Consider the following 57,671-nt stretch of genomic DNA (forward strand, 5'->3'; position numbering starts at 1 on the left):
AGTATCGGCACCGAGCCTATCAAAAGCAGCTTAACGACAATGGACTCGCACAAAGTATGTCGAGAAAAGGAAATTGCCTAGACAACGCAGTGGCAGAGAACTTCTTCGCACTACTAAAAACAGAGATATGCCATAATCAACGCTTTGAAGATGCGGATGATTTGATGAAGCAAATCAAAGAATATATCGAGTACTACAATACCAAACGTATTAAAGTCAAACTAAAAGGCCTGACTCTGATAGAGTATCGAAATCAGGCCTTGAAAGCCGCTTAACAGAAATGTCCAACTTTACGGGGTCACTTCACAAATGCGGCCTTTTGTTTTTCTGAGAAATGCCACATACAACAATTCAAACTATGAACTGGTGCAGACAAATTGAGCAGTCGGGCGCACAATCCTTGCTGCACGGTGACTAGCCTAATATACTCTTGAGTTGCGTCGCAGAGACGGTGCAAAATTGGCTAGCTAGAGCATCGGCGAGAAATATAATGAATTCATGGTATCTGCTCTATTGTAAACGCAGCGAGCAACAACGCGCAGAGCAGCACCTCAAGCGACAAGGCGTTGACTGTTACTATCCACAAGTGACGGTAGAAAAAATTCGTCGCGGTAAGCGAACTACTCAGCTTGAGCCCCTCTTTCCTAATTATATTTTTGCTACCTTTGACGCAGAAAAAATCACCTACAACACCGTTCGTTCAACGCGCGGTGTCGTCGATTTTGTTAGGCACGGAGCGATGCCCTGTACTGTTCCTTTTGGGCTAATTCTAAACCTCATGGCGCACGAAGATTCAGATGCGCAGCGCGAACAGCTAAATGACATGTTGAAACCGGGTGACCAAGTAGAGGTGTTGAGTGGCCAGTTTGAAGGATCTGAGGCGATTTACAAAGAAGCTGATGGTGAAATTCGCTCTATCTTACTGATTAAATTGTTAAATCAGCAAGTAGAGGTGTCTGAAGAGAACATCGTACTGCAACGAAAATAGCACTGCCACAAAGCGAAAAATTATTGGTTATCGCGTGCTTTGGGAACGACACCTAAGGGCGGTAGCGTGTTTTTCACAAACTTAAATCGAAATTTTGGAGGAGCACAGAGTGACCAGCGGAAAACAATCTGAATTGCAATACACAAGGCCAAATAGCCATCAAGAAGATGACATTGATTTGCGCATACTGTTCAAAGTGTTGTTGCAAGGGAAATCCACCATTGTCGCCTGCACGTTGCTTTTTGTGGCGACAGCCGCGGTTTATGCAATAAATGCACAGGAATGGTGGACCACAAAAGCCGTGATTACGACCCCTAGAGTGGCTGACGTGGTGACTTTTAGCCAGGCGGTAAAACGTTATCAGCCAGCATTTGATTACAATCAATTTAATGCGGAAAATAATAGTTTTAGTGATTTGGTGCAGCCAGGGCTAGAGCTTGATGTTTTGATAAATGAGAGAACGATTTTTGAACGTTTCCTACAAGCATTTAATGCTAGCAAAAATAAAAGAGAGTTTCTAAATCAAAGTCCTGTTTTCGTCAGTGCTTTAGAACTGCTAGATATTAACGACGACACTCGCGCTTATAGCTTGGCAGTTAACGATTGGTTGGGAAAGCTCATTGCTAACAGAAATGACAAAACAAACAATGAATTAATAACACTCAGCGCCCAAAGTGTCACTGACCTAAGTAGCCTTACACTTCTTAATAATTATATCGCCTTCATCAATAAGAAAGTGACCGCGGGATTAATTGACGATTTACGTTCAACTCTGCAGATCAAAAAAAATGAACTATTCCAGCAATTAGAATCTCGAGAATTGCTAGTGGCGCAACAACTTAAGCTTGAAATTGCAAAAGCTGAGCGAGCGCTCAAAATTGCCAATGCAGCTCAAATTAGAAGACCAGTACAAAACCTCAATAAAGAAGAAATATTTGCAATAGATATTGGTGCAGACGCAATCAGTGAAAAAGTGAATGTTTTGAAGTCATTGGATGATCTATCGATACTTGATCCGAACTTGGGTCAAATCAGGAATAAATTAGCGATATTACAGCGTGAACTTCCTCAGATAGAAAATTTAACTCTATTTAGCTATCTGGAATCTGCGGAATTGCCTCTGAACCGTGACAAACCCAAGAGAGCATTGATTGTCGTTCTAGGAGCATTGCTAGGTGGCATGTTTGGTATCGCGATTGTTATGGTTCGTTACGTGTTTAGAAAGGATTAGTAGGTCTATTTTCTGACATGTCAGTATCAGAAAGACGACATGATGCAATTAGATAGTCAGACTTGATTGCATTAAATCATATATGTCTCAGGTGATTATAAATGTTTGAGATGACTAAATAAGTAAATTTAAGTTAGGTGTTCGAAAATGAATAAGATTTTACCACTTATTGGTCGGATCGAAGCGTTATTCATGCAAGATATTGCTCGTCATGAAGTTGAGTTATCTTGTATCGTTTCTGAGTCAAGATTTCTAGTACTTGGTGGAGCTGGGTCCATTGGTCAAGCCGTAACAAAAGAAATATTTAAACGTAACCCAAAAAAGCTTCATGTTGTTGATATTAGCGAAAACAACATGGTTGAGCTAGTACGAGATATTCGAAGTTCACTTGGCTACATAGATGGCGATTTTCAGACATTCGCTCTAGATATTGGTTCTTTAGAGTATGATGCGTTCATCAAATCAGATGGACACTATGACTATGTATTGAATCTGTCTGCACTAAAGCATGTTCGAAGTGAAAAAGACCCATACACATTGATGCGAATGATTGATGTAAACGTGTTTAATACGGATAAAACTATTCAGCAATCTATTGATGCTGGTGTGAAAAAATATTTCTGTGTATCTACAGATAAAGCCGCTAATCCAGTTAATATGATGGGCGCATCCAAGCGTATTATGGAAATGTTCCTAATGCGAAAAAGTGAAAAAATAGCAATCTCAACCGCGCGCTTTGCCAATGTTGCCTTTTCGGACGGCTCATTGTTACATGGATTTAACCAGCGAATTCAAAAAAATCAACCAATCGTGGCTCCAAACGATATTAAACGTTATTTTGTTACCGCTCAAGAGTCGGGTGAGCTATGTCTAATGTCATGTGTCTTTGGGGAGAATCGTGACATTTTCTTTCCTAAACTGAGCGAAGCTCTTCACCTTACTTCATTTGCTGATATAGCAATTAAATATTTAGAACAACTTGGCTATAAACCTCACTTATGCGATACAGAAGAAGAAGCTCGTCAGCTTACTCTGTCGCTTCCAAAGCAAGGTAAGTGGCCATGTTATTTTACTACTAGTGATACAACTGGTGAGAAAGATTTCGAAGAGTTTTTCACAGAAAAAGAAGAATTGGATATGTCTAGATTTATAAATCTTGGCATCATTAAAAATGAACCAACTTATGAACATGAACTACTTACTTTGTTTGAGGATAGTATTTCAGAAATGAAGGGAGAGCGGGCTTGGACCAAAGAGCAAATTGTTAAGCTGTTCTTTACTATGATTCCTGATTTTGGTCATAAAGAAACGGGTAAATACCTAGATAGTAAGATGTAAGTGGAGTAAGTGATGAACGCTACATATCTTATTGAATTTGTAAGAGAAATTTACAAAACTAATGAATTTATTCCCTTGCATGCGCCAACGTTTAAAGGCAATGAAAAAGCATATGTAATGGAAACGATTGAAAGTACTTTTGTTTCTAGCGTTGGTAAATTTGTTGATGATTTTGAACGAAATATCGAAGCGTATACAGGGACGGCTAAAGCTGTAGCGACTGTCAATGGTACAGCAGCGTTGCATACAGCATTATATATGGCTGATGTTCAACGAGGAGACCTTGTGATCACGCAAGCATTGACTTTCGTTGCTACGTGTAACGCGCTTTACCATATGGGCGCTGAGCCTATTTTTGTTGATGTATCTCCAATTAGTCTAGGGCTTTGTCCGAAAGCCGTTGATTCATTTCTTTGCGAATATGCTGAAGTAACAGATGCTGGATGTATTCACAAAAAAACGGGCAAGCGAATCAAAGCTGTCGTACCCATGCATACATTTGGTCATCCTGTAGAGCTTGATGAACTAGTAGCTGTATGCGTGAAATGGGGACTTGTTTTAGTAGAAGATGCAGCAGAAAGCCTCGGGTCATTCTATAAAGATAAGCACACCGGTACTATCGGTGATGTTGGGGCGCTAAGCTTCAACGGTAATAAGATAATTACTACAGGTGGCGGTGGTATAGTTTTGTGTAAAAATCGAGAATTCGGAGCAAGAACTAAGCATGTCACGACGACAGCGAAAGTCCCTCACGCTTACGAGTTTTTCCATGATGAGCCAGGTTTTAACTATCGCATGCCGAATCTAAATGCCGCACTTGGTTGTGCCCAACTCGAATTAATTGACCAATACTTGAGGCAGAAAAGACAACTGGCAGAATGTTACAGAGAGTTTTTCAAAGAAACTGACGTTCAGTTTGTCACCGAGCCAAATTATGCTAAATCAAACTACTGGCTAAACGCAATTATTTGCCCTGACAAGAAAAGTAGGGAAGGGATTATTTTAGGCACAAATGGTTCTGGAGTCATGACAAGACCTATTTGGAAACTAATGCACCGATTGCCAATGTTTGAAAATGCAATTCGGGATGACCTTACATATTCTGAACATATTGAAGCGCATTTAATAAACCTTCCTAGTACACCTGTCGTAATCAATAGTTAAGTTGGGTTAAATACATATGATCCAGATACAAAAAAAAGTTGCGGTGTTCACTGGCACAAGAGCTGAGTATGGCCTCCTATTTTGGCTATTGAAGGACATCCAAAGTGACCCAGATTTAATATTACAACTACTCGTTTCTGGTATGCATCTATCTCCTGAGTTTGGAGAGACTTACAAACAAATTGAAAAAGATGGCTTCAATATTGAAGAGAAAATTGAGATTTTGTTGTCATCTGATTCTCCAATAGGCATCGCAAAAAGCATGGGGTTGGGAGTATTAGGTTTTACTGATGCTTTAGCGCGATTGTCACCTGATGTTTTAGTCATCCTGGGTGACCGTTTTGAAGCTCTTTCTGCGGCCCAAACGGCCATGATACTGCGTATCCCCATTATACACCTCCATGGTGGGGAGATAACAGAGGGTGCTTACGATGATGCTATCCGTCATGCTATTACTAAGCTGAGCTATTTGCATGGTACGTCTACAGATGAATATAGACAGAGAGTTATTCAATTAGGTGAATCACCAGAAAGGGTTAAAAATGTTGGGGCAATTGGTCTAGATCACTTGAATCGAACGTCTTTTATGACTGTTTCTGAATTGGCTGAATCACTGGACTTTGAGATAACGGCCCCATATTTTGTTGTGACTTATCATCCAGTGACGCTTGGAGATGAGGCTCCAAAACATGGCTTTCAAGAATTACTAGATGCATTAGATGAACATCCTGAATATCAAGTAATACTTACTTACCCTAATGCTGATGATGGCGGGCGACAGATTATCCCTCTTCTAGAAGCCTATGCGAAAAGTCAACCAAAGAGGGTTTTGGCAATACCATCTCTTGGACAGGCTCGCTATTTAAGTTCAGTTAAGCACGCCTCTGCGGTTATTGGGAATTCCTCGAGTGGTATTATCGAGGTTCCTGCCTTTGATGTTCCTACAGTGAATATCGGCTCGAGACAAAAGGGGCGATTAGCTGCTAAAAGTGTTATCAATGCAGATGCAACGAAAGCGTCTATAAGCGCTGCGATTAGACTTGCGGTAAGTCGAAATTATAAGGCAAACAGTGAAAATATCATAAACCCTTATGGTCAAGGCGATAGCAGCAAACTGGTCATAGAGATGATAAAGGGGTTAAGTTTTGAACCTTGTAAATCTTTCTTTGACGTAAATATTGAAGAAATTAAGTGAGAACGTGATGACGTTGATTATTGCCGAAGCAGGCGTAAACCATAATGGTCAAGAAGAGCTAGCTTTTGCTTTGGTTGACGCAGCTCATAAAGCCGGTTCAGATATCGTAAAGTTTCAGACATTTAAAGCAAAAAACTTAGTTACTGAAAAAGCAAAACAAGCAGAATACCAAGTCACGAATACGCAAAAGAGAGAATCACAACTTTCTATGTTGAGTCGGTTAGAACTTTCGTACGAAGTTCATCATAAACTCGTTAAATACTGCAACTCGTTAGGTATTGAATTTTTGTCGACAGCTTTTGACTTTGAAAGTTTAGATTTTCTAGTTAATGACTTAGGTTTGACACGTCTAAAGATACCTTCTGGTGAGCTAACGAATGCCCCACTTTTGTTGGCACACGCTCGCACCGGTTGCGACCTTATCGTTTCAACAGGAATGGCGACACTTTCTGAAATTGAAGCAGCGCTAGGTGTTATTGCTTTTGGCTACACCAATGAGCAAAACTCACAGCCTTCAATTTTTGGTTTTCAGGAAGCTTATTCGTCAGGGATTGGACAAAAAGCATTAAAAGAAAAAGTTACTATCCTTCATTGTACGACTGAATATCCGGCTCCAATGGAAGAAATTAACTTAAAAGCGATGGACACTCTTGGTCGGACATTTGATCTAGCTGCTGGTTACTCTGACCATAGCGAAGGCATCGTGATTCCAATTGCGGCGGTGGCCCGTGGCGCAGTATTGATTGAGAAGCATTTTACACTCGACAAAAAAATGGAAGGCCCAGATCATAAAGCTTCGCTTGAACCAAAAGAACTAGAGGCGATGGTTAAAGCAATCCGTCAAATCGAAGTAGCATTAGGCTCTAACGTGAAATCTCCGACACTCTCTGAAGTTAAGAACAAGGCGGTATCTAGAAAAAGCTTAGTTGCAGCAATTGACATTAATAATGGCGAAGAGCTAACTGAATCCAACCTTACGATTAAGCGTCCCGGCACTGGTTTATCACCTTATCGTTATTGGGATTTGGTCGGACATAAGGCAACGAAAAGTTACAATGCGGGAGATCTGATTGTTGAATGACGAACCATGTCCTATCGTAATGATTGGCGGAGGGGGGCATGCTTCCGTGCTAACAGATATTTTGCGCAACCAAGGGAGAGAAGTCCTAGCCGTTATAAGCCCTGAAGATATAAGTAAGCGCTCAGTCTTTGATGGTATTAAACATTTAGAAAAAAATGATGATATTTTGGATTTTGATAAGGATAACGTTCTTTTAGTCAATGGAATTGGGATGATGCCTAGATCAGAATTAAAGCAAAAAATCACTGAGTATTTTTTGTTGCTAGGCTATCGATTTGAAACAGTCATTGCGGAGAGTGCATTCATTTCCCCATTCTCAATAATAGAAGAAGGTAGTCAGATTCTACCAATGGCAATTGTTCAAACAGGGGCTAGAGTTGGTCGTCATAGCATTGTAAATACAGGAGCTTTGGTAGAGCATGACTGCAATATAGGTGCATACAACCATATCGCTCCAAATGCTACACTTTGTGGCCATGTGAAGACTGAAGATAATGTCTATATTGGAGCTGGTTCAACAGTGATCCAAAGTTTAAAAATAGGTTCCGGAGCAGTAATTGGAGCTGGGGCGAGCCTGACAAAACACTTGAAACCTGCGTCCACCGTCTATCCCGCTAGAGTTGAAATCAAAGTAGAAGGAAAAAGGCGAACATGAGCCATTGTTGGGAAAAAACTTTAATTTCTGAATACAGCACAATAAAACAAGCCCTAGCTATTATTAATAATGAGGCTATGCGAGTAGCTGTTGTTGTTGATAAAGATAATAGATTAAGAGGAATGGTCACTGATGGTGATATTCGACGAGGTCTACTCAATGACTTGACGTTAACGGATTCAGTAACAAAAGTCATGAATTTAAATCCAATAACAGTATCGCAAAACATCTCAAAAGAGCAGCTTGTAGAGCTAATGGAAAGAAAGCAAATTCTATCAGTTCCATTGCTTGATACAGAAGGTAAAGTTGTCGGCCTAGAAACACTGCATGGTGCTCTAAGTAAAAATCTATACAAGAATCCGGTGTTTATTATGGCTGGCGGCTTTGGTACACGTTTGCGACCTCTAACAGATAAATGTCCAAAACCAATGTTAAAAGTCGGTCAGAAACCTATTTTGGAAACTGTGATTAAGAGTTTCATTAAAGCAGGCTTTAGTGATTTTTATATATCGACTCATTATATGCCAGAGCAAATACATGAACACTTTGGAGATGGTAGTCAGTTAGGGGTTAGTATTTCATATGTTCATGAAGATACGCCTTTAGGAACAGGTGGAGCGCTTGGATTGCTGCCCGATGATCTACCGAAAGATCTACCTTTGATCATGATTAATGGTGACGTCCTGACTAAAGTCGACTTTCAACGTCTATTAATTTTTCATATTGAGAATGATGCGGATGCAACCATCTGTGTTCGTGAATATGACTACCAAATTCCGTATGGGGTTATTAATGGAAACGGCAACAAAATAACAAGTATGGTCGAGAAGCCGATACAACGATTTTTTGTCAATGCAGGTATCTATGTAGTGTCGCCGCATATTATTGAATCTGTACCTATGAACCATAAAGTGGACATGCCAACGTTGTTAGAACAGCATATGAATGAACGTGAAAATATATTTATGTTTCCTATACATGAGTATTGGCTTGATATAGGCCGTATGGATGATTTCAATCGTGCACAAGTTGATATACATACGCTAGGGTTGGATTAGAACGTGAGAATAGTTGCTGTAATTGGCTTCGGTAATATTGCGACACGTCATAGAAAAAATCTAAAAAAACTATTTCCGCAGTGCAAATTGATTGCAATGTCTGCTAGTGGACGGATACCTACAGAACAGATTAATGACTGCGATGAGATTGTGAGTTCAATAGAAGAAATTATAAAATTTCAACCAAAACTAACTATTGTTGCGTCGGCAGCTTCACATCATGCTTTACATGCGCTTCCTCTAATCGAGGCTGGTATTCCCGTACTTATCGAAAAGCCACTATCAATGGAGCTTTCAGACAGTATAATTCTGGAGGATGCCGCACTTAGGTATGGTACGCCCGTATGTGTAGGCTACTGTCTACGATATCTTTCATCCGCTTTGGTAATTAAAGGAGTACTAGATAGCAAGGAAATTGGGCGAGTTTATAACGCCCACATTGAAATTGGGCAATATTTACCGGACTGGAGACCAAATAAAGACTATCGGGAAAGCGTTTCTGCACAAGCACATTTGGGAGGGGGGGCCTTATTGGAGCTTAGCCATGAACTTGATTATGCACAGTGGCTACTTGGACCACTAAAGCTTCAGCATGCAATACTAAGAACTAGTGAAGAATTGGCATTAGACGTAGAAGATAGTGCCGATCTGGTGATGGTAAGTAAGCAGAGCACATTAGTGAATATTCACTTAGATTTTCTACAGCGGAAAGCTTATCGGAAATGCCGATTTGTTGGTAATGCCGGCGTACTGGAGTGGGATCTTATAGAAAATAACTTGAGGTTGATTCATCCTGATGGAGAGCGTATTCTCTATAGCGACTCTCAGTGGGATAAAAACCAAATGTATCTCAATATGATTATCGACTTTGTGAAAAATATTGAGGGAAAACCTCATTCATGTATAGATATAAAACAGGCAAGAAGAACAGTTTCCTTAATAGAGGCAATCAAGATATTTGATTCTGAAAAAATAGAGCCATATAAATGAAAAACTATGCATTCATTTTCGCCCGTGGAGGTTCTAAAGGCCTTCCTGGAAAAAACATTAAACCACTTGCTGGGAAGCCACTACTACAATATTCAATTGAGACGGCTAAGAGTTGTCCATCCATCGATAAGATCTTTGTATCAACTGACGATAAGGATATATCAAAAGTAGCTATAGATAACGGAGCTACTCTAATTGATAGACCAGCAGAGCTTGCTTCGGATGAAAGCCCTGAGTGGCTTTCTTGGCGACATGCTATTGAATGGGTCGAGGAAAAATATGGCCCATTTGATAGTTTTATCAGCCTTCCTACGACTAGTCCTTTACGAAATGTAGAGGATGTTGAACGTGCGATCTCCAAACGAACTGCTGTGGAGGCGGACATTTGTATTTCAGTAACACCAGCCAGTAGAAGCCCTTACTTTAACATGGTAAAAAAGAACCAGGACGAAAGTATAGCACTTGTCAACATGTCAAATGGAAAAGTAACTCGTCGCCAGGATGCTCCTAGAGTTTTTGATATTACAACGGTGGTTTATGCTACGACTCCGTCATTCGTACTTAATGAGTCCGGAATATTTAATGGAATAGTGACGAGTGTTGAAGTGCCAAAAGAACGCGCGGTTGATATCGATGATATTTATGATTTTATGCTAGCAGAAGCTATTTTAAGTGATAGGTAATGATGGAAAATCTATTAGATAGAAAAACTTTTTTAATCGTCGGCGCAGGTGGATTGTTAGGTTCAAAAATTGTACTTGAAGCGCTTGACCAAGGGGCAAAAATTATTGCCGCCGATGTAGATTTGAACTCGATGAAAACGCGCTTATCCTCTGTCGGTGTAGATATAGGAAGTGAAAACTTATTACTGTTAGAGTTTAATATTACTGAGGAAGAGAGCGTAAAATCATTGTTCTCGAATGCCATTTGGACAATTGATGGTGCAGTAAACTCAACATACCCTAGAAACAAAACATATGGCAAGCATTTATTTGATGTCAGCTTGGATAGTTTTAACGAAAACCTATCCTTACACCTAGGGAGTGCTTTCTTGTTTACACAACAGTCTGCTGCCTACTTCTTAAAGAAAAGAAAACAATTCTCTCTCGTGAATATTTCTTCTATATATGGTGTGGTTGCACCTAAGTTCGAAATATATGAAAACACACCTATGACAATGCCCGTCGAGTATGCAGCAATAAAAGCTGCGATTCAACACCTAAATAAATATGTAGTTTCATATGTTAACGACAGCGGATTCCGAATTAACTGTGTAAGCCCGGGCGGAATATATGACAATCAACCAGATGCGTTTTTAGATGCCTACAAAAATAAAACAAATGGCGCTGGGATGCTAGATGTTGGAGATATTGTTGGATCTGTGCTGTTCTTACTCTCACAGCAATCGAGATACGTAACAGGTCAGAATATCATTGTTGATGATGGATTTAGTCTTTAGGTTAATATAATGCACAATACGGTAAACAAGAACCTATTACTTTATGTATTTACTGCAATATTCTTCGTCCCAATGATTATACTTAATAGAGATTTGTGGGATGGAGTAATAATATCACATGCTTTTGTAACCAAAAATACAGAAATATACTGGAATTGGTTCACTGAAACCGGGTGGTTTCTAACACCATATATGTATGATGTTTTTTACCATTTATTTAGTGAAGCTAATTTCTTACAAATATTCTACATATTCTTTTTGTTTTGTCATGTTTTTTCCGCACATCAGATTTACATTTTATCACATGATGTTTTTGATTTTGGCGAGTGGCCATCATTAACGGCTAGTGCAATATTTGCTTTAAGTCCTTTGTGGAACATATATTTTTCAACCGTATTCTTGATGCATGCTTTTACACTTGCATTGGCTTTATACTGTATCAACAGACTACTGAAGTATAGAACTAAGACTTTTATTATCTTTTCAATTATTAGCTTGTTAGCTTTTCAGCAAGCATCAATACCTCCAATTATCATAGCTATACTTGGTATGGAATATTTATTACAACGAGAAAAGAAAAAAATACCATTTATACTTGGATATGTTTTGTTGTCTGTAGCGTTCTTTATGTACACTAGATATTCATTTCCTGCTCATGGTTTATATGAGAGTTACAATGGAATGAATGTCGGTAATATATTTGAATGGGGACACTACAAAGTATTTCTTCAATACATACAAGAAGTATATCCACTTTTCGCTCTCTTACTGATTATATCAGTTTTTTTAACTGATAATAGATATAAGGTTTTACTTTTTACTGGATTGATTTTTGCAGCGATTATACCTTTTATAGTTGTCGGAAAGCCCCCTTGGCCATCACACCTATTTGTGACTGAAGGTTGGGAACAAAGACAAGCCATTACATTAACTGTTTCGATATCACTTATTTTTGGTCTTGTACACATGATTCTGAGACAATCTAAATATAAATTTCTGGCGCTATCTGTATATATATCTATTGCAGTACTGAGTCTTAAGTTTTACAGCTCAGTTGAGGTGAAAGTCAAATCAGTTTTAATTCAGGATGCATTAGTATCGCTATTTAAAGAAAATACTAATGCTATTGGAGAGTGTGGAATTGTGCTAACAGTGGACGCGCCTCCAGCGTTTAGAAACTTGTCAAGTTATGAGCTTAGTTATTTGACCTGGCAAGCATTTGGTCAAAGGAAATACATTTACCTTTCTAGCAGAAAACCAACAAGTATCGACACAAAAGACATTTATAGAGATAAGTATATTCTCCCTGATGAGTATCCTAAATGTATGAAGAATGCGAGTTTACTTACAAACATCGATGAGTTGAAATTGTATGAACTTTTCACTGATCAATATTTAAAACAGAGTCTTGAAATAAAAACGCCGTGAGTCAAAGATGAAAAATAATATTATTATTGGTGGTGGGTTTTATGGTCTTTATATTGCTGAATACTTAGCAAAGAAAGGACATGCTGTTCATCTTTTTGACGAAGCTTTGGATTTTATGCAGCGTGCTTCTTTTAATAATCAAGCTCGAGTTCACAATGGTTATCACTACCCTCGTAGCACGCTTACGGCTTTAAGATCAAGAATATCATATCCTGTTTTTCTAAAGGAGTTTAAGGACTCTGTCTATTTAGACTTCAAGAAATACTATATGGTTGGGCAACCATTAGGAAAAATATCTGCTTATCAGTTTGAGCAGTTTTGTAAACGAATTAAAGCTCCGTGTAAAGCTGCTAGTCCCGAAATATGGGATTATGTTGACCGGCGCTATATTTCGGGTATCTATGAGACAGAAGAAGTTGCATTCGATGCAGTCAAATTAAAAAATACAATGCTTATTCGTGCCTTGAATGCTGGTGTAATACTGAATAATGGCACTAAGGTTAATCGTATTGAAAAACTAAGCTGTGGGAAAATTAATGTTTTCAGTGAATCTATAGATGGCGAAGCGATGGTGTATACAGTTGACCAAGTATTCAACTGTACTTACTCTAATATCAATCAAATTAATTTAAATTCATCAATTGAAGTAATTCCACTCAGGCACGAGTTGACCGAAATGTGTTTAGTCAAGTTACCAACAGAAATTGAGAAGCTTTCATTTACTGTTATGTGCGGACCATTTTTCTCAATAATGCCTTTTCCATCGACCAAATTCAGTACTTTTTCTCATGTTCGATATACGCCTCATTTCGATTGGAATGATCGCAAGAATGAACCCATTTATAGTTCAAATAAAGTGTTGGAAGATAATCATCCTACAAATTGGCGAAGAATGGTGAATGATGGGACAAGATACATGCCAATACTCAAAGGTTGCAAATATCAAACCTCGCTGTGGGAAACAAAAACAATTCTACCTGCAAGTGATCGAGACGACAGTCGGCCTATACTATTTAAATCTAATTATGTCATCAAGGGTTATCATTGCGTTATGGGCGGGAAAATAGACAATATTTATGATGTCATAAACATGATAAAGAAATATGAATTGGATCGATAATTTTATTAAATTTGGTTATTTGAGTGAAAACTATGGAAATCAATAAATGCCTTTCTTTTGTATCAGTCGTTCTGATTGAGAAAGACATCCCAATAACGGATCTTTCAAAAATTATTTCCGAGATAAATCGGTTTTTGTCTGAGAGATATTCAGATTACGAAATTGTTGTTATCGAGGAAGGTGTTAATACCAAAAATACTGCACTTTGGAATAAAATTCTAACTGAAATTGATGCGATTAGAGTGATCCAAGTATCTAATAGTTTAGATCGAGAGACTGCGCAGTTTGTTGGTTTGGAAAATGCTATTGGTGACCACGTTATACTATTCAATTCGTTAACAGATCCGCTTGAAATTATCGAACAAGGAGTTCAAAAGAATAATGATGGCTTTGATATTGTCGGTGGGGTCGATTCTAACCCAATTCAGTCTATAAGTTATCGCATTGTTCGTCCTGTTGTAAGTCACTTTCTTAAGAAAATTGGTTATGTGAACGAACGTAATTCAACAGAATTTTATTGTTTATCAAGAAATGCAGTCAATTCACTTACAATCTCAAGCAGTAGAAAGTATAACCTACATGTTCGAGTTAGCCAGTGTGCCATGGAAAAGGCGACCATCATTTATAAAGTTGATCATAGATACAAAAAAAATAGGAAGAGAGTTAGGAATTCGATTCCATATGCGTTGAACATGATCATATTTAACTCTGTAATACCACTTAAGTATATGGCTATGCTGGGTATAGTCGCTAGCATATTTAGTCTTCTTTTCGCAACGTACAGTTTTATTCAAAAACTACTCAATAACGTGACAGTAGATGGTTGGGCTTCAATTACCATTTTGGTGTCATTATTGTTCACTATTCTATTTGTAATCTTAAGCTTTTTTGCTGAATATCTTAGCAGGTTGTTAGATGAAAGTGACCAGGGGAAACCCTATTGGATTATCAGTGAGAAAACAAGCTCAGTGATGGTAAATGAAGAAAGATATAATGTTATGGATAACTCCCAATGAAGAGTATTGAAATTACGATTCCAGTGTTGAACGAAGAAGATACTTTGGAATTACAGGTGAAAAAGGTGCTTGATTATTTTAGCGCTCTACCTCAACATGAATATGATCTATGTCTTGTAATTGCGGATAATGGTTCTACGGACGAAACTAGAACAATTGCTTCTAAATTGGTCGAATCTAATGTTGACAGAGTTAGATTAGTTGAAATAGAGCAAAGAGGCGTAGGCCTTGCACTTCAAGCATCTTGGAATACGAGTCAGGCAGACATAGTCGGTTATATGGATCTTGACCTCGCAACCGACATTGAACATGTAAAAGATGTGATGGATTTATATAGTAATAATGATGTTGATATAGTCTATGGCTCGAGACTGCATAATGAATCGGTTGTTGTAGGCCGAACTATAAAAAGGGAAATAACCAGTCGTGCATTTAATTTCTTACTTAAGACATACTTATCATCTAATTTCAGTGATGGCATGTGTGGCTTTAAGTTTTTTAAACGACAACACATCGACTCACTTATGACTAATGGAGCAAGTAGTGGTGGTTGGTTTTTCTGTACAGAAACATTAGTTGTTGCCGAGAAGCTAAACTTAAATGTTATTGAACTTCCGGTTAAATGGACTGATGATGAAAATAGTAAAGTTAAGATATTATCATTATCATTAGAGTATTTAAAGGCAATGAGAAGACTAAAGTCATGTCTAAAAAAATCTGTTTAGGTACTGCTATGTGGGGATGGAGTGTTAATAAAAACACTGCATTTCAATTCCTAGATATGTTCTATAGTAATGATGGAAGGCACCTAGATACTGCGTTTAACTACCCAATGAATGGTGTTGAGAGTGATTTATTGCATGCTGTAAAAATCATATCAGAATGGACTAGAGTTAATAATATAGATGATTTGAAGGTTATTTTTAAGTATGGGAGCTTAGACAATAAAAAAAGCCCAGATAGTGACTTGGGCATTTTAAATACTCAGGATATGTTTGACATTGCGAATGAATATTTGGGGTCTAACTTATACTCCCTTATGATTCATTGGGATAATCGAACGGATATTCATTCAATTGACGAGACGGTCCGATGTTTAGATATATTGGGAAGAAATCATTCTTTTAATGTCGGGCTGTCTGGCATTAAGGAAGTAGACTGTTACCACGATATTTTAACTAAGTTAAAAGTCGAGTGTGTAGACCATGAAATTAAGAACGCTTTTAATTCTGTCGGACATATCCCGTTCAATCTTTCAGTCTTGCCTGACTATAGGCTTTGGGCATATGGTATTTCAGGTAGTGGTTTAAAGTTGGAGGAAAAAGATTATAGAGTTGATAGTTACGTTAAGTTAGTACGCTCGGATGACTTTCACAGAGAGCGTTTTTCGGATGAAGACAAGACGGCTATAAAATCGTATATAGAATCTAGTGATGTAGTGAGTAATTTGTATGAGTATTCCATGTTGATTAAAGAGTTGGATCATAATTTTTATGGTTATATCGTTTCACCCAGTAGAGTTTCTCAGTTGGAGCAGATTATTTCATTTAGGGAAAAGTTAGGAAAAACTCTAAGGTGAAGCATGACTAGAGTCATCAGTTTTCTTATGGTTGGCTGCTTTAATACAGCTAATTCATATCTAACTTTTTTATTGTTATACAAGTTCATTGAAAATATAAATATTTCACTATTAATATCCTATGTTTGGGCTATGTGTGTTAGTTATTTACTTAATAAATACTATGTGTTTGGTTCCGGAAGCGGCAGTGTTTTCTCATTTCTTTTAGTCAATATAAGCTTGTTTTTACTTAATCGAGGACTGTTGGAAGCCGCGCTAGTTTACACTAAGTTACCTATTGAGATTGTTCAAGCTTTGAGTTTGTTATTTCTTAGCGTTCTTAGTTATTTATCTTACTCAAAAATATTCAGAAAGTAGAATAAGCGAGTCTATTTTGAAATTGGATGTTGAAACTTATATAAAAGCCCTTGAAAACGAGTATTATTTGGACGTGTATTTTTCAAGACAGCGTTCACTGAAAATTATGTGTTTTCGGGCCGAGACTTTCCCTGGTTATATCAAGTATTATATCAAGTACTTCGTCTTGATTATGTTGATCCCGTTATCTCCATTTTTTTCTCGTGTTTCATTTCCTGGTATATTAAAGGGAGATGTTTATTTCACTTGTTCAGATAAGTCAAAGAAAATGTTCAGTAAAATTGATTCGAATAACATTTTCGGTATTGTAGATAGGGGTTATAAGCTTGACTTCAATTTTTCTGATTTTTCTGATTTCCTAATTTTGTCTATAGCATTTATTAAGCGCTTTAAGTTTTCATTTTGGTTTTACCCCGAAATGATGCTTATTCCTGAGATGATTAAAGTAAATCGAGCTTTAGTAGCAGCTGATATCAATGAGTTATATATAACTAATCAATATGATAGGTGGGCTTATTTTCTAACCAATCTGAAGTTAGGATGTAAAGTTAATCTTCATCAGCACGGATTGGTTTCACATGAATATCAACCAAGGAATAAAATAAGCGCAGTCCAAAGCTTGCTATGTTATGATGAAGATCAATTACGTATTTTTAAAAAACACATTGTAGAAAATGTCACTGTTGTAACTATTCGCGCTCCTTTCATTTTTTTACATCCGGATTTAGGAGGTTCGGCGGTACTATTATGTTGTACGTCAAATAACGAGTATTTTCATTTAGAGAACGAAATATTCAATTTTTTGTTTGATGAGGAGAGAGTTGTTGTGGCTGTCAAACCACACCCCAATAATAATAGTAGATATTCTGGTTTTAACAATAAATTTATTGGTGATAGTTTCCCTAGAGTGAGGGTTGTTATTCATTTTAATTCAACTCTAGAAGTCGAATACAAAAATAGTGACCCTAATGTACTCACCATAAATGCTGCAAAAACACCAATTAATGATATTGTAGATAGTGTGTTGAGAGTGACAAAATGAAAACATTGCTAGTTTTCTTGATGAGTCCTTTTTTCCTGGCGGCTCTATATGATACGATATTTTATCTTCCAAGTAGTACGCTGGACATATACCCTGATTTAAATGGCATTTACACTTTTTTCTTGATCTCTCAGGTTTTGATATACTTTTGTTTAGCTGTTTGCTTTACGTGTTTATATAACAAAAATCAACTTCGATTTAAAAGCCATACCATAGTCTTTTCAAATATGAATCGAGGGATCAATGCGTTTTTTTATTTGGTCTTGATAGCAACCTGTGCTTGTCTTTTCCTTTATCTCTTTTACTCGGTTTTTGGTGACTTCAATTTCTCTCAGCTTTTAACACATAATGCAGAGTTCTACGCAAAAAGCAAAGTGGGTACAGCGTGGGTTTTCTTTGTTTATCAATTTTTAATTTTTTTAATGCTTTATGATATATATAAATCTGGCTTCAGAGGTTATAAAGTATGCATTCTACTTTTAGCTATACTATTGATAGCTTTGACCGGTGGGCGAAGTACAATTATTTCTTATCTTGTGTTCATAGGATTTATATACTTCTTCGTTTATGATAAAAAGGTTAGAATATCACTTGTATTGATTTTTGTAGTACTTTTTATAGCTATTGTATCTGGTAATTCCCTGTTGAGACATGGGCAGAATACTTCTTTTATAGATTACGTTAACAGTGATGCATTTAAGCTTGATTTTAACAGCTCCTTTGTTCTTCAGGACAGTATAGATTATGTTCATAGCAATAATGATCATTATTTTGTCGCATTAGAAGATGCATACTATGCATTTATTCCAAGGCGTGTGATGCCGAGTAAGCCCGTTTCTACATCAGAGACTCGACTGGTATATAGTGATATGCTATCTGATGGGAGAACCACCAATATTACTTTTGGTGTTTATGGGAATATGATAATTAATTTCGGATACGGAGGTTTATTTCTTGGGCTTTTGTGTTTATTTCTAGCAAACTACAAATATATCAAGGTTTGTAGCAGGCTTGCTTATCGAAAAGCAACGGATTTTATTTTCCTTTTTATTTTCATGATGTTCGTTCTTATCCTTCGTGGTGGTTTTTTTAATATGAGGATCGTTTTATCTCTGATAGTAGTAACAGCAGCTGTAATAGTTTATGAGTCGCTAAGAAGTCTGAGGCTCCTAAGATGATTGTTAAGGATTTTCTACTATATGGACTTTCTGCGGGTTTAAATAGGGCTGGTATCTTTCTCCTTTTGCCTTTTTCAGCAATGTATATACCTCCAGCAGCATTCGGCGAATTGAATTTATATTTAATTTCATCATCTTTACTTTCGGTCTTATTTACACTTAACATATCGGTGGTCATATCTAGAGAGTATTATATTGATCGTGTTGGAGTGATGCGATTTGTTAGATTGCATAACTTTGTCATACTATCGCTTCTTACTTTGTTTTTATTTTTAACGCCTCTGTTTTACAACGTTAGAATTTTTTGGTTTGTTGGTTTTGTGCTTTCTGAATGTTTGTTTTTGGTTAATTCAAACTATATTCGATTCAAATGTGGTCCTTCTCACTATTTCAAATTGACCTCTTTCAAGTTCATCTTTTTGATCTTAACTTTTATTTTTTGCGTTTTTTATCTGGATATAAGAGGTGGTGATCTAGTCACAATAGTCATGATTGTCGTCTTTTTTTCTAATCTTTCTTTTCTGTTTGTAGGTTTTGACTTAAGAACTTTATTAAAGCCAGTTAGGGTTTTTGGCAGGTTAAAATTTCGATTTTTGAATTATTCTTACTTGTTATTTGCCTTAACATTGATCCCTCATTCTGCCGCACAGTGGATTAGTTCATCCTTCGATCGCTTTTTCGTTAACTGGTTTTTTACTGATAATGAACTAGGAATCTACTCATTTTCATACTCTTTGGCTTCTCTACTTCTCTTAGTTTCATCAAGTTATGCTTTGGGACTTCCCCAGTTGTGCGTCAAAAATTACAAGTTAGTTGGTTCAAAATTCTTCTTTAGAGCTTTCTTGATTTTAAATTCTGTTCTGTTGTTTTCGTTTCTGTATGCGGTCAAGTTTGCTCTTCCATATTTCTCTGATTACAATGATGCTAATATTTTTGAGTTTGTTGTAATAGTGTCTTGTGGGCTGTATTTTTTGTTTTTCTATTTGTATTTCTCGTCTTCTCTGTTTTATGAAAGGAGGGGGCGTCTTATTTCGAAAATCACCTTTGTTGTTTGCGTGTACAGTGTTGGAGCATTGTATCCAATGGCATCATACTTTGGTATAATTGGTGTTTGTATTGTCACCCTATCCGCATATTTATTATATATGTGCTTGGTTGCCTATTTTAGTGAATTTGCCAACCTAAAACGAGTGTTTCTGCCAGTTGCTTTTTCATTTTTTACAATAACTTTTTTCATTGATGGTTCGTTTTATGTTTGACTCTAAAGTTTTATTAATTACAGGCGGTACTGGCTCTTTTGGCAATGCTGTACTTGATCGGTTTCTTGATACTGACATAGGTGAGATTCGAATTTTTTCTCGTGATGAGAAGAAACAGGATGATATGCGTAAGAAGTACAACTCACCAAAGTTGAAGTTTTACATTGGTGACGTTCGTGATTATCAAAGTTTATTGAATGCGACGCGTGGTGTTGACTTTGTTTATCATGCTGCAGCGTTGAAACAAGTGCCTTCATGTGAGTTTCACCCAATGGAAGCAGTTAAAACTAACGTTTTAGGTACTGAGAATGTTCTTGAGGCTGCTATTCAAAACGAGGTTAAGCGTATTGTCTGCTTAAGCACAGATAAGGCTGTTTATCCAATTAATGCTATGGGAATTTCCAAAGCCATGATGGAGAAAGTTATCGTAGCTAAGTCTCGTAATGTTGATTCAACGAAGACCGTAATTTCAACTACTCGCTATGGTAATGTAATGGCATCACGTGGTTCTGTTATCCCTTTGTTCTTACGCCAGATAATCAATAAACAGCCTATCACAATAACTGATCCAAATATGACTCGTTTTATGATGACACTTGACGACGCTGTTGATTTAGTTCTTCATGCTTTCGAAAACGGTGTAAATGGTGATATCTTTGTCCAAAAGGCGCCTGCCGCAACAATAGATGTATTGGTAAAAGCCCTCCTTAAGATAACAGGTAAGACAAGTCATATAGTCAATATTATAGGCACACGTCACGGCGAGAAGCTCTATGAAGCACTTTGTAGTCGAGAAGAGATGTTTGTGGCAGAGGATCAAGGTGGTTACTATCGCATACCTTCAGATAATCGTGATTTGAATTATTCAAAGTACCATGAAGAAGGTGATATCGATTTGTCTTCTATCGAGGATTATAATTCTCATAATACTGAACGTTTGGATATTGAAGGTATGGTCGCACTTTTACACAAGCTTAACTTTATCGCAGATATTGAAGCTGGCAGCTTAGTAGTTCCTGAAGGTGTTTAGATGAAAATTGTAGTCACAGGATCTAATGGTTTTATTGGTAAAAACCTTTGTATTATGCTCCGTGAGCATGGTTGCAATGATATTGTTGAAGTTGATCGCGATACTTCTAGAAATGCGTTGTCTGAACATTTAGGTTGTGCTGACTTTGTCTATCATTTAGCAGGTATTAACCGCCCCAAGGATGAATGTGAATTTCATCTAGGAAATGCCGATTTAACTAGTTTTATTACTCAGGAATTGAAGGCTAGGGGTAAAAAAATCCCGTTAGTGATTAGTTCATCGACTCAAGCTGAAATCGATAATGCATACGGAATAAGTAAACGTTTGGCAGAACAAGCAGTAGAGCTCTATGCCAAGGATACTGGAGCTCCTTACGTTATTTATCGTTTTCCAAATGTATTTGGTAAGTGGTGTCGTCCTAACTATAACTCCTTTGTAGCAACATTTTGCTATAACATACTAAATGGTATCGACATTACCATTAATGATCCGTTTTCTCCAGTAACGCTTGTCTACATAGACGATGTATGTTCGAGCTTGATAGCGCTATTGGATGGTGCAGTTTCAAGTGGTTTCAAGAAGGTGTCACCTGAGTACCCAACCACAGTTGGTGAAGTCGCTGATTTTTTGAAGGCCTTTAGAGATAGCCGTGAAAATCTCGTGACAGAAAATGTCGGGGCAGGTCTAACTCGAGCGCTTTATGCTACTTATCTAAGCTATATGTCCCCCGCGCAATTTAGTTACTCTATTCCAAGTTACGGTGATGAACGTGGTGTTTTTAGCGAGGTATTAAAGTTCAAAGAAGCAGGCCAGTTTTCTTTCTTTACCGCTCATCCTGGGATTACTCGTGGCGGTCACTATCACCACAGTAAAAACGAAAAATTCCTGGTTCTAAAGGGAACTGCATTGTTTAAATTTGAACATATCGCCACTGGCGAACACTACGAATTTCAAACAAACGGTAGCTCACCTCAAATTGTGGAGACCGTACCCGGCTGGTCTCATGATGTTACCAATATTGGCGATGAAGAAATGATTGTTATGCTTTGGGCGAATGAGGTTTTTGATCGCGAGGCACCTGATACATTTTCTCACCCACTGTAACCGTTCAAGAGAATTAAGAATGAAGAAATTAAAAGTAATGTCAGTAGTGGGTACGCGTCCTGAAATTATCCGCCTATCCCGCGTGCTGGCAAAGTTGGATGAGCACTGCGAACATATTTTGGTACACACAGGGCAGAATTACGATTTTGAACTTAACGAGGTGTTCTTTAGTGACTTGGGCGTTCGCAAGCCCGATTACTTTCTGAATGCGGCTGGCAAGAATGCGGCGGAAACTATCGGCACGGTGATCATAAAAGTTGATCAAGTACTAGAAGAGGTGCAACCGGAGGCAATGCTTGTGTTAGGAGATACGAATTCTTGTATCTCAGCTATTCCCGCGAAACGCCGTAAGGTACCGATCTTTCATATGGAAGCCGGTAATCGTTGCTTCGATCAACGTGTACCTGAAGAAACAAACCGCCGTATTGTCGATCATACCTCGGATATCAATCTCACTTACAGTTCAATTGCTCGAGATTACTTGCTTTCAGAAGGCTTACCGGCCGATCGAGTCATTAAAACGGGTAGCCCAATGTTTGAGGTTCTTAATCACTACATGCTTCAAATAGATACTTCAGATGTACTCACTCGACTTGGATTACAGAAAAGTGAGTTCTTTGTGGTGAGTGCACATCGTGAAGAAAATGTCGATTCCCCCAAGCAACTAGCCAAGTTAGCAGAGACTTTAAATACAGTGGCAGAGCACTACAATTTGCCAGTGATAGTGTCAACTCATCCACGCACTCGCAATCGCATTGAAGCGCAAGGCTTAGACTTTCACAAAAATATTCAGTTGTTGAAGCCACTTGGTTTCCATGACTATAACCACCTTCAGAAGCATGCGAAGGCAGTACTTTCCGATAGTGGTACTATCAATGAGGAGTCATCAATCATGAACTTCCCCGCATTGAACTTGCGAGAGGCGCATGAGCGTCCGGAGGGTATGGAAGAAGCGTCCGTTATGATGGTTGGACTTGGCGTGGAGCGTGTCATGCAAGCGCTTAGCATCTTAGAGTCACAATCGCGTGGTGATGCGCGTTTATTACGTCAAGTCTATGACTACTCGATGCCTAATGTATCTGACAAGGTTGTGCGCATTATTCATTCGTATACTGACTACGTAAAGCGAGTCGTTTGGAAAGAGTATTAGGGTGAAAAGGGTAAAAGTTCTTGTTCTCGCTGAGTACATTGGCGAGAACCATAATTCGACCGCTTACTATTGGTCTCAAATAGTAAAACAGCTCAAAAAGACGTTTGATGTAGTTCTCATCACACCAGATACCAATCATTCTCGAATTTTTGCTGAAAAATACGATGTAACTACCAGGTATGTTCAATTCGCAGTGCATAACAAAAATAGTTTGATTTCTAGGTTGTTAGGTCAGTTGAAGCAAACAAGTCGCTTCCTTCGATCTGTTCGTAAAGACATTGATCAGGTAGATCTTGTTTTTACCGGGACCAACCCTATTCTCACTATGTTCGCACTAGCCGCAATGAGACGGTTTCGAACATCGTTTAAATGGCTTGTCTTGGTTCATGATGTTTTTCCTAATAACTTAGTGCCAGCAAAGGTACTTCGACATTCAAGTTATCCTTATCGACTGTTGACGTTTTTCTCAAAAAAAGTCTACGCCACACCAGACAAAATGATTTGTATCGGTCGAGATATGAAGGTGCTGTTGGAAGATAAAACTGGCAAAAGTGATGAAATAGAGTTTATTCCCAATTGGGCATCAACAACTACGATTCTCCCGCAATTGAAGTCTGAAAATAGCGTGATCTCTGATTTAGGATGGCAGAATAAAGTCGTGTTTCAGTTTTTTGGTAACATGGGCCGTCTTCAAGGCGTCCCCAATTTACTCAAAGCTATAGCACTGACTGAACATAAATCTTCGCGGTTCATTTTTATTGGTTGTGGTTCAGAAAGTAAGCAGGTAGTACGTTCGGCTGAGTTTGTAAATAAACAGGTCGGTTATGAGCGAATCAATTACTTTGGCAATCTTGATCTTGAAAAGAACAATATCGGCCTAAACGCGTGCGATGTGTCATTGGTTTCACTGTCCTCTGAGATGTTTGGACTTGGCGTACCAAGTAAAGCCTATTTCTCGATGGCTGCGGACAAGCCGATTTTATATATCGGCGATACGGGCTCTGAGTTAGAGGTGCTATTGTCAGAACACAAACTGGGTTGGCACTGTGTTAGTGATGACGCGGAGCAACTTGCAAGCCTGTTGGACTCTGTGGCGAGTGAGCTGTCGGACAACCCTGAAAGTACTGATGTTAATCCTCGAAACGTGATGGAGCGTCATTTTTCTGAACAGATGGCTTTAGACGCTATTCAGAGAGTCGCGGAGGAGACAATAAAGTCGTGAATATTTTACTTACAGGTAGCACAGGCTTTGTCGGTAAGCATCTAGCGAACAACTATCGCATTCATAGGCAGGTTGTTCGTGATGGAGAAAAACGTGGTCAAGAGCCCTATTTCACGGTTGAAAGCATAAATGAAGATACTGACTGGAATGGGGCCTTTGATGGTGTTGATGTTGTTATTCACTTGGCCGGCTTAGCTCACTCAGGCACATTCTCTTGTGAAGACTATCAGAGCATTAACACGCAAGGCACGGTTCGATTAGCACACGCTGCGGCGAAAAATGGTGTTAAACGGTTTGTTTTTGTTAGCTCTATCGGGGTGAATGGTACCTCAACTGAAGACCAGCCGTTTACCTTTGATGAAACAGCGAATCCTCACAATGCTTATGCACAATCCAAATACAACGCAGAGCTAGGGTTAAAACAGATTTCCGAGAACGTCGGACTTGAAGTGGTGATAGTACGGCCAACGTTAGTCTATGGTCCCAATGCACCGGGTAACTTTGGTATGCTGGCGAAATTAGCTAGTAAAGTGCCTGTTTTGCCCTTTGGCGTTGCCAACAACCGACGTGACTTTATTGCCGTTCAAAATCTCGTTGATTTGCTGGTCACCTGCGCAACTCACCCCGAAGCTGCCGGACATACGTTTCTCGCCAGCGACGGCGAAGCCGTGTCGACGAAAGACTTCACGAATGCCATTGCTAAGGGAGTAGGAAAGAAAATTTTACAGCTACCGATCCCTATTGGAGTCATGCGATTAGTCGGTAAATTAACGGGTAGATCGCCGATGATTGAGCAGCTTTATGGGAATTTGGAAGTGGACCCGTCCAACATTAAAGAAGTATTAGGTTGGATCCCCCCTTTAACAATGGAACAAGCGATGACAAGCTTGCGTGATTCTGGAAAAATAAACAATGATTCGTACGATTGATTTTCTTGCCGCCTTTTTCGGCCTTCTTTTGTTATTTCCAGTACTGATTGTCGTAACGATGATAGGCTTATTTGATACTGGCTCACCCATTTTTGTACAAGAGCGAGTAGGTCGCAACAAAAAGCCATTCAAGCTGGTTAAATTTCGTACTATGTCGGTAGACACTCGTTCTGTGGCAAGTCATTTGGCAAGTACTACGTCAATAACCAAACTAGGTAACTTTTTGCGTAAAACTAAAATTGATGAATTGCCACAACTTATCAATGTAATGAAAGGTGAGATGAGCTTAGTTGGCCCGCGCCCTAATTTGTTTAATCAAAGTGAGCTTATCAAAGAGCGTGAGGGCTTAGGAGTTTATGATGTGCTTCCAGGCATTACTGGTTTGGCGCAGGTGCAAAATATAGATATGTCAACGCCCGAACTCTTGGCTAAAACTGACAAGCAAATGATTGATACATTGACACTGAAAAATTACTTCAAATATATTTTGATGACTGCAGCAGGCAGTGGTAAAGGTGACGCGATGAAAAAATAGAGACTGAGTAGGATACAGTAGGGGTTACTTCGTCACACAGGCTTATCAAAGAGTGTTTGCTTCCGAGCAAAGTGATTGAAAGGCCTTTGCGCTTCCTTGCTGGTGCAGTTACACTTGTCATTACCTGTTTTCCATTCCGCAAACGGCTCGAATGTCTATTCGTTGCCTTCTATAAGACAAAAAAACATGGCTAGGTTGAATTTCATTTGGGAACTGTCCCGCCTGAATAAGCGCATAATAAGTATTGGAATCGATATGCTTTTTGTGTTGGTGGCATTTTATGGCGCCTACTGGACACGTATTGGATCCGTCAGGCCCATTTCTGCTGCGGACATTCAGATTGTGATTGTTGTAACAGTTGTCGTCACTGTACTCACTTTCATTAAGCTCGGTCTCTACCGTGCTGTATTACGTTATTTGTCGTTCCATGCGCTGGCAGTAGTGGCTATTGGCACTGTTGTTTCGGCGTTGACCGTTGCAGTAGTCGCGTTTTACCTTCAAGCCCCAATGCCTCGCTCAGTTCCCATAATTTATGGTGCGTTCTTGTGCTTGCTATGTGGAGGCGCGCGGTTAATTGTGCGTACACTTGTTGCGCAGTCGGGCCTTCGTAGAAAATCTGCTGTGCTTATTTACGGCGCGGGTTCCGCTGGTCGCCAGTTGGCACTTGCCTTACGTCAGTCAGAATCCCATAAAGTAGTGGGCTTTATTGACGAAGACACCACTCTCAAAAATACGCTACTAATGGGGTTACCTGTCCACTGCATCAGCGAGGCGTCACGCTTAATTGGCAAATACGGCGTTAAGCAAATCCTTCTAGCATTACCGAGTGCTACACGAGCTAGACGTAAGCAAATTATCGATATGTTGGTACCCTTACCTGCAGAGGTCTTAACGGTGCCGGATATGCGGGACATTGTGGAGGGTAAAGCGAACATCGATGAGCTCAAGGACGTAGATATTGATGATTTGCTCGGTCGTGACTCTGTGGTGCCGCAAACGGCTCTGTTGGAGGCCAATATTCGCGGCAAAGTTGTTATGGTAACTGGAGCCGGCGGCTCTATTGGCAGCGAACTGTGCCGACAGATAGTTCAACATGGTCCAAGTAAACTCGTATTGTTTGAATTGTCAGAGTTTGGTCTATACAGCATTGACCGAGAGTTGACCTGCTTGGTTGCAGAGCAAGGGTTGGCAGTTGATATCGTTCCATTGCTTGGCTCAGTTCAGCGAATTAACCGCCTCGCAGTTACCTTTAAAAGTTTTAATGTGCAGACGGTTTACCATGCAGCTGCATACAAACATGTACCACTCGTTGAATACAATGTGGTGGAAGGGGTGCGCAATAATGTGTTTGGTACCTATTATGCGGCAAAAGCAGCAGTGAAAGCGGGGGTTGAATCGTTTGTTCTGATTTCGACCGATAAAGCAGTACGCCCCACGAACGTGATGGGCACCACTAAGCGTATGGCGGAACTTGCCCTTCAGGCGCTGGCTGAAGAGGAAGCAATCACTGGCCACAACACTCGCTTTTGCATGGTGCGTTTTGGTAACGTTCTTGGTTCCTCAGGATCGGTGATTCCGCTGTTTAAGCGGCAAATTGCTTCCGGCGGGCCCGTTACGGTTACGCATCCAGATATCATTCGCTATTTTATGACCATTCGCGAAGCTGCGCAGCTTGTTATACAGGCTGGTGCAATGGGCAAAGGTGGAGATGTCTTCGTTCTCGATATGGGCGAGCCTGTGAGAATTGTAGATTTGGCGACTAACTTGATCCAGTTGTCGGGGCTAGACGTGAAAAGTCAGGATAACCCTCACGGAGACATAGAGATTGCCTACACTGGTCTCCGCCCAGGTGAGAAGCTTTATGAGGAGTTGTTGATTGGGGACAACGTCGAGCGCACTGCGCATGAGCGTATCATGACGGCGAATGAACGTTATCTCCCTCTTTCTGATTACACTGTTCTGATGGATAAGCTCGACAAAGCTTGTCATGATTTTGATCACCAAGCTATAAGGCAAATTCTCCTTGAAGCTCCGACAGATTTCTCACCTACGGATGGTATTGGTGATTTGGTTTGGAATGCAGGGAATAATACAGAAAAAGCCAATGTTGTTAAGTTGAATAGTAGTGGCGGGATCTAGAAAGGCTTTTTCTTTATGGTGCTGCCTTAAATATGCACTCTCTAAAAAGCGGCCTATCTGGCCGCTTTTGCTTTTCTACACTTGAAATCATAACAACTTGCTCGAACCTCCTACCAATTTGATGTAACATCGACATTCTTATTTCGACGCCATTAGAAAGTGATAAAAGTGCCTGACATCTATGTGATCAGCCTGCCAAGATGTACTGACCGCCGCGAAAAAGTGGCAAAGGAAATGGCAGAGAAAAGTATTGAATTCGCCTTTTTTGATGGAATTGATGGTCATGCCGCCATTCCCGTGTTGGCTGAAGATTATGACTATCCAAAGAGGTTGTGGTTAACCAGCGGTAAAATGCCGTCTAAAGGCGAGCTTGGTTGTTACGCGAGCCACTATCTGATGTGGTTAAAGTGTATTGAGTTAAACCGACCAATTATAGTTTGTGAAGACGATATTGAACTTCATGAAAACGCGCTCGAAATTGCCAACTTTGCGCTCAACAAGGTACAAGAACTTGGATTTATTCGTCTTCAAAGTATCAATGAAGGTGGTGATTTCACTAATATTTTTGAGGTGGCGGACTTCCAGATTAATTTGATGAAAGATAACTACGGAGGGTTGTGCGCTTATGCTATCTCTCCCTCTGCGGCGGCGAAGTTGGTAAAGCATCGTTGGTGTTTACCTGTGGACTGTTTTGTCGGCGCCAACTTTATTCACGGTCAATATTCCTATCAACTAACACCTAACTTTATGGCAGAGCATGTAGGTATTGAGTCAACTATACAACATAAAGATAGTTTCAAAACGCCTATATACAGAAAGCTTTCGAGAGAACTATATACAGCCTACAAGAAAATTATGCTTTCAGTCATGTACAGAAAAAAGCTCCAGGATATGAGCAAGTAGTGACTTATAGAAAATCTCATAGGACGAGCGATAGTTTAACTCTGAGCCTTTTGGCATTTATTAATATTCGTAGTTTAGAATGATGAACCCAAATTCAAGTAAAACGTCTCTTGCTCAGGTCAAAAGGTTTTTAGAAACCGTGTTTCTTATAAGCCCTCTTGCTGTTATGTTGGTCTCTATATTTAACTTTGTCGACACGAAATGGGTGCTTTCACGCGTCATTCCTTTGGTTTGCGTATATTGCTTCGTCTTTTATCGTGACGCCATAAAGCAAAATTGGAACACGTCATCTCTGAAACCCTTGTTAGTTACTAGCCTTCTTGCATTTTTGTACTTTACGTTAATGCATCTTCTTCGTGGAGATCAATTCGGTTTTTCTCGTACATTGTTAACAAGCCTGGTGTATTTAGCACTAGTTCCTTGGTCCCGCGTATCACCAAATCTTATTAAATGGTTTTTAGTCATAGCTGCAGTGGTTTGCGGTCTGAATGCGGGCTACGAGTATGTTGTGATGGGAATAGAAAGGGTTGGCATTGCCACGAATCCAATCCCTTATGCACTGTATTGCGCTGTGCTTGCTTTAGTCTCTCTCAATTTTATTCTGTCAGAAAAACAGTGTTGTTTCCGTTTATTTGCCACTATGGGTTTGATATCGGCAACGGCTGCACTGTTTCTGACGGATGTTCGTGGCGTGCTGTTGTTCTTCCCATTGGTCACATTGTATCTGGTGTTCTGTTTATTACCTTCTTCACGACGTCATTCTGTTGTGACGCTACTGCTGGTATTGGTTGCCATTGTTGCCGGCTATTTTTCGTTTCAAGACAAGATTGATCTTCGAATCCAGCAAACCGCGATAGAGTTTCAGGATGTTGCAAACGGCCATTACGGAACCTCTACCGGTATCAGGCTGAGTTTGTGGATGGAAGGGATGACGATAGCTAAGCATCATCTTTTTTTTGGTGTAGGAGATAAAGAACTTAGCTCCAACATCGAAAAAATGGAAAACCACGCTGCAGCGGTACAGCCACATTTACACAACCAGTATATCGATACACTTTCACGTTATGGTGTATTTGGTTTGGTCATTCTGCTCATTTGGCTTGTATCGCCGTTATTTTCAATAAAACCTGCTGGTGCAGTAGGGCTTCAATTCGATCCTTTACTCAGCAGTATTGTATTGATGATTGCCTTGGCAGGCTTGACAGATGTGCCTTTCCATCACACGCATCTTGTCTACCTGTTTACTCTCATGTCGGGGGTATTGTTGTTTACACGGGCGCCATCGGTCAAAGATACCGACTTAAGTGTGAAATCTCTCGCTTAAACGTCGCAAGCCTCCAGCGCAGTTTGAGAAAAATGTATCCCCTTTCTGAAATCACACCAGTAAGGGGATTTTTTTTGTGAAAAATTGGCATGATAGAGGCGCGCTTTAAGGAGCTTGTCATGCCCATCACCGATCCAAATACGAACTATAACACCTTCCACATCACCCACCATGGCGCAAAAACCGGCGTCACTGGCTCATGCCACCAACTCGACACCCATCACGGTAAACTGCTTGTTGATTGCGGGCTATTTCAGGGCGATGAAACCAAACCGCTCAACGTCGATTTTCCCGTTAAAGATATCGATGCGTTACTTGTCACCCACACCCATATCGACCACATTGGCAGAATACCTTGGCTATTAGCGGCAGGTTTTCGTGCGCCCATATACTGTACTGAAGCCACAGCCAAACTGATGCCGATGATGCTTGATGATGGGCTTCGCTTGCAGTTAGGAATGAAGGCGCGACAGCGAAAGCGCATTTTGAACCTGATCCGTACCCTCACTCAGCCAATAGAGTATGGTGTTTGGACGAGCGTCGTTAACGCGTTCGGGACAATCGGCGATATTCGCTTTCAACCGGCGGGGCACATTTTGGGTTCTTCCTACATTGAAGTGAAATTACCGGATGAGCAGGTTTTGGTGTTCTCTGGCGACCTTGGACCAAGCAACACCCCGTTACTGCCCGATCCCAAATCACCAGAGCGCGCTGATGTATTGGTCATCGAAAGTACTTACGGAGACAAAACGCACGAATCGATTGCTTCGCGAACCGAACGCTTAAAAACATTAATCAATCGGTCCCTGCTTGACGGTGGTGTGGTTATTATTCCGGCTTTTAGCGTAGGGCGAACGCAGGAATTATTGTTCGATATTGAAAACCTTATTGCCACGCAGCTTAACGATAGCGAGCTGCGTGAATGGTCAAAACTGCCAGTGATCTTAGATTCGCCCATGGCCTCTGAAGTGACCAAACAATATCGACAATTTAAAACGTTGTGGGGAAAAGAAGCCAAAGGGCATTTGGAAGAAGGGCGACACCCGCTAGCATTTGACCAATGTATTACCATCGACAGTCACCATGACCACCAAGCGCTGGTTAACCGCCTTAAACAAACTGGAGAGCCTGCCATTGTGGTCGCAGCCAGTGGCATGTGTAATGGCGGACGAATACTCAATTACCTAGAAGCGCTACTGCCAGACAAAAGAACCGATGTGATCCTTGCAGGTTATCAAGCGCGTGGCACCTTGGGGCGAGAAATACAACGAGGCAGCAAGAGGGTTGAAATATCAGGTCATCACATCGAAGTGAACGCTCACATTCATACTATGTCAGGCTATTCAGCCCATGCTGATCAAAACGATTTATTGGCGTTTATAGAAGGGATTGAATCAAGGCCTAAAGAGATTCGAATTGTGCATGGTGATCGTCAAGCTCAAGAAGCGTTTGCTAAACAGATACAGGACAAAGGCTTAGCGAATATTGTCACTCTCGCAGCTGACCAATAGAAAATGGCGCTCAATCGAGCGCCATTTTTGTTTTCAGTATTGTGCAACGATTAATGCCAGTTACTTGTTCGTAAACTCCGAACCTGGGTAACGTGCATTGGTCATGCTATACAAGCTGTACTTACGGCCCAGCATTTGACCGCCATCACGGGATAAAGGCGTCCAGCCAATCACTGCTCGGTTGGCACTTGGTTTCACCGTGAAGATGTCAAACGGGATCGAAATATAGAAGCCCTTGTTAAAGCTCCCTTCGCCGAATTGCTCCGCCGACAGGTTGGTTTTCGCCATGTAAGCGCCCGCAATCACACCACTGTCGAATTGTTTCGACACATCCAGCGTTACGCCTTTATCTTCCGCCAAATATTGGCCCACACTCGCTTTTATCAGCAAGTCATCAAACCAGCTCCATTCAGGGCGGTAGTACGTCGTGAAATGCCCCGTTTGCGTACCGGTTTGCACATTGTAGTAACGGCCTGTTGTTGGGTCGTAGTGGCGCTCTTCCGTGAAAATACCAAACTCAGAATTCGGGTCGCGCTGCGCCACATAGTTCACATCCATCCCGAATGCCCAGTTGCTCTTCAGTGGGCGATAAAGCACTTCACCGCCGACACCCGCAAACATGGTTTCAAGATAGCCGCCGTAGCCTTGCACATAGACACTGTCGCCGAACTTATCAAACGCGGTTAACTGAAGGTTACTCACGCGAACAGGGTTGTCAGAAATATACTGGCGAACCAAAGTACGAACACGTTTTAAATCCGTGCCATCAGGTGGTACGTCATATTTAAACTTGTCGTAGTTATCATAAAGGTTAACGTAAACGCTGCCGCCAAACTCGATGTTGTCCGTCAGCCAATAGCTCGCACCGCCAGTCACACCAATGTTGAACAGATAGAAATCTTCCGAACCGCCAATCGATTGTTGAAGGTTAGGGGAGAAACTGACAGACCAAGGTTCACTGGTATCAGCCTGTAGCATGCCGCGCGGCGAATTTGGGTTAACCAGCGTTGTCGCGTCTGAGACCTTTGCCCCCACATATTCTTGATTCGCCACCTTGCGATAAGCGGCCACATCAATGGTGGTTTGGGTTGTCGTCTGGTTAGCTTGCTGCTCTACCAAGTTAAACGTCGACGCTGACGTTCCTGTGTTCGCCAGAATCATCGCGCCTTTTTCATGGGCCAATTCGCGATCGCGGTATTTGCCTTGTGAGCCGACGACGGTCACAGTTTTATTATCAGCGTAGATTTTCGCCTCGCGATAACCCGCTACCGTGTCTAGATCCTGTGCGACCCGCTGCCAATCAATGTCAGCCGCATCTGTCTGAGGCTTTGGCGCATAAGCCGGTGTTGGCGTATCTACCCAGCTTTGCGACAATGAATTAAAGTTGGTTTTCAGCGTGAAGCCAAGTGTCCAAGTATTGCCGCGCTCATAACTGGCGCGAATGTCGCCCCAATCACCAAAGGTGTACACCATGCCGTAGTTGAATGACGAATCTTGCGGCATTGGTTTGTCAGAGCGCGTAACAATGAAATCGCTCTTATAGTTATTGGCGTCGTACTCGACTTTTAAGCGAAGCGGCTGCCATGGGGTTTGGTATTCAACACCACCAAAAACAGATGCGCACCCCGTAAACCAACGGGCGAAATCAACACTGCCACCCTTGCCTTTGTAAGAAGTATCACGCCCACAGTCATAACCTAAGCTAGTATCGCCTTTTAGGTTGGCACTGTTACCGATGTAACCCCACCCAATACCCGCTGTGAAGTCAAAAGGGCCAACGTGCTTGCTGGCCGCAATGTACTCACCATCAAATAAGCCAGTGCCGCCAATATCACGCATACCAATAGAGGTTTCAGGTAGCCAATAGCTTTCTTCCCACAAGCGCAGTTTTACATCAATGCCCTTGTCGGTGTAGTAGGTGTCCCCACTGAAACTATCATCACCGCTATAAAGCAAATCAGGTACTTGTGTATAACGAATCGTCGCTTCCAGCCATGGCATCAACTGAAGTGAACTATGGTAATGACGATAATCGTCATTCATGGTTACACCTATCGAAAACTCCCCTTCTGGCGCGACTCGACCCGTTGGCATTTGCATCAGCCCAACGCCACCAAAATCACTTTGGGTAGGTCTAAATAGCGTGAAATCTTGGTCATTCGCCACTGCAGGCAAGGCATGCATCAATGTCAGCGTAAGAGACGATAATTGAAAAATACGACGATGCATGACTACATAACCCGATGTTGAAGAAGACGCGCTATATCGCGGTTTAGCGATGCCAGCGCAGAAGGTAAACCTTGGAAAGGCACAAAAATGACTGCCCCAGGGGCAATGTTCTTAGGAATTTCATTCCAGTAAGCAACGTGATGTGTTTCTAAAACGCCGCCTGGTTGAATCACAGAAACATCATTAATCCCAAAGGTATTGAGTGTCTCTGCCAATTTGAGGTAATCCCCAGCAATATGGCGTGGAGAAAAGTCCGTATCGTTAGCTTTTTCCACCGCACCAATCACCCACACATGGTTAGGGCGGGGTGGCAGCAACAAGGTTAATTCGCCTTTTACCAGAGGGTTAACATTGCTGCCTGCAAGATAAAAATCCTGGTCTAATTCAACGGCGATGCGAGTTTGGAAAATGGAAGACGCCAAAAATTCAGAAAGAGCATTCACCGCAGAAAGCTTATCTTCATCGTCTTGCCAGCGTTCAGCGAGTGTTGTTAGTTTGGTGGTAATGTCTGCGAGTAGCACGTCAGAGTCGTTTGATGCGGAACTGTCAAACAGCCCCGCACCTTGCCAATAAATCACATCTGCTGCGTGTGCCAGTTTGTTCGGTCTTTCCTGCGTCACTAACGTCAGGCCTTGTTCAACCACTTGAGAAACGCGGGGACGGCCATCGAATACCACTGAATACGTTTTTTCGGCGCTGTCGTTGGTAACCACACTCACCGTTGTTTGTTGTGCAAATACGATTGGCGAAAATGAAAACAGAGATAGGGCAAGCAATGCAACGCGCCCCAACATGAAAGAACGGAAGAAAGAAGACGGGTTCATACTACTCACTCACTCCTGAAAAGGGTTTGAGTACGGTAATCTCGATGCTTTCCATGCCTGGTGCAGGCGTTTGTATACTCGCAATGACATGTCCAGTGACTGGGTGAAGCCAGAATTCATTTTCGAAGCGTATGTTCAACTCAGGAGCATGTACATACTCGATAAAATGAACCGTAGAGACTGGCTTCTCGTTGACTAATAATGTGTTTTCACCGGTTTTTTCAAAGCGAGATTCTAAGGTGTAGCCAGAATGAAATCCCGGTTGCCAATCCACAGTCCTGCGCCATTGGTAAGGTGTGTTGCCGTTTAACAAGCCAGTGGCTAAGGGGTCGGCATCTAGGGAGGAGCTTGCAGTCAGGTTGCTACCAAGAAGGTTAACGGTTTTTACAATGCGTCCAGCTTCAGTCACCAGCATTTCGTTATTCGCGGAAAGCCATTTCAATTGAACGATTTTTTCTGAACCGGGCTGACTTGATGGACTCGCAGTGGCGTAACCAAGCACCATGAAAGCCTGACCACTAGAATCTGTTTTGGTATAGAGGCTGGCATAAGGGAGGCTATTGATTTTTTCAGGTGCGACAACAACATCGTCATGCCCAAATAGCGCGAGAGACATAGTGTCTTGTACATCTTCAAATTTTTGACTGCATCCAGAAAGTGCACTCAGTACACAAAATAGCGCAGTGGCCCTTAGGCCTGTTCTCTTATTGTTCATAGCACTACAACGAGATCTCTATGGGGAATGGCGATTATCTGTCGCGATGGAAAAAGCAACGGCTCAAAAACAAAGAAAACCGAACAGCTTTCACTGTTCGGTTTTTATATACAACTTATCAATTAACCTTGAGTGGTTAGAGAAGTTGAAGTGGTGGTTGCTGTGTCATTGCTACCAGCGTCAACAGCGACAACAGCAACAGCAACAACAGCTGCGCCAATTGCTACTGCAGTAGCAGATACACCGCCAACTGCAGCAGCAGAAGCAGATGCACCGCCAGCGGAACCACCAGAAGTTGCGGCAGTTTCCTCAGCAGCCATTGCTGGCGCAGCCATCATCATCGCAGCAACAGCTGCAATTACTGATTTTTTCATGAAAAGCTCCATCTCAATATCGTTACGCCTGCTTTTAAATTCAGACAGGCTTCTAAAATGCTAAACAGTAATCAGCGTCAAGTAAACATATAAATGGTCTCCACAATAATAAAGAGATTTATGTGGGGTAATTTGCTCTCAATTAATGACTAATAAGGCGAGCTCGACGCACTAAGTTAGAGTCGAAAATGCATATTCGCTTTCTGAATCTTACTTAGCATTGTCGGAAGGAAATTCTCTCTGTCCTATTTAGGTTAGAACCTTTGCGTACTTGGTCTTAATGCCTGCCTTTATTCAAGAATAAGGTGGCATATTTTCGATCAATGACATTTAAGAAAAGCACCTTTCAGCCCAGTCCAGTGAACCAACGCTACAACCTAAAGCAACTCATTGTTTATTTGTAAGTATTTTTCCTCTTGTATAGAGGTGATGACTGCATGGATGAACAAAAGTACTCTCCTCACTTCGCTGTAAGCAGAGAGAATGTGTTTGAACATCTCGAAGAAAAATACCTAAAGAGCGTGGGGTGTCGCGCGAATAATATTTTATAAATTGTAAGTAAAAGTGTATTCGTTGGTTTGTTTGTGTGATCTGCGTCTAATTTATGTTTTTGGATGAGAATATTACCAAATGGGTATTTCTCTAAAACTCAGAGATTTATTTGAAATCGCTCAATTTCGAGACACTTAAACAAAATTCGGATGTTTGCTATTAATAACTGCATGTATCAAATGATAGACTCTTGCATCATAAATTTACTCATTGTCTTAAATTGGGCACTAATGGTGAGCCGGCATGCTGACAATATGCCTAGGAATGCCAACAAAAAAACTGAGTCAATGCGGACATTGGGAACGACACCCAAGGGCGGTAGCGTATCAATTTTCCACCGCACTGCGCGTGAGCACACGTATGATTGGAGTTATCACTGTTTGAAAAACACGTATCTGAAAAACATCATCTTAGCTTGCTCAGTAAGCCTGCTAGCCGCATGCAGTCAGACGCCGCCAGAGGTCAACGCAACAATTCCACTGCTCTCACCTGTTAAGTCACACAATCATCAACGGCTACCAGCCGATATGGAAAAGGCTATCGACAAGGGGCAAATTGAGATTTCTTCTCCCAATGGAAGTCAATACCAAGTTGGAGAGCACTACTTTTCAGCATTGGGGTACGAATGTCGCCAACTGAAAGCGGTAGACATATATCCAGTGAAGAGTGAAGTCATTTGCCGTATAGATCAGCAGTGGGCGCTTATGCCGCCAGTCGTAGAAATGGATGCGAGCATGGCATTGTTCTTCATGCAGCAAGGCACGGTAAATCAATGAACAAGATCATGAAATATAGACTGTTAGCCAGAGCCTGCATCACAAGCGTAATCTTGTTCTCCACGAGCACAATGGCAAACCCAAGTTCTTTACCGGGTGCTGCAGGGTTTTCATTACAAAGCGACACGGACATTTCACAAACACCACTTCCACCCTCTGAGCAATATCAAACACAAAGTCGCAGTGGCTTGTTGCTTCCGGGAGAAGCCGCGATTTCTGATCTATTACCGGCGTCAGGTGAAGAGTTGCCACCTCCTTATGGTGCCAACTTGTTTGCTGGTGGCTATGAAACCGAACGTTTCGATGGCTTGAATGAAGATTATCTAATAGCCGCCGGTGATAAGTTATCTATCTGGCTATGGGGCGCAGTGAATCTTGCCGAAGTGGTCACTGTGGATAACCAAGGCAATATTTTTCTGCCTAATGTTGGCCCTATCTCGGTTATCGATACTCCCGCCAGTCGTATCAACGACGTGGTGACAGAAAAAATTCGCACGGTATATAAAAAGAACGTCAGCATCTACGTCAATTTGCTGACAGCAACCCCAGTCAGTGTTTATGTGTCGGGTTCTGTTATTCGCCCTGGTCAATATGCAGGTATTGCTTCAGACAGCGTACTCTATTTCTTAAAACGAGCGGGCGGCATTGATTCAGAGCGCGGAAGTTACAGAAGCATCCGAGTGATGAGACAAGGCGACACCGTTGCCCAAGTCGATCTTTATGCATTTATGCGTGAAGGCACATTGAAGAACATCAACTTTAAAGACGGAGACGTCATTTTCGTTGAACAGCAAAAACCCACGATTTCAGTTTCAGGAACGGTCAAAAACCCGTTTCGTTTTGAAATAGAAACGAATGAAATTGATGGGTCATCGCTTGTCGAACTTGCCAAACCTTATGCCAAAGTGAGTCATGTCGGCGTCATGGGTACGCGAGAGAACGGGCCGTTCTCAACCTACCTCACTATGGAGACCTTTCGCTCATACACCTTAAAAGATGGTGACAAGCTCATTTTCAACGATGACCTAAGAGCGCAAATACTCGATATCCAAATAAGCGGCAGTTACCTTGGCCCGTCTTACTACGCAGTGAGTAAAAGCACACGGCTACATGCACTACTAGCAAGCATCGAAATTGAGCAACCACTTGCCGACTATTCCTCTATTTATATCCTACGAGATAGCGTGGCTGAACGTCAGAAAGAAATGATTGAACAATCTCTTCAGCGTTTAGAGCGTAGTGTATTTACCGCACCCGCATCATCCGATGGTGAGGCTGCTATTCGTGCCCGAGAAGCTGAAATGGTGTTGGCATTTACAGAGCGTGCCAGAAAAATTGAGCCCTTGGGTAAAGTGGTGGTTTCAGACAATGGCCAAGTAGCAAACATATTGCTTGAGCAAGGCGACACGGTTGTTATTCCACTAAAAAGTGATCTAATTCAGGTGGGTGGGGAAGTGGTTATGCCACAAGCCATCGTGTTTAACCCTAAAGCCAAAATTACCGATTACATCGCATGGGCAGGCGGATACACCGAACGGGCAAACTACGAACGACCGTTGATCGTCAGAGCGAACGGAATGATTGAATTTGGAGACAACGCCAAACTTCAAGCGGGAGATCAGCTACTGATCTTGCCAAAAGTTGATGCAAAAACGATGCAAGCAGTGAAAGACATTACCCAGATCGTTTACCAAATTGCCGTTGCTGCAAACGTAGTGCTGAATTAATCAGCAGGCTTAAGTTAAGGCACTTGCTATGGCAACCATTTTAAAAAGAAACACGTTCGAAGTGTGGCGCGATGTCATATTCGCGCTATTCGTCAGAGAAATCCGAACCGGGTTCAATGATAAATTCGGCCTAAGCTGGGCCATATTGAACCCGCTCTCATTCATTTTTGCGTTGTCATACATGCGTAGCATGATGGGTGGGGCGGACGTTCATACCATTCCCATTTTTGTGTTCATGTTTTACGGGATGTTATACATCCAGCTTTTTTTAACCACGATGGAGAAAACAGCAGCGAGCTTAAAGAAAAATAAGGCTCTTTTTGCGTTTCGACAAGTTCAACCGATCAGTGCGTTTTTAGCGTCCGCGCTATTTGAAGTGATCGTGAAGATCGTGGTCGTACTGATTGTATTTCTGCTGATGTACCTAATGAACATTGAAATACGCATAGATAAACCACTAGAACTGCTCGCCAGCTTCTTTTTACTGTCAATTATCGCAATCAGTGTGGGCATTGTCTTCGCAATTATCGAAGGCTTTGTAAAGGAAGTGGGCCGAGTCAGGATGATGCTAACACGCCCGTTATTCTTTACCTCAGGTGTGTTTTTCTCATTGCAAGATTTCTCAAAAGAAGTGTGGCCTTACCTTAGTTGGAATCCCATATTGCAGGCAATAGAACTTGCACGGGGTTCCGCCTATAGCAGCTTTGCCTATGATGGCGTGAGTTTTAGCTATTTAACGACAGTAACAGTGTCGCTTCTGTTCATTGCCCTTTCGGTTTATACCGTCTGCTGGAAAAAGGTCATTAGCCGATGATAACACTGGAAAACATCACTAAGTTCTATCCCTCAAATCTCGGCAATCAATACATATTTAAAAACACCACATTTGATATTCCTACCGACTGTAACGTCGCTATTTTAGGTAAAAATGGCGCGGGTAAATCTACCCTGTTTAGGTTACTGGCTAAAAGCGAATACCCAAATAAAGGGCGAATTATTACCGAGTGCAATGTTTCATGGCCTGTGGCGTTAGCAACAGGCGTTCACCCAGAAATGACTGGGCGTGAAAACGCAAGATTCATTGGACGCATTAACGGCGTGTTCGACTTAGATGACTACGAAGAAAAAGTGAAAGCCTTTTCAGAACTTGGTGTGAAGTTCGATTTGCCCGTTAAAACCTATTCAAGCGGTATGCGTCCAAGGTTGGCGTTTGCTTGCTCCATTGCCATTGATTTTGATGTGTATCTGATTGACGAAGTGACATCAGTCGGTGATGCGAGGTTTAGAAAAAAAACAAGGCAAGCATTGTTAGAGCGAAGCAAAGCAGCCAGTGTGATCATGGTTAGCCACAACATGGATGAACTCAGAGAGTTTTGCGACAGCGCCGTTGTGATTAACGACGGAGAATTAGCATTCTATTCCTGCTTAGAGGATGGAATCAAAGCGTATCAGGCATTATAAAAATGAGTGAAAGCCCAACAAACACGGTTGAAAAAGCGGTTGATAAGAAAACGACCGAACAGAAATTCATAGAGCTACGTGAATTAACCTCGCCCAAAGACTGGAATGCCATCCCACACTTAAAAGAGTTGGCCGCTTCATTTCTTGAGAAAGACAAAGCGCTATCTGACCGAATTCTTGTGCGCGTGAATAATTTGAATAAAGCGAAAGAGAACAGGCGAGAGGGCGAGAGGGAAAGAGAGCGAGAGTTAAAGAGAGAAAGAGGGCAAGAGATAGAGGGCAGAAGAGGGGCGGAAAAATTGCCGGTGGCTGCTGAATCTTTGTCTAAAATTCAGAGTAATCGCTCTAAAATAAGTGAGTTAAAAGCCAAAGCCAAAGAGAAAGGGAAACAACAGCTAAAAACCAGTTTATTTTGGTTCGTTGCCTTACCTGTATTGCTCTTCTCTTTCTATCAAATAGTGATTGCTTCCGAGCGCTATGAAAGCCGTGCAAAACTTATCGTTCAGCAACCTGATGGTATGGCGACCATGGATGCCTCAATGGCACTCCTGTCCGGTTTTGGTGTGTCAGTACCGGGCGCATCAGATGCCGAATTAGCAAAAGCCTATATATATTCAAAAGACATGCTCGACTATTTGCTGACGGAACTAAATATTGATCAGCATTACACCAATGGCAACGTCGACTATTTCTCAAGGCTTGAATCACAGTATTCACAAGAAGATCTATATGACTTCTATCGGAAAATGGTCAATGTAGAAATTGATGAAAAATCTCTGGTGATATTGATATCAGCACAAGCATTTGCACCGGAGTTTTCTCAAAAACTGACAGAAACCATTTCTCAACGTGCTGAATGGTACATCAACAAAATCGGCAACGACCTCGCGGAATCACAATTAGCCTTTATTCGTGGTGAACATATCCGAGTGGAAGAAAAGCTATTAACGGCTAAACACAATCTACTGTTCTTCCAAGATAAACATAGCCTGCTTGACCCAGAGGCCGAAGGGTTGGCGATTCAACAAATCGCCTACACCCTAGAAGCACAGATTGCGGAAAGGCAATCTGCTCTCAATGCCTTGACGACCATCATGAGCGAGAAAGCGCCTCAGGTGGTGGCACTAAATAATGAAATTCAAGCGATAGAAAAGCAGTTACTAAAAGAACGTTCTCGCCTTTCGAATAACCAAATCGGCCTCACCGATCCGAACGGGATTCCCCAAGTTAGGGACCTCTCTGTTGGTGCTATTTTGGCGAAATATGCGGAATTAAAAATTGGCCTAGAGCTCGCGCTACAGGCATTTACCTCTTCACAAATATCATTAGAAAAAGCGCGCATAGAAGCGTACAGAAAACTCAAGTACTTGGTTGTTGTTGAAACTCCTACGCTGCCGGAAGACAACGCATTTCCAAAAGTGACCTACAACATCACGTTGTTTACCCTCTTGCTCCTTATGCTTTTTGGCATCGGACGTTTGGTTTTAGCAACCATCAAAGAACTTAAATAACTTAGAGATTGGCTATGTTTAAATTAGAAAAAACGCAATCAAACCGCAAAGGCATTATCCTTGCGGGTGGCTCTGGCACGCGTCTTCACCCGCTGACTCAGGTGGTGAGTAAGCAGCTGATGCCTGTGTACGACAAACCGATGATTTATTACCCGATTTCAACGCTCATGGCAGCGGGAATTCGAGAAATACTCATCATTGCAACCCCAGAAGAGTTGCCTCGCTTTAAGCAATTGCTCGGCAATGGCCAAATGTGGGGCATGCAGTTCTCCTACGTCGAGCAACTATCACCAGATGGCCTAGCGCAGGCTTTCACCCTAGGTGAAGAATTCATTGGTGATTCGAATGTTGCCTTGGTGCTGGGAGACAACCTATTTTACGGACACGATCTCTCTATTTCATTGCGCCGAGCAAGTGCACAAAAACAAGGTGCGACGGTATTTGGTTACCATGTTGCTAACCCAACCGCGTACGGTGTGGTGGAATTTGATAGCGAAAAACGCGCGCTGTCTATTGAAGAAAAGCCAGAAAACCCGAAATCAAATTATGCGGTACCAGGGCTGTATTTCTTTGACAACAAAGTGGTAGAAATCGCTAAGCAGGTGAAGCCTTCAGCCCGTGGCGAGCTAGAAATTACCGATGTGATCAATGCCTACTTAGAAAGCCAAACACTCACGGTTGAAATAATGGGTCGCGGCACCGCGTGGTTAGACACGGGTACACACGACAGTCTTCTTCAGGCTGCTTCATTCATTGAAACCATTGAAAAACGTCAAGGCCTTAAAGTGTGCTGCCCAGAAGAAATTGCCTATCGATTGGGTTTCATCGATGAGGCCGGTCTTCGTGATATTGCTGTGCCACTGCAAAAATCCGGTTACGGTAAATATCTATTGAGCCTCATCGACCACCAAGTTTTTTCTAGCCACTGAGGTCACAATGAAGTTTATTGAAACTCAAATCCCAGACGTGAAAATCATCGAGCCTACGGTCTTCGGTGATGAGCGCGGCTTTTTTATGGAAACGTTTAGAACCGAACGATTTAATGACCATTGTGGTGAACGTGAGTTTGTACAGGAAAATCACAGCAAATCGAAAAAAGGCATTTTACGAGGCCTACATTTTCAAACTGAAAACACCCAAGGCAAACTCGTGCGTGTGGTTAGCGGTGAAGTGTTTGATGTTGCCGTAGACATGAGAAAAAGCTCACCAACCTTCGGGCAATGGGTGGGAGTGTTCCTTTCTGCAGAAAATAAACGCCAACTTTGGGTACCGGAAGGGTTCGCACACGGTTTTTATGTCACCAGTGATGAAGCCGAATTTGTGTATAAATGTACCGATTACTACAACCCAAATGTCGAAATATCGATCAAATGGGATGACTCTAGCATTGGTATTGAATGGCCTATCACTGACGGTGAATCCCCATCATTGTCAGCCAAAGACGAAGCAGGGCTTTACTTTGCTGATGCCCCAACATTTGAGTAATAGGTGCCAAAGATGAAAAAAGTACTGATTACGGGAGACGGCGGGCAACTGGCTTGGGAATTAGGTCAAACCTGCCCTGAAAATATCTGTGCAGTGAGTATGACGGCAGAGCAGCTCGACATTACTGACCACGCAGCAGTTTTTGCAGTGATTGCGAAAGAACAACCACAATTTGTCATCAATGCGGCAGCCTATACTGCCGTTGATAAAGCGGAGACCGACCAAGAAACCGCGTATGCAGTGAACGATAAAGGCAGTGAGAACCTTGCGCTAGCCTGTAAAGAGCACAATGTGACCTTAGTTCACGTCTCTACCGATTTCGTTTTTGATGGCACCAAAACCACCCCTTACCAGCCAACCGATACCACCAACCCACTAAATGTGTATGGTGCGTCGAAGCTCGCCGGTGACCTAAAAGTCGCGGAGATTCTGGGGGCGCAAGCCACCATCATTCGCACCGCTTGGGTTTACTCGGCGCATGGCAATAACTTTGTTAAAACCATGCTACGCCTGATGGCAGAAAAAGAGCAGCTCGGCATTGTGGGTGACCAAGTTGGCACCCCGACCTGGGCCAAAGGCCTAGCCAAGATGATTTGGGCACAAATAGAGGCGCAAGGTACAAGCAAAAAGGGACAAGAAGAAAGAGAGGGAGAGCAAGGTACAAGTAACAAGAATCAAGGGAAGAGCGATTTTCTTGAGCCTTTAAGCGAAGCGACCTTGTCCCTTGCTTCTGCAGCTACGCTGCTGCATTGGACTGATGCTGGCGTCGCCTCTTGGTATGACTTTGCGGTAGCGATTCAAGAGTTAGGCATTGAGAAAGGTTTGCTTGAAAAAGCGATTCCTGTTCGCCCCATCCCAGCAAGCGCTTACCCGACCCCCGCCGTTCGCCCTAGCTTCAGCGTGATTGATAAAACCTCGGCAGAGCAAGCTTCCGGCGTAGAAACCATCCACTGGCGCAAGCAACTCAGCGCGATGATGGATGAGCTGGCGCAGACGGCAAGAGTGAAAGAGTAAAGAGCGCCGCAAGCGGCTTCAAGAAGAAAGGTACAAGAGGAAAGGGCGCCGCAAGCGGCTTCAAGAAGAAAGAAACAAGGTAAAAGAAACAAGAAGAAAGGGACAAGAAAGAGCAAAGGAGTTTTTGATGCGGTTTGAAGAGTTACAAGTATGGAAACGGTCGGCCAGGTTGTCGTCGCAAATATACAGGTATTTTCGAAACTCAAAAGATTTTGGTTTTCGCGATCAAATCACACGTTCCTCATTGTCGATTCCCTCAAATATCGCTGAAGGTTATGAAAGAAAGTCTGATAGAGAGTTTGCAAATTTTCTTTCTTACGCAAAAGGGTCTTCAGGCGAATTGAGAACCCAGATTTATATTGGTATGGAAATAGATTATATCGATAAAGCGACAGGGAAAGGGTGGATAAGCGAGTCAGAAGAAATATCGAGAATGATAGCAAGCCTAATGAAAATTAAGCTCGAAAAGAAATAGGTATTTCACTCCTCTACACCTTGGCCTTGTCTTTTGACCTTTACCCTTTGAACCTTGGACCTTGGACCTTGGACCTTGGACTTTGCACTTTGCACTTTGCACCTTGCACCTTGCACTTTGCACTTTGCACCTTGCACTTTGCTCCTTGCACCTTGGACCTTGGACCTTGGACCTTGGACCTTGGACCTTGGACCTTGAACCTTGAACCTTGAACCTTGGACCTTTGACCTTTGCCCTTTGAACCTTGAACCTTGAACCTTGAACCTTTGAACCTTTGGACCTTGCACCTTGCACCTTGCACCTTGCACCTTGAACCTTGCACCTAGGTTCCTTCATCTATTCAAAAACTTAATCATATAGAGACACTAAGATGACTCAACGTAATCTCCTTGTCACCGGTGGCGCAGGCTTTATCGGTGCAAACTTCGTACATTACTGGTTGGCTAACCATAAAAACGACAACGTGGTTGTGCTAGATGCCCTGACCTATGCAGGCAACAAAGCGAACCTAGATATCGTGGCAGACAATGCCAACATGACCTTCGTGCATGGCGACATTTGCGATACCAACCTAATCGAAACCCTGCTGAAAGAATACAAGCTGGATACCATCGTCCACTTTGCGGCAGAGTCACATGTTGACCGTTCAATTACCGGCCCAGACGCCTTTATTGAAACCAACATTCTGGGTACGTACAGCCTGCTAAAAGCGGCCAAAAAAGTATGGATTGACGAGCCAAAAGAACGTGGCGAAAACGTAATTCCGCATCGTTTCCACCATGTGTCTACTGATGAAGTCTACGGCACGCTTAGCCCGACCGACCCTGCGTTCACAGAAGAAACGGCGTATGCGCCTAACTCGCCATATTCCGCGAGTAAAGCAGCATCAGACCACTTAGTGCGTGCATATCACCACACTTATGGGCTAGAAGTCACCACCTCTAACTGTTCGAACAACTATGGCCCTTATCACTTCCCAGAGAAGCTGATCCCATTGATCATCACTAACATTTTGCATGACAAGCCATTGCCAATTTACGGCGACGGTCAGCAAATCCGTGACTGGCTATATGTAGAAGATCACGCTCGTGGCATTGATTTGGTGATTGAGAAAGGCCGCATTGGTGAAAACTACAACATTGGTGGCCACAATGAGTGGGCAAACATCGATATTGTAAAAGTCGTCTGCAAACTAATGAACGAATATTTCACCGGCTCTGGCTCTTCTCTTTCCTCTTTCGATTTGCCTCTTTCACCTTCTGCTTTAAAAGAGAAATTCCCACAAGCGATCGCCGCATCCGATGGTAAATGCGAAGATCTCATCACCTACGTCACAGACCGCGCAGGCCATGATCGCCGCTATGCGATCGATGCTACTAAGACCAACAACGAGCTGGGTTATAAACCAGCGGAATCGTTTGAAACAGGCATTCGTAAGACGGTTGAGTGGTATCTAGGAAATGAAAAATGGTGGAAGGAGTTATTATATGTTTCTTAGGCAGCTACTGAATAAAATTGTCAAAAACACAATTATCAAGGAATGCATCCCAGAATCAAAAAACGCAAGTAACGATAAGATAAGATTGGGGATAAAAAAATTTCATGATAACTATGAACCATTCGATGAGAATGTCTACTTAAATAGGAATGAGGATGTAAGAAAAGCTGTCGAAAATGGAACCATTTCGTCAGCTTTTGAGCATTTCAAAACTGTTGGTCGTCTCGAGATTATAAATGGCACTAGAAACTGGGAGCAAATAAATGATATTAATTATTCAGAAGATGATTTCTCTTCTGATAATGTATTAGTTAGCATAATTTGTAGAACTTATAATCATGAAGATTATATTAGATCTGCATTAGAAGGATTTCTGATGCAGAAAACAAAATTTAAATTTGAGATATTGATTGGCGATGATGTCTCAACAGATAATACAGTGAAAATCATAGAGGAGTATCAGCGTAATAACCCTGGTGAGATTTCGCTCTTTAAGAATAGTGTAAATCTAGGTCCTGTTGGGAACTTGGCAAAAATATCTCAAAAAATTAGTGGTAAATATGTTGCGATCTGTGAGGGAGATGACTATTGGACTGACGAGTATAAACTCCAAAAACAAGTCAACTTCCTTGAGAGGAACAAAAACTTTAGTGTGTGTTGCCATAAGGTTGTTGTCAATCACTTGGATAGTAGGAAAGCCAATGAAATTATGCCTTCCAATATTTCAGGAGTCGCCGGATTTGAAAGCCTGATAAACGGCAACTTTATTTACATGAATTCAGTGATGTATAGATGGCGTTTTCCTGGGGGACTGAATAAGGATAACTTTAATTTGGAGGCTATGCCTGCTGATTGGCAGTTACATTTATTGCACGCTGAAGTGGGCAAGATACGTATCCTTGATGATGTAATGGGAGTTTATAATCGTCATGAGAATGGAATATGGTCATTATCTAACTCACCTATTGAACTCCATCTGAAGTATGGCATTAGTGAAATAGAGTTCTTTAAGACATTTGAAAATACTTTTGGTGGTATATATTCTCAGATGTTGATGAGAAAGTCATTGTATGTCTTTTCACTTCTTTCAAATCACTACCTTGATAACGAAATGTTTGAAGAGCTATACACTTTGTGTACTAGATTTCCTGATATCTTTAAGGATGTTTTTAGTAATTATGGATTTAACGTAAATGATATTGATACTTCCGATCTTAATGGATTCAAAAATAGTATTTTAGATCAATGTGTTATTTCTGTGGTTGTAACTTCATATAATCATGAAAATTATATTCATCAAGCCCTTGAGTCGATCCTGTCACAACGCGGATCCTTCAGGTTGGAAATTATCATTGGAGATGATGCATCGACTGATAAAACATCTGAAATTATAATGTCATTCAAAGAAAGACACCCAGAAATCATAAAGGTAATGGACCCAGACGTGAATTTAGGTGTTAGGAAGAACTTACAACGCTGTTTTAATAATTGCACAGGTAGGTTTGTTGCTATATGTGAAGGCGATGACTACTGGAATAATAATGGGAAATTAAGTAAGCAATTATCTTCGTTAAGAAACAATTCAGATGCATCAATGTCTTTTAATTGGCTAATGTTATACTATGAAAGTGAAGGGAAATATACTCCCCATCCTCAACAAGAAAGACTACAGGCAAGAGTTTTAAAATTTGATGACATAGTAAGATCTCCTATTATAGGTAATTTCTCAGCCTGTCTGTATAAAAAAGAAGCGATAGACTCAATCGATAAGCGATACTATGACGATCCAATCGCATTTGATTGGCTCTTTAATGTTTTGATAGCAAAACAAGGTGATATTTGTTTTGTTAAAGAACTTCTTTCGGTTTATAGAATACACGATAAGGGGCTGTGGTCCTCTAATAATCCGAAAGTGATGCAGGATAAAATACGAAAGACACAGGAAAACTTTTTCAACTATTTCGAAAGAATTGAAGCTATTTCACACATACGTCCGAAGGTGGAGTTATTCGCAAGCAAATTTCGGATAAGCGATAACGGTCTGAAGTTTAATATTGATAGAATTGGCACTTCTGCAGATGAATTTAATATAGCAGGTTGGATGTTTAAGGATCGATCATCTGACAATTTTGTTGAAAAGAACTTGGCATTTATTGACGAGAGTGATGGGAGGTTAATAATAGTTCCATTGAGTCAGAAAGAAAGAAAGGATGTAGTCAATTACTTCTCAAGTAAATATAAGCTAAATGAATCTTGTGGATTTTCTTATACAGGAAAACTAGGTTTAGATAAATTTAAGTGCTATGATTTAGCTCTATTTTGTGGTGAAAAAAATCAAAAAAATATAATCCTACAGAAAATTGGCACTAAGATAATGTTTGTTAAGAACAAGTGGACCCTTTCATGATTAATAAAATAAATGTTGTAGAACCATACCTTCCAGATTATTCAAAGTATGCGAATTATATAAAGGAAATATATGAAAGAAAGATTCTCACCAATAAAGGTCCCTTGGTGGAATTGTTAACTAAGAGGCTTGAAAATCATCTTGGTGTTAAAAATATTTTGTTGGTTTCAAATGGGACTATCGCAATCGAAATTGCATTAAGATTACTTGAGTGTAAAGGTGAAATATTAACAACACCATTCTCATTTATCGCAACTACAAGCGTACCATTATGGTCAGGTTGCACTGTAAAATTCTCTGATATATCGCCAAAGACGTACAATATGGATGTGGATTTATTAAAATCTTCAGTTAGTAGTGATACATGCGCCATAATGCCAGTTCACGTTTTTGGTAACCCTTGTGATTTGGATAGCTTAGAGTTGCTGGCTAAAGAAAAAAATCTTAAATTAATATATGATGCAGCCCATGCTTTTGATGTTAAATTTAATAACCGTAGTGTTCTTGGGTATGGTGATATCTCTACATTGAGTTTTCATGCGACGAAGCTATTTCACACAGTTGAAGGTGGGGCCATTATTATTAGTGATGATAAGCTATATGAAAAAGCCAAAGCGATGGTCAATTTTGGTTTTGAAAATGGAGATATCACAATGGTAGGTACTAATGCGAAAATGAGTGAGTTTCATGCAGCAATGGGACTATGTGTTCTAGATGATATTGATAAAATTAAGTTATGCAGAAAATCAATCTATAACCGATACCTAGATAAGTTATGTGGTGACTTTCAATTCCAAAAAATCAGCCATGACGTGGAATATAACTATAGTTATTTCCCTATATTGTTGAAGGACGAATCAACTCTTCTCAAAGTTATGAAGGCTTTGAACGACGATAATATATTTCCTAGGCGTTATTTCCACCCTTCTCTCAATACTGTTGTTAGTATGAGCTTTGATCAGTGTATGCCTGTTTCGGAAGATGTATCTCAGAGAGTATTATGCCTTCCTATATATCCCACATTGACTATTATTGAGCAAGATAAAGTCATCGATATACTGAATAGAGGAGTTTAAGATAATATGAAGCGTTTTTTCATTATTGGTAATCCTAGATCTGGCACGACATTACTTAGACTCATGCTAAACCGGCATTCTAAAATGTGCGTGCCACCTGAGGCGGGTTTTTTGGTTTGGCTATACAAATTTTATGGTAATGAATCGATTAATGTTGAAAATTTTTTGGATGATTTGAGTCGAACAAGTAAATTCGAGTCATGGAATATAGACATTGAAAAACTACGAACTTTTCTTTGTAGAAGGGAAGTTAAAAGCTATCAGTTTTTAATTGATAGTGTCTATGAATTTTATATTGATGATGTTCTTGGTAAGAATGTTGATGTTGTGGGAGATAAAAATAATTACTACCTAGAACATGTTGAGTTGCTATCCTCACTTTATCCGGAAGCATCATTTTTACATATAATTCGAGATGGAAGAAGTGTAGCGGCATCATATAAAGGAGTCATGGCGAGCCAATTAGATTCGAAATATGCACCTAAATTGCCAACTTCAATGCGAGAAATTGGATCTCAGTGGCGATGTAATGTTATTGAAATTGAAAGGCAATTTTCAATGCTAAATAAAGTTAGCCATATGACTTTACGATTCGAGGACCTTGTAAAAAATCCAGAGGAAACATTATCTATTGTTTCCGAGTTTTTGGGTGTTGATTATGAGAAAGAGATGCTTCAGTACCACAAGACTTCATTAAATGAAGGGCTCGAACCTGAGGAGTATAATGCTTGGAAAGCAAAAAATCTTAAACCAATTGATAGCTCGGAAGCTGAAAAATATAAACAATTGTCATATGAGGAAATTGCTGTTTTTGAATCAGTTTGTAGCGATGTTCTCCTTAGGTATAACTATGGATTGTCAGGTGTAGGGTATGACTAAAGTTTTAGAGGGAAAAAAGGGTTCTTTTTTTCTTCAAAATGATACTAATAAAATATTGGACGACATAACTGGGTTGTCTTTAGATGTAAATAATGCTAGGTCTTACTCCTATCTGATTAGAGCGAGGAAGGCATTTTTAGAATCAATAGGTGTTAAGTATTATTTTCTTGTTGCCCCAAATAAGGAGTGCGTTTTATCTGACTTCCTTCCGGCTGGAGTAAGCCTATCCGACAGGAGAAATGTATATTCAATTTTGGGTTTTCTAGAAGAATCATTTTTCTCTAATATTGTTTATCCTTTAGATGCTTTGAAGCCTAAACCTTTTAAGCCGTTAACATACCCACTAGAAGATACACATTGGAACTCCTATGGGGCTTATATCGCTTATAGAGAATTGATGTCACTGATCGGGGATGACTTTGACATCAAACCCGTGGGTGAGGATGATTTTGTTTATTATGAGAGAGATGTTGTTGGTGATTTAAAGTCTAAGGTTTGTAAGGATGGTTTTTTTAAAAATATTTCGGTTAGATTTAAGAGAGAAAATTTCTCGATGGAAACAAATGGTTTGACGAACTTAGGAGGAAGGGTTGTCACAACCAATGTGGATAAGGAACTGCCGACAGCTATAATATTTCGAGATAGCTTTTGCTCAAACATGATACCATTCCTTGCTAATACATTCTCTCGGTGTGTTTTCCTGCATCAGCCAAATATTGACTATAGAATTGTAGAGGAAGAAATGCCTGATATTGTCATAAGCCAACAAGTGGAACGATTTTTAGTTCGCTTACCTGATGATATAGGTGGAGCTAGTCATTCTGATAATGTATTAGAAAAAACAAAGAAAATGGAAAGCTAGAAATTCTATGATTATTAAGGAGCGGATTAGTAATTTCTTAAAGAGAAATGCGGTTATAAGGGTTTTGTACAATAGAATACTATTTTTTTCTAGATGGGCTTCCCCTACTAATGACGTAAAGTACTTTAAGGAAATCGATTTAAGGTTGATGGAATTAACTAATTTTCACTCACCAGTTTCTTTCTCAATTGTAGTTCCTACATATAATCCGAATATGCAACAGTTTAAATCGATGGTTGACTCTGTCACCAATCAATCTTATGGCAATTGGCAATTGGTATTAGTTGATGATGCATCGAAGAACACTGAACTTGACGAATATCTTGCTGAGTTAGCTCACGATCCTAAAATTACTGTTGTTGTTCAAGAGCAAAACGGGCACATTTCGTCGGCAACCAATGCTGGTTTTTCGATGGTGACGGCTGATTTTGTTGTGCTTCTGGATCAAGATGATTTGCTTCATCCTGAGGCGCTTAAATGTGTGGCTTATTACCTTGAACAACATCCCGAAGCTCGTGTGCTTTATAGCGATGAGGATAAGGTGGATGCCAACGGCAATCGCCATATTCCGCATTTTAAACCGGCATTTAACCCCGATTTACTTTACTCGCATAACTATATTTCTCACTTAGGTGTTTACCAGCGTGAGTTGGTTGAACAAGTGGGTCGTTGTCGTGTGGGTTTTGAAGGCAGTCAGGATTATGATCTTCTCTTGCGTTGCCTAGAGCATTGTAAACCGGAAGACGTGGTGCATATTCCTTATGTGTTGTATCACTGGCGAGCAGTGCCAGGGTCAACGGCGTTCGCAGAATCGGAAAAAGGCTATGCGCAAGATGCAGGCCTTTGTGCCTTGCGAGACCACCTTGGCCCTAAAGGGGTTACTGTGGAACTGGGTAATCTCGCAAATACCTATCGCGCTCGCTGGCCAATCCCAGAAAAAGCACCACTTGTTTCTGTGATTATCCCTACTCGCAACAGTAAAGAGTTGGTGGAAATGTGTGTGAATTCTCTTTACGAGAATAACGACTATTCCCAATTTGAAGTGCTGTTGGTGGATAACCAGAGTGATTGTCCTGAATCGTTGGCTTACTTCGCCGCGCTGGAAGCACAAGGCAAGGTGCGCGTGCTTCGCTATGATGCGCCATTTAATTATTCCGCCATTAACAACTTTGCCACGAAACAAGCGAACGGTGAGGTGTTGCTGTTGTTGAATAACGATGTGGAAGCAATAAACGGGGATTGGCTTCGTGAAATGGTGTCACATGCAATCCGTTCAGACATTGGCTGTGTGGGCGCAAAGCTATACTACCCTAATGGCACGTTGCAACATGCGGGTGTCATTACTGGGCTAGGCGGCGTTGCTGGGCATTCACATAAGCATTTCCCTGGTGATCACCCTGGGTATTTTAAACGCCTTCAAATCACCCAAAACCTCAGCGCCGTCACGGCGGCGTGTCTTGCCGTACGCAAGAGTGTGTTTGAAGAAGTGGGCGGTTTAAACGAGAAAGACTTAACCGTGGCGTTTAATGATGTCGATTTTTGTTTGAAGGTGCGTGAAGCGGGTTACCGTAACTTGTGGACGCCTTATGCAGAGCTTATTCACCATGAAAGTGTCAGCCGCGGTGCGGAAGATAACCCAGAGAAAATTGCGCGTTTTCAAAGCGAAATCGCGTACATGCAAATCACTTGGGGAGAAGCCTTGCTTGACGATCCGAACTATAGCCGCTGGCTAACACTGGATCGCGAAGACTTCTCTTATCGCTAGGCAGATCATGAATAAAAAAGTTGTCATTCATTTTGGGCCGGGGAAAACTGGCAGCTCCGCCTTGCAAGCTTGGTGCAATAGCAATACAGAAACACTCGCACAGCACGGTATTTATTACCCAGCACATGCCGTGGATGCCAATGGCGTCAGTTCCGGCAATGTCGATGCCATCGCCAACAGAGATGCAAAAGGTAACCGCACACTGGATGAAAAAAAACTCAATACTTTGCTGGCAGAGTTTGAACGCAGTGATGCGCAAACCCTGTTGCTGTCTTCTGAGTTCTTTTTTCCAATGCTTCGGAATATTTATGAGCAGTTGCCTGATGCCGTCTATGTTGGCTATATCCGAGACCCGTTGGAACTGCATGAATCGGATTACAATCAACGCGTGAAGCTTCACAGTTACTTTTTGCCTTTTCATGCACCGGTGGCTTCATTTCCAGTCGTTGATGCATTGGCAAGGGTGATGGATGATTGTAAAGGTATCGACCTTCGGTTAAGGCCTTATGGAAAAGGGTTGTTTATCGGTGGCTCAATCATTGCGGACTTGCTGTCTGAGCTACTTAGTGGCAAAGAACAACTTGAACTCGAAACAGCACAAAGTACCAAATTGGTGAATTCAAGTTATGACTACGCCACGCGTGAATTTAAGCGCTTACTGAATTACTTCCCTATTGAGCACCTTGAGTTAAACATTCACCGTTTGTTGCAAAAACGTCCGGTAGAAGGCAGCTTCGTTTCTGTTGTTCCTGAAAAAACACAGATAACGGCGAATGAAGCACATGTTAAACGCATTGAAGCTTTCATTAATAACCGACGGATGCAGAGCTTGTTGCCGTTGCTTGATGCATTGAAGCAGCGTGCGGTGAAAGTTTACAAAAATCAGGATGCCAGTGAACAGGCGTTGTTAGATGTTGTTTCTTGGCTTGCGCGAGAAGACAAAGCGCTATTTGAAGATATCGCGGAAATAGTTAATGCTCATCGCTATTACTATCTCGACAATGCGGCGTTTTGGGCTTGTTTCCCTGAGCAGGACAAACCGAGCAAGAAAAAATGGTGGAAGAGAGAGCAAGTGGTTGCAACACAAACTGAAGTTTATGCCTCCATTTGCACCAAAAGCATCGCCACGTTTGAGCAGCGTGCTCAGGTGTCGGCCAATGTTCATCCGCCGCACATTCTTGCCAGCATTGGGGAGTTTGCCTTTGAAAATGGTGAAACTCGTTTTGCCGATAAGTTGCTGTCTGAAGCCTTGATTAAGAACCCTAAACAATTGTTAGCACTTCGGCTGATTAATGCCGTGCGAGAGCAAGTAAGGGATGGTCGTGATTGAACTCTCACCTTCTCGCGTGGAGTACAAAATTGCTGATCAGACCTACCTAGAGAGCTTATGTATCACGATTTCCAGTGGGATGAGGGTGCTGGACTTAAGCCAACGCTCTGATGCTTTTTCTCGGTACTGCCTTTTCTGGGGGGCATCAGTAGACAAGCAAATAGGTGTAGGACATCACTATGATGTTGTACACCTCGATGTTAATGCACTGAGCGAAAAAGAGTTTGAAAGCTCGCTGGAAGCGATATTTCGCACACTGTCAGCTAACGGGGTATTACTGTTTGGTGGTGAAGTGGCTGGGCAAGGGAAAGCGTGGCGGCAAATAGGTGATGGTTACTTGCCAAGTTTTGCCAACTTAAAAAACAAGCTCAATGGTCACGCTTGGAAGATGTTGGGGGTAGTCAACAATGACGTTTCGACACCCAACAACCATGCTCAGTGGATGTTTTTTCATGTGTCTGTGATTAAGCCAACCGCGTTTCTATTGCTGGGCAGCCCCGGTGTAGGCAAGTCAACCATGGCAAGACGACATTTCTCTCACCTCCCGGTTGTGCAGGGTGATCAGATTTACAAGGCTATATTTGATGGGAAATTAACAGTTTCTCAGCAATTTCGAGAAGAAATACAGAGCTTGTTCGATCCTTGCCGAATTCTTCGAATGACATTGTCGTTGTTTGAAAAAGGGTATTTTGATGAGCTGATGGATGTTTGGTTACAAAACGCCAAGTATCAAGACGTGGTTATTGACAGCTATGTACCGCCAAAATATCACAAGCGGGTTCGCGATCGTTTCAGCGATGCAGGCTATGTCGCGATTGATATGCGCTGGGAGTTGTCGAAAACCATGTGCTCAAAACGTGCTGCCGAAGAGAACGTGTCCGTTTTTATGCGCGGCAACTCGCCGCTGGTGGAAGCGCCAGTAAGCCGTCGTTTCAGCCTAGCTGCCGCAACAGGCTTTATCCGCAAGCTTATTTCTCGTTAGCCGTGTATTTCAGACACCAATGGTTACATTTCCATGCTGTGTTGGGTTTGTAACTTTTGGTGTTAATAGGACAATACATATAAATGTTGGGCGAACGCTCGAACACTTTTCAATATAGGTTTACCACTTAATAGTATGAGTAGTATGGATAAATTAACTCACCTTAAGGCTTTGGAAGCAGAGTCTATTCAAATTATCCGCGAAGTTGCCGCGGAATTCGATAACCCTGTGATGCTTTACTCGATTGGTAAAGATTCATCAGTACTTTTGCATCTTGCTCGCAAGGCATTTTACCCAGGTAAGATCCCGTTTCCGCTGATGCATGTCGATACAAACTGGAAATTTAAAGAGATGATCGCGTTTCGTGATCGTCTTGCCGAGCGTTATGACTTTGATTTGATTGTGCATAAAAACCAGCGCGGTTTGGACATGAACATCAGTCCGTTTGAACACGGCAGTGCCAAGCATACCGACATCATGAAAACCGAAAGCTTGAAGCAAGCACTGGATAAGCACGGCTTTGATGCGGCTTTTGGCGGCGCACGCCGAGATGAAGAAAAATCCCGCGCTAAAGAACGTGTGTACTCTTTCCGTGATAAGCACCACCGTTGGGACCCGAAAAACCAACGCCCAGAGCTTTGGAATATTTACAACAGCAAAGTCGACAAAGGCGAAAGCATTCGTGTGTTCCCTCTGTCGAACTGGACTGAGTTAGATATTTGGCAATATATCTATATGGAAAACATCGAAATGGTGCCGCTGTACTTTGCGAAAGAGCGCCCAGTGGTTGAACGTGATGGCACCTTGATCATGGTTGACGACGAGCGCATGCCGCTAAAAGAAGGCGAAGTGCCTGAAATGAAGAAAGTGCGTTTCCGTACGCTCGGCTGTTACCCACTAACGGGCGCTGTGGAATCAGAAGCTGAAACCCTGACCGAAATTATTCAAGAAATGCTGCTTTGTACGACGTCTGAACGTCAAGGCCGCGTGATTGACCACGACTCTGCAGGGTCGATGGAGAAGAAGAAAATGGAAGGGTATTTCTAAAGCGAAGCTTTAGGAAATAGCTGTAAGTTAAAAGCTGTAAGCGATCAGTAGGAGCAGGGTAGAGCGTAGCTTAAAGCTGGAAGTTATTAGCGATCAGTAGGAGCAGAGCTTGAAGCTGTGAGCGGTGCAGAGCATAGAGTGATTGGTTAAATTTGAAAAAGAAAAGATTCATTTAACTGATAACTAGGATAATTTTTTACAGCTTACAGCTTACAGCTTACAGCTTACAGCTTACAGCTTACATCTTACGCTTTTGGAGGTTTTGTGAATTTCGAGAAACTGGATGTCTGGAAACGCGCATCACGTTTGTGTGCGGATGTTTACATAGAAACTAAATCGTTGAAGGATTATGGTTTTCGTGACCAGTTGACGCGATCAGCATTGTCGGTACCTAGCAATATAGCGGAAGGTATGACGCGCTCAAGTGACAAAGAAAAACGACGCTTCCTCGAAATTGCACGCTCCTCTATGGCTGAAGCCCGCACCCAAATTTATATCGGAATAGAAATTGATTACTTAAAACGAGAAATCGCGAAAAACTGGGTTGAAGAAACAAAGCAAATTTCAGCCATGATTTCCGGATTAATCAATTCATTTGACAACAATTTATAAGAGAACAAGCTTTTCTAGCTTCTAGCTTCTAGCTTCTAGCTTCTAGCTTCTAGCTTCTAGCTTCTAGCTTCTAGCTTCTAGCTTC

The 57,671-nt window shown here is 41.4% G+C and carries 54 protein-coding genes; 50 read left to right on the forward strand and 4 right to left on the reverse strand.

Annotation, left to right across the window (positions count from 1 at the left end):
• From ACED36_RS19795 to ACED36_RS19945, 31 genes are all read left to right on the forward strand, one after another.
• Positions 1-275 (forward strand): transposase (locus ACED36_RS19795; RefSeq protein WP_371733734.1); only part of this gene is annotated, 275 nt, incomplete at its 5' end.
• 215 nt (positions 276-490) lie between these two features.
• Positions 491-988 (forward strand): transcription/translation regulatory transformer protein RfaH, encoded by a 498-nt coding sequence (rfaH, locus tag ACED36_RS19800; protein ID WP_016960198.1) that lies wholly within the window; start codon positions 491-493, stop codon positions 986-988.
• A gap of 109 nt (positions 989-1,097) precedes the next feature.
• Positions 1,098-2,219 carry an LPS O-antigen chain length determinant protein WzzB gene (locus ACED36_RS19805; protein WP_016960199.1) on the forward strand — a complete coding sequence of 374 codons (1,122 nt, stop codon included), beginning with the start codon at positions 1,098-1,100 and terminating at the stop codon, positions 2,217-2,219.
• A gap of 147 nt (positions 2,220-2,366) precedes the next feature.
• Positions 2,367-3,557: a UDP-N-acetylglucosamine 4,6-dehydratase gene (locus ACED36_RS19810; RefSeq protein WP_016960200.1), complete on the forward strand. Its 1,191-nt coding sequence runs from the start codon at positions 2,367-2,369 to the stop codon at positions 3,555-3,557.
• Positions 3,558-3,569: 12 nt separating this feature from the next.
• A complete protein-coding gene (locus tag ACED36_RS19815) occupies positions 3,570-4,721 on the forward strand; it encodes a LegC family aminotransferase (RefSeq protein ID WP_016960201.1) in 1,152 nt (383 codons plus the stop codon).
• Positions 4,722-4,737: 16 nt separating this feature from the next.
• A complete protein-coding gene (gene neuC / locus ACED36_RS19820) occupies positions 4,738-5,916 on the forward strand; it encodes a UDP-N-acetylglucosamine 2-epimerase (RefSeq protein WP_016960202.1) in 1,179 nt (392 codons plus the stop codon).
• A 7-nt stretch (positions 5,917-5,923) separates the two neighbouring features.
• Positions 5,924-6,997, forward strand: a complete 1,074-nt coding sequence (neuB, locus tag ACED36_RS19825; RefSeq protein WP_016960203.1) for an N-acetylneuraminate synthase — start codon at positions 5,924-5,926, stop codon at positions 6,995-6,997.
• A complete protein-coding gene (locus ACED36_RS19830; RefSeq protein WP_029486430.1) occupies positions 6,990-7,652 on the forward strand; it encodes an acetyltransferase in 663 nt (220 codons plus the stop codon). The genes neuB and ACED36_RS19830 overlap by 8 nt, the downstream gene beginning before the upstream one ends.
• On the forward strand, positions 7,649-8,710 hold the full coding sequence (locus ACED36_RS19835) for a nucleotidyltransferase family protein (protein WP_016960205.1): 1,062 nt from the start codon (positions 7,649-7,651) through the stop codon (positions 8,708-8,710). Before ACED36_RS19830 ends, ACED36_RS19835 begins: the two co-directional genes overlap by 4 nt.
• Positions 8,711-8,713: 3 nt before the next feature.
• A complete protein-coding gene (locus ACED36_RS19840; RefSeq protein ID WP_016960206.1) occupies positions 8,714-9,700 on the forward strand; it encodes a Gfo/Idh/MocA family protein in 987 nt (328 codons plus the stop codon).
• Positions 9,697-10,383, forward strand: a complete 687-nt coding sequence (locus tag ACED36_RS19845) for a cytidylyltransferase domain-containing protein (RefSeq protein ID WP_016960207.1) — start codon at positions 9,697-9,699, stop codon at positions 10,381-10,383. Before ACED36_RS19840 ends, ACED36_RS19845 begins: the two co-directional genes overlap by 4 nt.
• Positions 10,384-10,385: 2 nt before the next feature.
• A complete protein-coding gene (locus ACED36_RS19850; protein WP_029486433.1) occupies positions 10,386-11,159 on the forward strand; it encodes an oxidoreductase in 774 nt (257 codons plus the stop codon).
• A gap of 9 nt (positions 11,160-11,168) precedes the next feature.
• Positions 11,169-12,587 (forward strand): hypothetical protein, encoded by a 1,419-nt coding sequence (locus ACED36_RS19855; protein ID WP_016960209.1) that lies wholly within the window; start codon positions 11,169-11,171, stop codon positions 12,585-12,587.
• Positions 12,588-12,594: 7 nt separating this feature from the next.
• Positions 12,595-13,707: an FAD-dependent oxidoreductase gene (locus ACED36_RS19860; protein WP_016960210.1), complete on the forward strand. Its 1,113-nt coding sequence runs from the start codon at positions 12,595-12,597 to the stop codon at positions 13,705-13,707.
• A 32-nt stretch (positions 13,708-13,739) separates the two neighbouring features.
• The gene (locus ACED36_RS19865; RefSeq protein WP_371733735.1) at positions 13,740-14,723 is read left to right on the forward strand and encodes a hypothetical protein; all 984 of its coding nucleotides are present in this window, start codon (positions 13,740-13,742) and stop codon (positions 14,721-14,723) included.
• Complete coding sequence (locus ACED36_RS19870) at positions 14,720-15,448, forward strand: glycosyltransferase (protein ID WP_016960212.1); 729 nt, start codon at positions 14,720-14,722, stop codon at positions 15,446-15,448. The genes ACED36_RS19865 and ACED36_RS19870 overlap by 4 nt, the downstream gene beginning before the upstream one ends.
• Entirely contained in the window at positions 15,427-16,302 is an 876-nt protein-coding gene (locus tag ACED36_RS19875; RefSeq protein WP_016960213.1) for an aldo/keto reductase, read from the forward strand. Before ACED36_RS19870 ends, ACED36_RS19875 begins: the two co-directional genes overlap by 22 nt.
• Before the next feature lie 27 nt (positions 16,303-16,329).
• A complete protein-coding gene (locus tag ACED36_RS19880) occupies positions 16,330-16,659 on the forward strand; it encodes a GtrA family protein (protein ID WP_371733753.1) in 330 nt (109 codons plus the stop codon).
• A 166-nt stretch (positions 16,660-16,825) separates the two neighbouring features.
• Positions 16,826-17,701, forward strand: a complete 876-nt coding sequence (locus tag ACED36_RS19885) for a hypothetical protein (protein ID WP_141709915.1) — start codon at positions 16,826-16,828, stop codon at positions 17,699-17,701.
• The gene (locus tag ACED36_RS19890) at positions 17,698-18,879 is read left to right on the forward strand and encodes an oligosaccharide repeat unit polymerase (RefSeq protein WP_016960215.1); all 1,182 of its coding nucleotides are present in this window, start codon (positions 17,698-17,700) and stop codon (positions 18,877-18,879) included. The genes ACED36_RS19885 and ACED36_RS19890 overlap by 4 nt, the downstream gene beginning before the upstream one ends.
• Positions 18,876-20,138 carry a hypothetical protein gene (locus tag ACED36_RS19895; RefSeq protein ID WP_016960216.1) on the forward strand — a complete coding sequence of 421 codons (1,263 nt, stop codon included), beginning with the start codon at positions 18,876-18,878 and terminating at the stop codon, positions 20,136-20,138. The genes ACED36_RS19890 and ACED36_RS19895 overlap by 4 nt, the downstream gene beginning before the upstream one ends.
• Positions 20,131-21,168 (forward strand): polysaccharide biosynthesis protein, encoded by a 1,038-nt coding sequence (locus ACED36_RS19900; protein WP_016960217.1) that lies wholly within the window; start codon positions 20,131-20,133, stop codon positions 21,166-21,168. The genes ACED36_RS19895 and ACED36_RS19900 overlap by 8 nt, the downstream gene beginning before the upstream one ends.
• Positions 21,169-22,272 carry an NAD-dependent epimerase/dehydratase family protein gene (locus tag ACED36_RS19905; RefSeq protein WP_016960218.1) on the forward strand — a complete coding sequence of 368 codons (1,104 nt, stop codon included), beginning with the start codon at positions 21,169-21,171 and terminating at the stop codon, positions 22,270-22,272. It abuts the gene before it with no gap.
• 19 nt (positions 22,273-22,291) lie between these two features.
• Positions 22,292-23,422: a non-hydrolyzing UDP-N-acetylglucosamine 2-epimerase gene (wecB, locus tag ACED36_RS19910; protein WP_016960219.1), complete on the forward strand. Its 1,131-nt coding sequence runs from the start codon at positions 22,292-22,294 to the stop codon at positions 23,420-23,422.
• 1 nt (position 23,423) lies between these two features.
• Positions 23,424-24,644, forward strand: coding sequence for a glycosyltransferase family 4 protein (locus tag ACED36_RS19915; RefSeq protein WP_016960220.1), 1,221 nt, complete (start codon positions 23,424-23,426; stop codon positions 24,642-24,644).
• A complete protein-coding gene (locus ACED36_RS19920) occupies positions 24,641-25,573 on the forward strand; it encodes an NAD-dependent epimerase/dehydratase family protein (protein ID WP_016960222.1) in 933 nt (310 codons plus the stop codon). The genes ACED36_RS19915 and ACED36_RS19920 overlap by 4 nt, the downstream gene beginning before the upstream one ends.
• Complete coding sequence (locus ACED36_RS19925) at positions 25,557-26,108, forward strand: sugar transferase (RefSeq protein WP_016960223.1); 552 nt, start codon at positions 25,557-25,559, stop codon at positions 26,106-26,108. Before ACED36_RS19920 ends, ACED36_RS19925 begins: the two co-directional genes overlap by 17 nt.
• A gap of 186 nt (positions 26,109-26,294) precedes the next feature.
• On the forward strand, positions 26,295-28,247 hold the full coding sequence (locus ACED36_RS19930; protein ID WP_029486436.1) for a nucleoside-diphosphate sugar epimerase/dehydratase: 1,953 nt from the start codon (positions 26,295-26,297) through the stop codon (positions 28,245-28,247).
• Between the two features lie 168 nt (positions 28,248-28,415).
• A complete protein-coding gene (locus ACED36_RS19935) occupies positions 28,416-29,150 on the forward strand; it encodes a glycosyltransferase family 25 protein (RefSeq protein ID WP_241823343.1) in 735 nt (244 codons plus the stop codon).
• A gap of 79 nt (positions 29,151-29,229) precedes the next feature.
• A complete protein-coding gene (locus ACED36_RS19940) occupies positions 29,230-30,474 on the forward strand; it encodes an O-antigen ligase (protein ID WP_016960226.1) in 1,245 nt (414 codons plus the stop codon).
• A 119-nt stretch (positions 30,475-30,593) separates the two neighbouring features.
• The gene (locus ACED36_RS19945) at positions 30,594-31,985 is read left to right on the forward strand and encodes an MBL fold metallo-hydrolase RNA specificity domain-containing protein (RefSeq protein ID WP_016960227.1); all 1,392 of its coding nucleotides are present in this window, start codon (positions 30,594-30,596) and stop codon (positions 31,983-31,985) included.
• Positions 31,986-32,045: 60 nt separating this feature from the next.
• Here the strand turns inward: ACED36_RS19945 and ACED36_RS19950 are convergent, their stop codons facing one another.
• From ACED36_RS19950 to ACED36_RS19965, 4 genes are all read right to left on the reverse strand, one after another.
• Positions 32,046-34,214 (reverse strand): YjbH domain-containing protein, encoded by a 2,169-nt coding sequence (locus tag ACED36_RS19950; RefSeq protein WP_371733736.1) that lies wholly within the window; start codon positions 34,212-34,214, stop codon positions 32,046-32,048.
• A 2-nt stretch (positions 34,215-34,216) separates the two neighbouring features.
• Positions 34,217-35,038: a capsule biosynthesis GfcC family protein gene (locus ACED36_RS19955; RefSeq protein WP_371733737.1), complete on the reverse strand. Its 822-nt coding sequence runs from the start codon at positions 35,036-35,038 to the stop codon at positions 34,217-34,219.
• Position 35,039: 1 nt separating this feature from the next.
• Positions 35,040-35,753: a YjbF family lipoprotein gene (locus ACED36_RS19960; RefSeq protein WP_371733738.1), complete on the reverse strand. Its 714-nt coding sequence runs from the start codon at positions 35,751-35,753 to the stop codon at positions 35,040-35,042.
• A gap of 122 nt (positions 35,754-35,875) precedes the next feature.
• Complete coding sequence (locus tag ACED36_RS19965; protein ID WP_371733739.1) at positions 35,876-36,127, reverse strand: hypothetical protein; 252 nt, start codon at positions 36,125-36,127, stop codon at positions 35,876-35,878.
• A 932-nt stretch (positions 36,128-37,059) separates the two neighbouring features.
• Between ACED36_RS19965 and ACED36_RS19970 the strand changes: the two genes are divergently transcribed.
• The 19 genes from ACED36_RS19970 to ACED36_RS20060 all read left to right on the forward strand — a co-directional run bounded on the left by ACED36_RS19970 (position 37,060) and on the right by ACED36_RS20060 (position 57,586).
• On the forward strand, positions 37,060-37,455 hold the full coding sequence (locus ACED36_RS19970; protein ID WP_141709911.1) for a hypothetical protein: 396 nt from the start codon (positions 37,060-37,062) through the stop codon (positions 37,453-37,455).
• A gap of 71 nt (positions 37,456-37,526) precedes the next feature.
• The gene (locus ACED36_RS19975) at positions 37,527-39,182 is read left to right on the forward strand and encodes a polysaccharide biosynthesis/export family protein (protein ID WP_016959522.1); all 1,656 of its coding nucleotides are present in this window, start codon (positions 37,527-37,529) and stop codon (positions 39,180-39,182) included.
• A 28-nt stretch (positions 39,183-39,210) separates the two neighbouring features.
• On the forward strand, positions 39,211-39,996 hold the full coding sequence (locus ACED36_RS19980; protein ID WP_016959523.1) for an ABC transporter permease: 786 nt from the start codon (positions 39,211-39,213) through the stop codon (positions 39,994-39,996).
• Positions 39,993-40,643, forward strand: coding sequence for an ABC transporter ATP-binding protein (locus ACED36_RS19985; RefSeq protein WP_371733740.1), 651 nt, complete (start codon positions 39,993-39,995; stop codon positions 40,641-40,643). Before ACED36_RS19980 ends, ACED36_RS19985 begins: the two co-directional genes overlap by 4 nt.
• 2 nt (positions 40,644-40,645) lie before the next feature.
• On the forward strand, positions 40,646-42,154 hold the full coding sequence (locus tag ACED36_RS19990) for a lipopolysaccharide biosynthesis protein (RefSeq protein WP_371733741.1): 1,509 nt from the start codon (positions 40,646-40,648) through the stop codon (positions 42,152-42,154).
• A 14-nt stretch (positions 42,155-42,168) separates the two neighbouring features.
• Positions 42,169-43,083: a glucose-1-phosphate thymidylyltransferase RfbA gene (rfbA, locus tag ACED36_RS19995; RefSeq protein WP_371733742.1), complete on the forward strand. Its 915-nt coding sequence runs from the start codon at positions 42,169-42,171 to the stop codon at positions 43,081-43,083.
• A 7-nt stretch (positions 43,084-43,090) separates the two neighbouring features.
• Complete coding sequence (rfbC, locus tag ACED36_RS20000) at positions 43,091-43,639, forward strand: dTDP-4-dehydrorhamnose 3,5-epimerase (RefSeq protein WP_371733743.1); 549 nt, start codon at positions 43,091-43,093, stop codon at positions 43,637-43,639.
• A gap of 12 nt (positions 43,640-43,651) precedes the next feature.
• Positions 43,652-44,653, forward strand: coding sequence for a dTDP-4-dehydrorhamnose reductase (gene rfbD, locus ACED36_RS20005; protein ID WP_371733744.1), 1,002 nt, complete (start codon positions 43,652-43,654; stop codon positions 44,651-44,653).
• 127 nt (positions 44,654-44,780) lie between these two features.
• Positions 44,781-45,128, forward strand: a complete 348-nt coding sequence (locus ACED36_RS20010) for a four helix bundle protein (protein ID WP_016959530.1) — start codon at positions 44,781-44,783, stop codon at positions 45,126-45,128.
• A gap of 370 nt (positions 45,129-45,498) precedes the next feature.
• Positions 45,499-46,626 carry a dTDP-glucose 4,6-dehydratase gene (rfbB, locus tag ACED36_RS20015; protein WP_371733745.1) on the forward strand — a complete coding sequence of 376 codons (1,128 nt, stop codon included), beginning with the start codon at positions 45,499-45,501 and terminating at the stop codon, positions 46,624-46,626.
• Positions 46,616-49,033, forward strand: coding sequence for a glycosyltransferase (locus tag ACED36_RS20020; protein ID WP_371733746.1), 2,418 nt, complete (start codon positions 46,616-46,618; stop codon positions 49,031-49,033). Before rfbB ends, ACED36_RS20020 begins: the two co-directional genes overlap by 11 nt.
• Positions 49,030-50,109, forward strand: a complete 1,080-nt coding sequence (locus tag ACED36_RS20025) for a DegT/DnrJ/EryC1/StrS family aminotransferase (RefSeq protein ID WP_371733747.1) — start codon at positions 49,030-49,032, stop codon at positions 50,107-50,109. The genes ACED36_RS20020 and ACED36_RS20025 overlap by 4 nt, the downstream gene beginning before the upstream one ends.
• Positions 50,110-50,115: 6 nt before the next feature.
• Positions 50,116-50,988, forward strand: coding sequence for a sulfotransferase (locus tag ACED36_RS20030; protein WP_371733748.1), 873 nt, complete (start codon positions 50,116-50,118; stop codon positions 50,986-50,988).
• Positions 50,981-51,850 carry a hypothetical protein gene (locus ACED36_RS20035; RefSeq protein ID WP_371733749.1) on the forward strand — a complete coding sequence of 290 codons (870 nt, stop codon included), beginning with the start codon at positions 50,981-50,983 and terminating at the stop codon, positions 51,848-51,850. Before ACED36_RS20030 ends, ACED36_RS20035 begins: the two co-directional genes overlap by 8 nt.
• 148 nt (positions 51,851-51,998) lie before the next feature.
• Positions 51,999-53,615 (forward strand): glycosyltransferase, encoded by a 1,617-nt coding sequence (locus ACED36_RS20040; protein ID WP_371733750.1) that lies wholly within the window; start codon positions 51,999-52,001, stop codon positions 53,613-53,615.
• Between the two features lie 7 nt (positions 53,616-53,622).
• On the forward strand, positions 53,623-54,945 hold the full coding sequence (locus ACED36_RS20045) for a hypothetical protein (RefSeq protein ID WP_371733751.1): 1,323 nt from the start codon (positions 53,623-53,625) through the stop codon (positions 54,943-54,945).
• Positions 54,938-55,927 carry a hypothetical protein gene (locus tag ACED36_RS20050; RefSeq protein WP_371733752.1) on the forward strand — a complete coding sequence of 330 codons (990 nt, stop codon included), beginning with the start codon at positions 54,938-54,940 and terminating at the stop codon, positions 55,925-55,927. Before ACED36_RS20045 ends, ACED36_RS20050 begins: the two co-directional genes overlap by 8 nt.
• A gap of 135 nt (positions 55,928-56,062) precedes the next feature.
• Positions 56,063-56,974, forward strand: coding sequence for a sulfate adenylyltransferase subunit CysD (gene cysD / locus ACED36_RS20055; protein WP_039731792.1), 912 nt, complete (start codon positions 56,063-56,065; stop codon positions 56,972-56,974).
• 264 nt (positions 56,975-57,238) lie between these two features.
• On the forward strand, positions 57,239-57,586 hold the full coding sequence (locus ACED36_RS20060) for a four helix bundle protein (protein WP_029486294.1): 348 nt from the start codon (positions 57,239-57,241) through the stop codon (positions 57,584-57,586).
• Positions 57,587-57,671: the final 85 nt, after the last annotated feature.

The organism is Enterovibrio sp. FF113 (assembly GCF_041439165.1).
GTDB classification, from domain to species: Bacteria; Pseudomonadota; Gammaproteobacteria; order Enterobacterales; family Vibrionaceae; genus Enterovibrio; species Enterovibrio norvegicus_A.

Coding starts and splice junctions, on each gene's coding strand:
- rfaH (WP_016960198.1), top strand. CDS start 491: ATGAATTCATGGTATCTGCTCTATTGTAAACGCAGCGAGCAACAACGC.
- ACED36_RS19810 (WP_016960200.1), top strand. CDS start 2,367: ATGAATAAGATTTTACCACTTATTGGTCGGATCGAAGCGTTATTCATG.
- ACED36_RS19815 (WP_016960201.1), top strand. CDS start 3,570: ATGAACGCTACATATCTTATTGAATTTGTAAGAGAAATTTACAAAACT.
- neuC (WP_016960202.1), top strand. CDS start 4,738: ATGATCCAGATACAAAAAAAAGTTGCGGTGTTCACTGGCACAAGAGCT.
- neuB (WP_016960203.1), top strand. CDS start 5,924: ATGACGTTGATTATTGCCGAAGCAGGCGTAAACCATAATGGTCAAGAA.
- ACED36_RS19835 (WP_016960205.1), top strand. CDS start 7,649: ATGAGCCATTGTTGGGAAAAAACTTTAATTTCTGAATACAGCACAATA.
- ACED36_RS19845 (WP_016960207.1), top strand. CDS start 9,697: ATGAAAAACTATGCATTCATTTTCGCCCGTGGAGGTTCTAAAGGCCTT.
- ACED36_RS19850 (WP_029486433.1), top strand. CDS start 10,386: ATGGAAAATCTATTAGATAGAAAAACTTTTTTAATCGTCGGCGCAGGT.
- ACED36_RS19855 (WP_016960209.1), top strand. CDS start 11,169: ATGCACAATACGGTAAACAAGAACCTATTACTTTATGTATTTACTGCA.
- ACED36_RS19860 (WP_016960210.1), top strand. CDS start 12,595: ATGAAAAATAATATTATTATTGGTGGTGGGTTTTATGGTCTTTATATT.
- ACED36_RS19865 (WP_371733735.1), top strand. CDS start 13,740: ATGGAAATCAATAAATGCCTTTCTTTTGTATCAGTCGTTCTGATTGAG.
- ACED36_RS19870 (WP_016960212.1), top strand. CDS start 14,720: ATGAAGAGTATTGAAATTACGATTCCAGTGTTGAACGAAGAAGATACT.
- ACED36_RS19875 (WP_016960213.1), top strand. CDS start 15,427: ATGTCTAAAAAAATCTGTTTAGGTACTGCTATGTGGGGATGGAGTGTT.
- ACED36_RS19880 (WP_371733753.1), top strand. CDS start 16,330: ATGGTTGGCTGCTTTAATACAGCTAATTCATATCTAACTTTTTTATTG.
- ACED36_RS19890 (WP_016960215.1), top strand. CDS start 17,698: ATGAAAACATTGCTAGTTTTCTTGATGAGTCCTTTTTTCCTGGCGGCT.
- ACED36_RS19895 (WP_016960216.1), top strand. CDS start 18,876: ATGATTGTTAAGGATTTTCTACTATATGGACTTTCTGCGGGTTTAAAT.
- ACED36_RS19900 (WP_016960217.1), top strand. CDS start 20,131: ATGTTTGACTCTAAAGTTTTATTAATTACAGGCGGTACTGGCTCTTTT.
- ACED36_RS19905 (WP_016960218.1), top strand. CDS start 21,169: ATGAAAATTGTAGTCACAGGATCTAATGGTTTTATTGGTAAAAACCTT.
- wecB (WP_016960219.1), top strand. CDS start 22,292: ATGAAGAAATTAAAAGTAATGTCAGTAGTGGGTACGCGTCCTGAAATT.
- ACED36_RS19925 (WP_016960223.1), top strand. CDS start 25,557: ATGATTCGTACGATTGATTTTCTTGCCGCCTTTTTCGGCCTTCTTTTG.
- ACED36_RS19930 (WP_029486436.1), top strand. CDS start 26,295: ATGGCTAGGTTGAATTTCATTTGGGAACTGTCCCGCCTGAATAAGCGC.
- ACED36_RS19940 (WP_016960226.1), top strand. CDS start 29,230: ATGATGAACCCAAATTCAAGTAAAACGTCTCTTGCTCAGGTCAAAAGG.
- ACED36_RS19945 (WP_016960227.1), top strand. CDS start 30,594: ATGCCCATCACCGATCCAAATACGAACTATAACACCTTCCACATCACC.
- ACED36_RS19950 (WP_371733736.1), bottom strand. CDS start 34,214: ATGCATCGTCGTATTTTTCAATTATCGTCTCTTACGCTGACATTGATG.
- ACED36_RS19955 (WP_371733737.1), bottom strand. CDS start 35,038: ATGAACCCGTCTTCTTTCTTCCGTTCTTTCATGTTGGGGCGCGTTGCA.
- ACED36_RS19960 (WP_371733738.1), bottom strand. CDS start 35,753: ATGAACAATAAGAGAACAGGCCTAAGGGCCACTGCGCTATTTTGTGTA.
- ACED36_RS19965 (WP_371733739.1), bottom strand. CDS start 36,127: ATGAAAAAATCAGTAATTGCAGCTGTTGCTGCGATGATGATGGCTGCG.
- ACED36_RS19975 (WP_016959522.1), top strand. CDS start 37,527: ATGGCAAACCCAAGTTCTTTACCGGGTGCTGCAGGGTTTTCATTACAA.
- ACED36_RS19980 (WP_016959523.1), top strand. CDS start 39,211: ATGGCAACCATTTTAAAAAGAAACACGTTCGAAGTGTGGCGCGATGTC.
- ACED36_RS19985 (WP_371733740.1), top strand. CDS start 39,993: ATGATAACACTGGAAAACATCACTAAGTTCTATCCCTCAAATCTCGGC.
- ACED36_RS19990 (WP_371733741.1), top strand. CDS start 40,646: ATGAGTGAAAGCCCAACAAACACGGTTGAAAAAGCGGTTGATAAGAAA.
- rfbA (WP_371733742.1), top strand. CDS start 42,169: ATGTTTAAATTAGAAAAAACGCAATCAAACCGCAAAGGCATTATCCTT.
- rfbC (WP_371733743.1), top strand. CDS start 43,091: ATGAAGTTTATTGAAACTCAAATCCCAGACGTGAAAATCATCGAGCCT.
- rfbD (WP_371733744.1), top strand. CDS start 43,652: ATGAAAAAAGTACTGATTACGGGAGACGGCGGGCAACTGGCTTGGGAA.
- ACED36_RS20010 (WP_016959530.1), top strand. CDS start 44,781: ATGCGGTTTGAAGAGTTACAAGTATGGAAACGGTCGGCCAGGTTGTCG.
- rfbB (WP_371733745.1), top strand. CDS start 45,499: ATGACTCAACGTAATCTCCTTGTCACCGGTGGCGCAGGCTTTATCGGT.
- ACED36_RS20020 (WP_371733746.1), top strand. CDS start 46,616: ATGTTTCTTAGGCAGCTACTGAATAAAATTGTCAAAAACACAATTATC.
- ACED36_RS20025 (WP_371733747.1), top strand. CDS start 49,030: ATGATTAATAAAATAAATGTTGTAGAACCATACCTTCCAGATTATTCA.
- ACED36_RS20030 (WP_371733748.1), top strand. CDS start 50,116: ATGAAGCGTTTTTTCATTATTGGTAATCCTAGATCTGGCACGACATTA.
- ACED36_RS20035 (WP_371733749.1), top strand. CDS start 50,981: ATGACTAAAGTTTTAGAGGGAAAAAAGGGTTCTTTTTTTCTTCAAAAT.
- ACED36_RS20040 (WP_371733750.1), top strand. CDS start 51,999: ATGGAATTAACTAATTTTCACTCACCAGTTTCTTTCTCAATTGTAGTT.
- ACED36_RS20045 (WP_371733751.1), top strand. CDS start 53,623: ATGAATAAAAAAGTTGTCATTCATTTTGGGCCGGGGAAAACTGGCAGC.
- cysD (WP_039731792.1), top strand. CDS start 56,063: ATGAGTAGTATGGATAAATTAACTCACCTTAAGGCTTTGGAAGCAGAG.